The 53,986-nt window shown below is 37.7% G+C and carries 44 protein-coding genes and 3 pseudogenes; 23 read left to right on the top strand and 24 right to left on the bottom strand.

Annotated elements, in window-relative coordinates; genetic code table 11:
• Positions 1 to 1,692: 1,692 nt before the first annotated feature.
• The 16 genes from OQ279_RS14975 (at position 1,693) to OQ279_RS14900 (ending at position 26,129) form a co-directional block, all read left to right on the top strand.
• Positions 1,693 to 5,079: a hypothetical protein gene (locus OQ279_RS14975; protein WP_266070817.1), complete on the top strand. Its 3,387-nt coding sequence runs from the start codon at positions 1,693 to 1,695 to the stop codon at positions 5,077 to 5,079.
• Between the two features lies 1 nt (position 5,080).
• A complete protein-coding gene (locus OQ279_RS14970) occupies positions 5,081 to 9,340 on the top strand; it encodes a DUF6443 domain-containing protein (protein ID WP_266070816.1) in 4,260 nt (1,419 codons plus the stop codon).
• Positions 9,341 to 9,347: 7 nt separating this feature from the next.
• Positions 9,348 to 9,686 carry a hypothetical protein gene (locus OQ279_RS14965; RefSeq protein WP_266070815.1) on the top strand — a complete coding sequence of 113 codons (339 nt, stop codon included), beginning with the start codon at positions 9,348 to 9,350 and terminating at the stop codon, positions 9,684 to 9,686.
• Positions 9,687 to 10,102: 416 nt separating this feature from the next.
• Positions 10,103 to 10,828: a hypothetical protein gene (locus OQ279_RS14960; RefSeq protein ID WP_266070814.1), complete on the top strand. Its 726-nt coding sequence runs from the start codon at positions 10,103 to 10,105 to the stop codon at positions 10,826 to 10,828.
• A 1-nt stretch (position 10,829) separates the two neighbouring features.
• A complete protein-coding gene (locus tag OQ279_RS14955) occupies positions 10,830 to 11,768 on the top strand; it encodes a hypothetical protein (RefSeq protein WP_266070813.1) in 939 nt (312 codons plus the stop codon).
• A complete protein-coding gene (locus tag OQ279_RS14950) occupies positions 11,769 to 12,233 on the top strand; it encodes a hypothetical protein (protein ID WP_266070811.1) in 465 nt (154 codons plus the stop codon).
• Positions 12,234 to 13,481 (top strand): hypothetical protein, encoded by a 1,248-nt coding sequence (locus tag OQ279_RS14945; RefSeq protein ID WP_266070810.1) that lies wholly within the window; start codon positions 12,234 to 12,236, stop codon positions 13,479 to 13,481.
• Complete coding sequence (locus OQ279_RS14940; protein WP_266070809.1) at positions 13,469 to 13,786, top strand: hypothetical protein; 318 nt, start codon at positions 13,469 to 13,471, stop codon at positions 13,784 to 13,786. The genes OQ279_RS14945 and OQ279_RS14940 overlap by 13 nt, the downstream gene beginning before the upstream one ends.
• The gene (locus OQ279_RS14935) at positions 13,783 to 14,253 is read left to right on the top strand and encodes a PulJ/GspJ family protein (RefSeq protein WP_266070807.1); all 471 of its coding nucleotides are present in this window, start codon (positions 13,783 to 13,785) and stop codon (positions 14,251 to 14,253) included. The genes OQ279_RS14940 and OQ279_RS14935 overlap by 4 nt, the downstream gene beginning before the upstream one ends.
• Positions 14,244 to 15,371 carry a type II secretion system F family protein gene (locus OQ279_RS14930; protein WP_266070806.1) on the top strand — a complete coding sequence of 376 codons (1,128 nt, stop codon included), beginning with the start codon at positions 14,244 to 14,246 and terminating at the stop codon, positions 15,369 to 15,371. The genes OQ279_RS14935 and OQ279_RS14930 overlap by 10 nt, the downstream gene beginning before the upstream one ends.
• A 555-nt stretch (positions 15,372 to 15,926) precedes the next feature.
• Positions 15,927 to 16,061 (top strand): hypothetical protein, encoded by a 135-nt coding sequence (locus OQ279_RS14925; RefSeq protein ID WP_266070805.1) that lies wholly within the window; start codon positions 15,927 to 15,929, stop codon positions 16,059 to 16,061.
• A gap of 180 nt (positions 16,062 to 16,241) precedes the next feature.
• Positions 16,242 to 16,673 carry a hypothetical protein gene (locus tag OQ279_RS14920; protein WP_266070804.1) on the top strand — a complete coding sequence of 144 codons (432 nt, stop codon included), beginning with the start codon at positions 16,242 to 16,244 and terminating at the stop codon, positions 16,671 to 16,673.
• A gap of 482 nt (positions 16,674 to 17,155) precedes the next feature.
• Positions 17,156 to 17,569, top strand: a complete 414-nt coding sequence (locus tag OQ279_RS14915; protein ID WP_266070803.1) for a hypothetical protein — start codon at positions 17,156 to 17,158, stop codon at positions 17,567 to 17,569.
• A gap of 498 nt (positions 17,570 to 18,067) precedes the next feature.
• Positions 18,068 to 21,550: a hypothetical protein gene (locus tag OQ279_RS14910; protein ID WP_266070802.1), complete on the top strand. Its 3,483-nt coding sequence runs from the start codon at positions 18,068 to 18,070 to the stop codon at positions 21,548 to 21,550.
• A 1-nt stretch (position 21,551) separates the two neighbouring features.
• Positions 21,552 to 25,781, top strand: a complete 4,230-nt coding sequence (locus OQ279_RS14905) for a DUF6443 domain-containing protein (protein WP_266070801.1) — start codon at positions 21,552 to 21,554, stop codon at positions 25,779 to 25,781.
• Between the two features lie 6 nt (positions 25,782 to 25,787).
• Positions 25,788 to 26,129: a hypothetical protein gene (locus tag OQ279_RS14900; protein WP_266070800.1), complete on the top strand. Its 342-nt coding sequence runs from the start codon at positions 25,788 to 25,790 to the stop codon at positions 26,127 to 26,129.
• A gap of 30 nt (positions 26,130 to 26,159) precedes the next feature.
• Here the strand turns inward: OQ279_RS14900 and OQ279_RS14895 are convergent.
• The 6 genes and pseudogenes from OQ279_RS14895 to OQ279_RS14870 form a co-directional block, all read right to left on the bottom strand.
• A pseudogene (locus tag OQ279_RS14895) lies at positions 26,160 to 26,523 on the bottom strand (helix-turn-helix domain-containing protein).
• Positions 26,524 to 26,571: 48 nt separating this feature from the next.
• Positions 26,572 to 27,084, bottom strand: a complete 513-nt coding sequence (locus OQ279_RS14890) for a hypothetical protein (RefSeq protein ID WP_266070799.1) — start codon at positions 27,082 to 27,084, stop codon at positions 26,572 to 26,574.
• Positions 27,068 to 28,288, bottom strand: coding sequence for a hypothetical protein (locus OQ279_RS14885; RefSeq protein WP_266070798.1), 1,221 nt, complete (start codon positions 28,286 to 28,288; stop codon positions 27,068 to 27,070). Before OQ279_RS14885 ends, OQ279_RS14890 begins: the two co-directional genes overlap by 17 nt.
• On the bottom strand, positions 28,288 to 30,450 hold the full coding sequence (locus tag OQ279_RS14880) for a type II secretion system protein GspD (protein ID WP_266070797.1): 2,163 nt from the start codon (positions 30,448 to 30,450) through the stop codon (positions 28,288 to 28,290). The genes OQ279_RS14885 and OQ279_RS14880 overlap by 1 nt, the downstream gene beginning before the upstream one ends.
• Positions 30,450 to 31,865, bottom strand: a complete 1,416-nt coding sequence (locus tag OQ279_RS14875; RefSeq protein ID WP_266070796.1) for a GspE/PulE family protein — start codon at positions 31,863 to 31,865, stop codon at positions 30,450 to 30,452. The genes OQ279_RS14880 and OQ279_RS14875 overlap by 1 nt, the downstream gene beginning before the upstream one ends.
• Before the next feature lie 483 nt (positions 31,866 to 32,348).
• The gene (locus OQ279_RS14870) at positions 32,349 to 32,750 is read right to left on the bottom strand and encodes a prepilin-type N-terminal cleavage/methylation domain-containing protein (protein WP_266070795.1); all 402 of its coding nucleotides are present in this window, start codon (positions 32,748 to 32,750) and stop codon (positions 32,349 to 32,351) included.
• 261 nt (positions 32,751 to 33,011) lie between these two features.
• Here OQ279_RS14870 and OQ279_RS14865 point away from each other — a divergent pair, with 261 nt between their 5' ends.
• From OQ279_RS14865 to OQ279_RS14845, 5 genes are all read left to right on the top strand, one after another.
• Complete coding sequence (locus tag OQ279_RS14865) at positions 33,012 to 33,848, top strand: M57 family metalloprotease (RefSeq protein WP_266070794.1); 837 nt, start codon at positions 33,012 to 33,014, stop codon at positions 33,846 to 33,848.
• Between the two features lie 315 nt (positions 33,849 to 34,163).
• On the top strand, positions 34,164 to 34,895 hold the full coding sequence (locus OQ279_RS14860) for a LytR/AlgR family response regulator transcription factor (RefSeq protein ID WP_266070793.1): 732 nt from the start codon (positions 34,164 to 34,166) through the stop codon (positions 34,893 to 34,895).
• A 215-nt stretch (positions 34,896 to 35,110) separates the two neighbouring features.
• A complete protein-coding gene (locus tag OQ279_RS14855) occupies positions 35,111 to 35,281 on the top strand; it encodes a hypothetical protein (RefSeq protein ID WP_266070792.1) in 171 nt (56 codons plus the stop codon).
• Positions 35,259 to 37,313, top strand: coding sequence for a tetratricopeptide repeat-containing sensor histidine kinase (locus tag OQ279_RS14850; protein ID WP_266070791.1), 2,055 nt, complete (start codon positions 35,259 to 35,261; stop codon positions 37,311 to 37,313). Before OQ279_RS14855 ends, OQ279_RS14850 begins: the two co-directional genes overlap by 23 nt.
• A gap of 1 nt (position 37,314) precedes the next feature.
• Positions 37,315 to 37,989: a response regulator gene (locus OQ279_RS14845; RefSeq protein ID WP_266070790.1), complete on the top strand. Its 675-nt coding sequence runs from the start codon at positions 37,315 to 37,317 to the stop codon at positions 37,987 to 37,989.
• Between the two features lie 229 nt (positions 37,990 to 38,218).
• Here the strand turns inward: OQ279_RS14845 and OQ279_RS14840 are convergent, their stop codons facing one another.
• Positions 38,219 to 38,695, bottom strand: coding sequence for a hypothetical protein (locus OQ279_RS14840; protein WP_266070788.1), 477 nt, complete (start codon positions 38,693 to 38,695; stop codon positions 38,219 to 38,221).
• A gap of 502 nt (positions 38,696 to 39,197) precedes the next feature.
• Between OQ279_RS14840 and OQ279_RS14835 the strand changes: the two genes are divergently transcribed.
• Positions 39,198 to 39,650 carry a hypothetical protein gene (locus OQ279_RS14835; protein ID WP_266070787.1) on the top strand — a complete coding sequence of 151 codons (453 nt, stop codon included), beginning with the start codon at positions 39,198 to 39,200 and terminating at the stop codon, positions 39,648 to 39,650.
• Positions 39,651 to 39,754: 104 nt separating this feature from the next.
• Here the strand turns inward: OQ279_RS14835 and OQ279_RS14830 are convergent, their stop codons facing one another.
• The 11 genes and pseudogenes from OQ279_RS14830 to OQ279_RS14780 form a co-directional block, all read right to left on the bottom strand.
• The gene (locus tag OQ279_RS14830) at positions 39,755 to 40,024 is read right to left on the bottom strand and encodes an alpha/beta hydrolase (protein ID WP_266070786.1); all 270 of its coding nucleotides are present in this window, start codon (positions 40,022 to 40,024) and stop codon (positions 39,755 to 39,757) included.
• A gap of 62 nt (positions 40,025 to 40,086) precedes the next feature.
• The gene (locus OQ279_RS14825; protein ID WP_266070784.1) at positions 40,087 to 40,314 is read right to left on the bottom strand and encodes an alpha/beta hydrolase-fold protein; all 228 of its coding nucleotides are present in this window, start codon (positions 40,312 to 40,314) and stop codon (positions 40,087 to 40,089) included.
• A complete protein-coding gene (locus OQ279_RS14820) occupies positions 40,311 to 40,607 on the bottom strand; it encodes an alpha/beta hydrolase-fold protein (RefSeq protein ID WP_266070783.1) in 297 nt (98 codons plus the stop codon). Before OQ279_RS14820 ends, OQ279_RS14825 begins: the two co-directional genes overlap by 4 nt.
• Before the next feature lie 44 nt (positions 40,608 to 40,651).
• Positions 40,652 to 40,936 (bottom strand): hypothetical protein, encoded by a 285-nt coding sequence (locus OQ279_RS14815; protein WP_266070782.1) that lies wholly within the window; start codon positions 40,934 to 40,936, stop codon positions 40,652 to 40,654.
• Positions 40,914 to 41,564, bottom strand: a complete 651-nt coding sequence (locus OQ279_RS14810) for a retron system putative HNH endonuclease (protein ID WP_266070781.1) — start codon at positions 41,562 to 41,564, stop codon at positions 40,914 to 40,916. The genes OQ279_RS14815 and OQ279_RS14810 overlap by 23 nt, the downstream gene beginning before the upstream one ends.
• Positions 41,548 to 43,026 carry an AAA family ATPase gene (locus tag OQ279_RS14805; RefSeq protein WP_266070780.1) on the bottom strand — a complete coding sequence of 493 codons (1,479 nt, stop codon included), beginning with the start codon at positions 43,024 to 43,026 and terminating at the stop codon, positions 41,548 to 41,550. The genes OQ279_RS14810 and OQ279_RS14805 overlap by 17 nt, the downstream gene beginning before the upstream one ends.
• Positions 43,023 to 43,457 carry a hypothetical protein gene (locus OQ279_RS14800; protein WP_266070779.1) on the bottom strand — a complete coding sequence of 145 codons (435 nt, stop codon included), beginning with the start codon at positions 43,455 to 43,457 and terminating at the stop codon, positions 43,023 to 43,025. Before OQ279_RS14800 ends, OQ279_RS14805 begins: the two co-directional genes overlap by 4 nt.
• A gap of 1 nt (position 43,458) precedes the next feature.
• Positions 43,459 to 44,823 carry a restriction endonuclease subunit S gene (locus tag OQ279_RS14795; RefSeq protein ID WP_266070778.1) on the bottom strand — a complete coding sequence of 455 codons (1,365 nt, stop codon included), beginning with the start codon at positions 44,821 to 44,823 and terminating at the stop codon, positions 43,459 to 43,461.
• Positions 44,813 to 47,149, bottom strand: a complete 2,337-nt coding sequence (locus tag OQ279_RS14790) for an N-6 DNA methylase (RefSeq protein WP_266070777.1) — start codon at positions 47,147 to 47,149, stop codon at positions 44,813 to 44,815. The genes OQ279_RS14795 and OQ279_RS14790 overlap by 11 nt, the downstream gene beginning before the upstream one ends.
• A 7-nt stretch (positions 47,150 to 47,156) precedes the next feature.
• Positions 47,157 to 47,447, bottom strand: a complete 291-nt coding sequence (locus OQ279_RS14785) for a helix-turn-helix domain-containing protein (RefSeq protein WP_266070776.1) — start codon at positions 47,445 to 47,447, stop codon at positions 47,157 to 47,159.
• A 111-nt stretch (positions 47,448 to 47,558) separates the two neighbouring features.
• Positions 47,559 to 48,222, bottom strand: a pseudogene (locus OQ279_RS14780) (HsdM family class I SAM-dependent methyltransferase).
• A 404-nt stretch (positions 48,223 to 48,626) separates the two neighbouring features.
• On the opposite strand from OQ279_RS14780, the gene OQ279_RS17920 reads away from it, so the two are divergent.
• Positions 48,627 to 49,907: an acyl carrier protein gene (locus OQ279_RS17920; protein WP_370866534.1), complete on the top strand. Its 1,281-nt coding sequence runs from the start codon at positions 48,627 to 48,629 to the stop codon at positions 49,905 to 49,907.
• 75 nt (positions 49,908 to 49,982) lie between these two features.
• Here OQ279_RS17920 and OQ279_RS14765 read toward each other — a convergent pair whose 3' ends face one another.
• The 6 genes and pseudogenes from OQ279_RS14765 to OQ279_RS14740 form a co-directional block, all read right to left on the bottom strand.
• Complete coding sequence (locus OQ279_RS14765; protein WP_266070775.1) at positions 49,983 to 50,456, bottom strand: hypothetical protein; 474 nt, start codon at positions 50,454 to 50,456, stop codon at positions 49,983 to 49,985.
• 9 nt (positions 50,457 to 50,465) lie between these two features.
• Positions 50,466 to 50,894, bottom strand: a complete 429-nt coding sequence (locus OQ279_RS14760) for a hypothetical protein (RefSeq protein ID WP_266070774.1) — start codon at positions 50,892 to 50,894, stop codon at positions 50,466 to 50,468.
• A 382-nt stretch (positions 50,895 to 51,276) separates the two neighbouring features.
• Positions 51,277 to 52,806 (bottom strand): IS66 family transposase, encoded by a 1,530-nt coding sequence (gene tnpC / locus OQ279_RS14755; RefSeq protein WP_266070773.1) that lies wholly within the window; start codon positions 52,804 to 52,806, stop codon positions 51,277 to 51,279.
• 75 nt (positions 52,807 to 52,881) lie between these two features.
• On the bottom strand, positions 52,882 to 53,220 hold the full coding sequence (tnpB, locus tag OQ279_RS14750; protein ID WP_266070772.1) for an IS66 family insertion sequence element accessory protein TnpB: 339 nt from the start codon (positions 53,218 to 53,220) through the stop codon (positions 52,882 to 52,884).
• On the bottom strand, positions 53,220 to 53,498 hold the full coding sequence (gene tnpA / locus OQ279_RS14745; RefSeq protein WP_266070771.1) for an IS66 family insertion sequence element accessory protein TnpA: 279 nt from the start codon (positions 53,496 to 53,498) through the stop codon (positions 53,220 to 53,222). The genes tnpB and tnpA overlap by 1 nt, the downstream gene beginning before the upstream one ends.
• Before the next feature lie 389 nt (positions 53,499 to 53,887).
• Positions 53,888 to 53,986, bottom strand: a pseudogene (locus OQ279_RS14740) (ATP-binding protein); the annotation flags it as partial.

Genomic DNA, 53,986 nt, shown 5'->3' with positions numbered 1-53,986 from the left:
GAAAATAATATAAATTTCAAGATGTAGTTGTTCTTCATTATTAAAATTTTTGGGACATTTTTCGGAAAGAAATGAGCTAAAACAGATCCGCAAAAAAAAACCTAAAAAAACGTTAATGAAGTTAAAATCCTACAAATGATGTATTCAAATTAAATTTGGACACGTGCTTATCACTTAGGTGCGAGGTTGTAAACATAAAATATTCAACTAATCTTTAGAAAATCAGCTATAGAGGGATCAAAAAAATTCTTGGTGCAATTTGTTAACCTGGTCCCATTTGGATGTGGAGATTAATACAATTAATATTAACAAAAAATAACAAACCCTGTAAATCATTGATTTACAGGGTTTGTTGAAGTAGATATAGTGACCTCGACAGGATCATGAACCCACTTCAAAACACCTGTTTTTACAGGGGTTTTAAGATCTTTCCTAATTTTGTTGACCGAATTGTGAACCTTCTTCTAATGGATCCCTTTCGTCATGAAACAAATTTAACTATTTAAAATCAATTAATTAAAGCAATAGGGCGATATAAATTGTTATTGCCCTTTAAACTTTTTCGAAGTTTTAGGAGTGCAAAAAGGTTCATTTGTTTGGCGAATCCAGAATCCATCCCATGGGTAGAAAATGCTTTATTTTGTTATTGTTGACTTACAGTAACCTATATCTGAAACAGGATACATTGTAAATTAACCAGTTATATAACCTAGAAGTTCATTCGTATCATATACCCGTTAAAGAGGAACTATCCAGAAACTCAGAAACCACTCTATTTCTGTATCCTCCCAAGTCTTGGATTTATAGTGTAACCGAATTTGTGACCTTTAACCTTATTTTAACTTTACTGATGGTTTAATTTTAATTCTACCATATGGACCATTTTTTTAAACGTCTTCTAGTTTTAACATCTGTAGGGTGTAACTTCAGTTGCAGGACTGTTGCTGAATTCGAAAAAAGTAAGAAAATCTCTTGAACGACCATTCAATGCATGAAGGAAATAACCCTGAATATGGTTTTGCAGTAGTTACTAGTAATGGTATTAGGGACACTATAAAATAGTTTTTATTGTCTTTTAATTTGGAATAAATCTGTATCGACTGGCAAAACATAAAGTTTAGACATATCAAAAAAAATTTTTGTTTGTGCTGATTTTATCATAAGAGGGAAAAACCCGAGTCTTGCCGGGTCAATAAATGCCTCAAATTTGAGTACGTTTTCCATTCAAATTCTGCTTGGACTTACCCCGGATGATTTAACAGCCAAAAAAAATGATTTAAGAAAGCTAACAGCAGTCTTTTTTGTAATTCAGAAAATTGATACTAAAAGTTAGCGATTATAAAGAAAGTTTTGTATCCAAATGTGTCTACCAGAATAACTTCACATCAGATCACTCCCGTAGAAGGTCAATCACAGCCAAGAGGGAATTCACGCTCGGATCTACCGGCTAGTAAACGTAGCTATTATGATAAAAATAGCTTTTTTCAATGTTAATTTTAAATCTATAGGCAACGATTATCTAATCTGAATATCAACCATACATCCTGTAAGGTAAACCATAATTATGGAAAGAAGGTCATAAAGTATTTTTGAGACCTGATATTCAGAGCTTTTAATTTTTTCGTTGCCGTGTGAGTTGCCTTTAATGTAGTTGTGCATCTATAAAATCGTATTAATATAAGCCAAAATAACATGAAGAATATAATTATTTATTCGTTTCTGATTTTCTCAATTGTTTTGCATAGCCAGGAGTTACCTCAAGTTGTGCCGCAAACACCAGACGCAGCAGCCTTAAGCAAGTATAGCGAGTATCCCTTAGGAAATTTTACTGGTGTGCCGGAGATATTTTTGCCTCTTTACACAATTAAATCAGGAGACATTGAACTTCCAATAGGTTTAAATTATCATGCTGGAGGATTTAAAGTTTCAGAAGAAGCTAGTTGGGTTGGATTGGGATGGACACTTACTATTAATGGTGCTATTACAAGAACTGTAAAGGGGGTTGAGGACTTTATTGGAAGTGTTGCTGACCAAACAAGCCCGTACCATAGTTCTCCCAAAATTATTGATATTGTTGACAACTGTAGCGGAGGGAGTTTAGGAAACACAGTTGATTGCTATAATGTACCGGGAGGGAATAATTTTAATGGATCCGGTGAAAGAGCACCTGCAATAAGTAGCGGACGCTCTAATTTGGCTCAAGTTGATGGTCAGATAGTAGATTACAGTCACTACATTGGAGGGCTCTTTGATTGGGAACCTGACATCTATGCTATTAATTTTATGGATTTACAAGGCAAATTTGTTTTGGATCAGGAAAAGAATATACATTTTCTTGATAAAAAAGATTTGGAGATCAGAAAAACAGAAGGTGGCTGGATGGTAAGAAAGAATGATGGTTCTCAATACTTCTTTGAAAAAAAAGAGACCTCCAAAAATTACTATGGAAAAGAGGTTAATGGCTCTTGGTATATTACAAAATATATTTCACCAAATAAAAGAGAACTTAAATTTTATTATTCTCAAGACACTTTCCCTTCATGGCAAAAGTCATATGGGGAGGTATCCACTGTACGCGGCGGAGACCAAGATTTTACATTTTTTATTGATCAAAAGAATTTTTCTGATATCAGGACACAAAAGCTTTATTTAAAAAGAATCGAATGGGATAATGGTTATTTAGTTTTAAATGCTAACAGCTTATCTAGGGAGGACCTTAAGGATGGAAAAAGTTTAAAAACTATTGGTATTTATAATAACCACAATAAGGTAATCAGAGAATTTGAATTTGAAACTGATTATTTTGAGAGTAATAATTCCCTTAAAGGATATATGGAAAATCTACCTACAGAGGAATATAGTTACTACAGAAAAAGGCTTAGATTAAATAAAATAACCGAAAAATCAGGACTTGAGGAAAGAAAGTATCAGTTTGAATATTCTGCAATTAATTTACCAAATAAAGACTCTTTTAGTCAAGATCATTGGGGCTACTACAATGGAAGGGCAAACTCTAATTTAATACCCTCCTTTGAAGGTCCTCTACCATATAATCAACTTAAATTAATCTCAGATAGTAATAACTCTCCAATAGGATGCAATCCTCCACTGCAATTTAGTACAGAACGTACTTATAGAATTAGAGGAAGCAATAGGGAAACAAATCCTACAGTGATTGGAGCAAACATTCTTCACAAAATAACCTATCCTACTGGCGGAAGTACTTCTTTTGAATTTGAAGCAAATGAGTATGCTACTAATAGCACCGATGCGGTTTTTGTAGATTATACTCAAGATATAAGAAAAATTTCACGAAAGGGACAGTTGGATTCAGAATACTCCAGCATTTCTATGCCCTTCAATTTGCCCTCCGATTCCCAGGGAGTTTCTAACGCGGAAGTAAGTTTTGTTATTACGAGTACAGGTTCACCTATTATTTTTAATAACAATATGTGGGCGGAATTTAATAGTTCTAATTATTCCAAACGTTATTATGCCAATGTGACACCAAATAGTGGTGGTTATTCCTTCACAGATACTAATTTACCTGATAATATAACTGGGCCTATTGATTTAAGCTTCAACATTCCGGAGATGGACAATAATCAGTCTGCCTATCTCACCTTTAAGTGCCGAATAAAAAAGAAAATTGATAAAAAATACACTGGTGGTCTTAGGGTTAAGAAAATAATCCACTCAGAAGTTGAGTCAAATGAGGGGCAAATGATTAAGACCTACGAATATGGTTATAAGGTTAATACACCTGAAGGACAAAAAGATTTGAGTTATGGAGTTCTTAAGGTTCCGAATAGATATTGGACGATGTTTTACGGAACTCCTGCATCAGGATGTTATAACACTATACGATTTTCATCATCGTTTCATAATAATTTAAGTCTTTCTCAAAACAGTCATGTAGGATATTCGAAAATCATTGAAAAGAATGGTATTAACGGGGAAAATGGTACAACTACATATAATTATCATAACAATGTTAATATTAATTATGCTACCCCAATTAGTCAGGAATTTATTCCAAGTAGCATAGAATTCTATTTAGATGGAAAACTGAAAAGTACCTCAATTAGTGATGGCAATAAAAAAATTCATGAAAAATTCTATGAATACACCAGGTTGGATGAGGTGATTATTAGTAGTGTTTTTCAAGATGGATATAATCCTTTTGGTTCTTCGACATGGTATGGTAATGGAAGATTTCATTATTATCCCATTTTCTCACGATGGGAGCCTTTAACATCCCTTACTGAATATTCATATAATTCAACAAATGGAGATCCAATTGTTACCAAAGTTTTGTATGAATACAATGAACAAAATCTACTGCCATCTATTATTTCTTCTATAGATAGTCAGGGAAATCATATTAAAACCAAAAACTATTACCCCCATGATGTTGTTAACGTAAACTCCCTTGGAGAACCACTTGATTATTCTACTGAATATCTACCCCTAATTAATCTAAAGAAGAAAGGTTTAAACGGAAGTGATGCAGACTTTAAAACAGCGATACCTGTCCAAGTAGAAAAATATAAAAATGAGACTTTGTTATCTAGAAGCAGGACGATCTTTAAACGGTTTTCTAATAGTTCTCTTACCCTTCCAACTACTGTTCAGGTTTCAAAAAACGGTAATCTTCTGGAGGATCGTATTTTATATACAAATTATGATATTTATGGAAATCATATTGAAGTCTCAAAAGCTGATGGCTCCAAAATTTCTTATATATGGGGTTACAATGGACAATACCCAGTAGCAAAGATTGAAAATGCCAGTTATTCTGATATTGCTTCTGCAATAGGTATAAGTATTAGTAGTTTAAATGATTACAATGAGAGTAATGTTGGTATTATTAATAATCTCCGTAGTGACAATAAACTACCCCAGGCACTAATTACCACCTATACCTATGAACCATTGGTTGGATTAAGAAGTACTACCGATCCAAAGGGACTAACTACCTACTATGAATACGATGCTTTTAATCGTTTGGAATTTATTAAAGATCAGGATCAAAATATTATTTCAGAATACGGTTATCACTATAAAACACAGAATTAAGATGAAAAGAGCATTAATTCTTATATTGGCATGTTTTTTTGCCTTTCCTGTAGTTGGTCAAGAACAAAAGGAGGAAAAATCGAATAATTCTGAAGCAGGCACTAATGAATTACATTTAATGATGGTGGAGCCAATAGAACCCCCACCTGGTGAGCCTGGCGGAGGAGGTAATAGTTATACGTGGTTTCGTGATATTGATCGTGATGGTTACGGAAATCCTAATATGTCTACTCAAAGTTCAACTAAACCTACTGGATATGTTTCTAACAATCTGGATTGTGATGATACCGAACCCTTGGTATGGGATAATTGCAATGCTTCTCCACCTTCGACTCCGTCTGCCATTATTGTAACAAATTATTGTGGTTATACTAAGTTAACCCGTAATTCTCCTCCATCAGGAGTAACGTGGTATTGGCAAAGTAGCAGCACCGGGACTAGTACATCAAGTAGCGGTTTAAGTATAAACAGAACCACTGGGACAAAATATTATCTTCGGGCGCGAGATAACGGTAGTCACTTATGGAGTGGTTCACGTTCAGTAACCTATATCATCAATCAGAGTTCATTGTGGTATTCTGACAATGACGGGGATGGATTTGGTGATCCTTCTATTTCCAAAAGTGCTTGTTCTAAACCGGCAAATTATGTTTCAAATAGTGATGATCAATGTCCAACAACTGCAGGGTCTGTGAATGGATGCCCCGATGCTATAGGGACAGGTGATTTTTCGGATGAGAATTATGTCTTTACCCGGATGTATAAGAGGGAATTTACGACCTCACCGGAAGATCCGACGCCAGATGATGTGATAGAGGAAATTACTTATTATGATGGGCTTGGCCGTCCGATGCAGCATGTGGGGATAAAGCAGTCGGGAGGTACGGGATATCAAGATATCGTCACTCATATAGGTTATGATAATTACGGGAGGCAGGATAAGGATTATCTTCCTTATGCTGTTGGAGGTTCTTCATCTGGTATTTATCGAAGTGATGCTGTTACTGCTACCAATAGTTATTATCTTTCTACATATGGAGTGGAGCTGAGCAGTACTAATCCTAACCCTTATTCTGAAAAACATTTTGAAGCCTCACCCTTAAATCGTGTAGTAGAGCAGGGAGCACCGGGAGCAGCATGGAAGGTGAATAAAACTAGCGATGGTGACCATACTGTAAAATTTGAATATCTGACAAATACCCTGAATGAAGTACGATTGTATCGGGTAAACTTATCGAGTTCGAATGTCCCATTGCTGGACAATTCTTCTCCGACACATTACGCGGCAGGAGAACTTTACAAGAACATTACCAAGGATGAAAACTGGACTCCTACTTCAGGATTGGATCATACCACAGAAGAATTTAAAGATAAGCAGGGAAGGGTAGTGCTAAAAAGAACCTATAATGCAGGGGCGCCTCACGACACTTATTATGTATATGATGACTATGGTAATCTTACATACGTCATTCCTCCGAAAGTGGTGACTTCAGATGGTATTTCAGCAACAGAGCTTGCCGAATTATGTTATCAATACAGGTATGACGGAAGGAATAGGCTTATTGAAAAAAAGCTACCTGGCAAAGGAACTGCGACAAATTGGGAGTCGATTGTCTATAACAACCTGGATCAGCCTATTATGACTCAGGATCAAAATCTCAAAGCGCAGGGCAAATGGCTGTTCACCAAATATGATGCTTTTGGAAGAGTGGCTTATACTGGGCTGGTGACAAGAACAGTGAGCCGTACGACTCTACAAGCAGAGGCAGATGCTTACACTCCTCAATTTGAAAATAGAGGAGGTGCTCTGACATTAGGAGGGACTTCCATTTATTATACAAATACTGCCTATCCAAAAACATATATTAGCGAGGTCCACACCGAGAACTATTACGATACCTATCTCACTTCCTCTGCACAGGTAGGAATAGTAGTTCCTTCCGCCAGTACCGTTGGTGAAACTATCAGCACTGCCACTAAAGGTTTACCAACAGTGAGCAAGGTGCGTGTGCTGGATACCTCTAACTGGATCACTACTGTGACGGCTTATGAGGCGAAGGGAAGAGCAGTCTGGACCAAATCTGTAAATTCCTATCTGGGAACCACAGACCTGGTGGAAAGCGACCTTGATTTTACAGGAAAGGTAAAACTGAACAAAACCACCCATAGTAAATCCGGACAAACCACTATTACCACCACAGATACTTTCCATTATGACCACATGGGCAGACTGCTCGAGCAAAAGCAGAAGGTAAATTCGAATGCCACCGAACTTATTGCGCGCAACACCTATGATGAGCTGGGACAAATGGTGCAGAAACAAGTGGGAGGTGTTGAAAACGGTATAGGGCTGCAGAATGTTGACTACACCTACAATGTTCGTGGCTGGCTCAAACAAATTAACAATCCCGGCACATTGGGGGATGATCTTTTCGCGTTTCAACTCAATTATAATACCACCGAGATGGGGATTGGTGGCGTCCAACCTCTTTACAATGGCAACATAAGTGAAACCATCTGGCGCACGGCAAACAACCAAGACACCTATAGCCAGAGGAAGCGTGGGTATGCTTACCAATATGATCATTTATACCGAATTACAGCCGGGAATTTTAGAAGAGGAAATTCTACGGGAAGCTTATTTAGTGAACAGGTTGCCGATTACAATGTGTCCGGAATCACTTATGATAAAAATGGAAATATTAAATCTCTCATTCGAACCAAATCGGGAGGTACTATGGATAACCTTACCTATAATTATCACAATTCTGAAGTGAGTAACCGACTTCGCCGGGTTACAGATACATCAGGAGATGTAGATGGATTTAAGGATGGAATCAATACAACCAATGAATATACTTACGACGGGAATGGAAATATGCTTAAAGACCTGAACAAAGGTATTGGTGCCTCCACCACTAATGGCATCACCTACAACCACCTGAATTTACCTAAATCTGTGAATATAGGTAGCGGAACAATTTCCTATATTTACGATGCGACAGGAGTAAAACAACGAAAAGTGGTCGGAACAACAACTACAGATTACGCGGGAAATTATATCTACAAGAAAGAAGGATCAAATAATCCTACCCTGCAGTTCTTTAATCATCCTGAAGGTTATGTAGAAAACGTGTCCGGGACTTATAAATATCATTACCAGTATAAAGACCACTTAGGGAATATTAGGTTGAGCTATTCTAACAATGGAACTGCGAGTTCTCCAAGTTTAGTTATTTCTGAAGAGAACAATTATTACCCTTTTGGATTAGAGCATAAAGGATATAATAATGTAGTGAATGGTGTTCACATCAATTACTTCAATTATAATGGACAGGAGCTTAATGAGACTCTGGGTCTGAATGTTCTTGAAATGACCTTCAGACAGTACGATCCTGCTATTGGAAGGTTCAACGTAATAGACGAGTTAGCAGAACAGGCACAAGATTACACTCCCTACCGTTTCGGGTTTAATAATCCGATCTTTTTTTCTGATCCAACGGGTCTTTGGGAGAGTGTAAACGGAGGCTATACAACCACTGATGAAGATGAAATTGCTCGACTCTTGGGTTATATTAATCAGGAGGGATCAGATGTTTCAAACAAAGGCCTACAGAACTTTATAAGAGAAGATATTGCTTTTTTCGATAGCTACAACGAGGGGCTCCCCCTCTCCAATGCTACAATCGTTCATAAAAAATCTACAGGTGCATCAAGAATGACAGAGCTGTCTCAGCACAAATTACAAAATGAAGTGGCTTATTATCAACGTAAAACAGACTATTTATATACCAGAGAGGATTATGAAATGAGAAATAATATTTTAAGCGGAGGGGGCAGCGATCCTATTTCGAGAGAATTGCGACGTAGAGAAAGGACTGGTTGGTATCAACCTATTACTGCCCACAATTATATAAATTATGTTGGAGGTGAGCGGAATGCAAGACTCGCTACTTATGCCGCCTTTGCTGGTATGCAACTTGACTTGATGGGCGGACCAGAAAGTATTAGTAGTTCAGTGCAGCCCAGATATTTAGGTCTAAGAACAAATAAAGGTTCTTTGGCTAGAGCGCGCGAAGGAACGACAGCACTAACAACGGGGAATCATCATTCTTCTGTATCAGCTAATCCTTTCAAAAATATGAGTTTCCAAGAATTTGTGAAAAGATTTAGCCAAAACTACCGTGGGAGGTTCCAAGGTCGAGGAACCTATAGGAGTTATATGGCAAGAGATTGGAATATGCTAAGAAAAGGAATATAGAACCAGTATGAGAACCATATTACTATTAATAATTCTTTTGGTATTCATAGCTTGTGAAAAAAAGCAGAAAAGATATGAGGATTACAATGAAAAAGATTTTTACGAGGTTCAAGGGATTATAACGGAAATAAGACCTACCTCATATGCTTTTGATTCGCCACGGAATAGGAATATTTTCTATGATTATCATCTGGAGATGAATCCGCCGTTAAAAGGAAGTGAAGAGGGAATTGATCTGGTACTAAAACCTGGAGATCCAATTGTTGTTCTAGTTCACAAAGAGAATATTGAAATAACCTTTTATGGAAGATATGGAATAATAGACCAAGAATTAAAAATGAAATAAAGAGATAGAAATAAGTGATATTCGAGGATATTTATTTGGAGTATCAAACTCATAAGAGATGGGTTTCCAAGCTATTTTTCTTTAAAGTATAAGTTGAATTGGTTATATAAGGGTTAAATTTTATCGGGACAAACAAATCTTTTCTGGGCATGTTGTTGTTATTATTCTATTCTTTGTCTTCAGAGTTATTATGCATCTTGCCTTCAAAATTTGTTTTACAAGAAAAAAAAAATTGAAGCATGTATTTCCCATTTCTTTAAATTTCATAATTCCTTTATTCTAAGCTAAAGCCGTATTTCTTGTTTTGTTTTAGGGTTTTGAACCCTACTTTTTTTACGGTTTTCCATTCCTTCCACCCACTAAGGGTAAGTTACCTTTAGACATTAGATACTCTCCGTGTTTAAGCTAACAATTAAATGAAAAATTATCTTTTACTATTGTTTATAATCCTATTAGTTGTATCCTGCAAAACAGTCTCTTTTGGAGGTGATTCCTTTACAGATCTGTCTTCGCAGCCTTTTCCGGGAATGATAGGTGCGTATTCAGAGAACTTGACCTCATCTAATTTTAAAGAGGCCGGAGTGCCGCATTTGGAAGAAAAAATCCGCCTTACTGTCAAGAAAGGTAACTTCACCAGGAGCAGCCTGAGGAAATTCAATAAAAAGGTTCTTAGTAAGGATCAAAAGCTAGAGATTATTGATTCCTTAGACCTCAGGCCTCAATATCACAAATTTGAAATCTCTGATAAAATAGGATTAATTGATGCCCTCAATTCTCCCGCCAACACAAGTCTCAGGAACTATTTAGGAACTAACGATAAAAATGTGATCCTCACATCCACAAATATTTACTTCCCGGATGAAATTGCTCAGGCTATAGATAATTTTTCCGAGATCTACCTGGTGAATAACAGAAAAAGCAGCTATTCCCTGGAACTGCTTAAAAAGGATAAATCGAGAGAAATTATTGAGTTCAGCGATGGGGTGTCCTTCGAATATGGGTTTTCTGCTTTTTGCTGGGCAGAGAATAACCGAAGGCAACCGCTGATAGCGGCATTTCGTGAAAGAAACAGCTCCTGTCCAGGCAATACAGTAAAAGATCCTAAGAAATTGAAAAAAGATGATGTTTTTGACAAGATGTAAGATGAAAAAAAATAAAGTTATTTTGGCACTTTTCCTTCCTCTCATGTTTTTCTCTTGCGAAGAAATTTTGCTGGAAGAGGATCTGTCTGGTTCAAAAGTAGAGTTGCTCGCTCCGGTGGAAGGAACTACAGTGGCAACTTCAATGGTTGCCTTCAACTGGACTGCTGTGGAAGGAGCGACTGCTTACCAGTTTCAAATAGCCGCTCCCAATTTTGATGCCCCTCAACAACTTGTAGTGGATGAAATTATAGAAGAAAATTTTACTTCCGAAGAACTGCAGGAGGGAAGTTATGAGTGGCGGGTGAGAGCTCTTAATTCCGGCTTCACTACCACCTATGCTTCCGCAGAATTTACTGTAAAAGCAACTGAAGATTTTTCTGAACAACAGGTGAAGCTTTTTTCACCATCAAACAATTTCCTGTCGGGCTCCGGTGATATCGTGTTGAACTGGGGAGAAGTAGAGGAAGCCACGGTTTACCGGGTGCAAATACTTCAGAACGAAGAGGTGGTGGTTGAAAAAACAACTTCAGAAACGCACCTGTCCATGGATTTTGTCGAAGGACAATCCACCTGGAGAGTTCGGGCCGAAAATGATAGCCGCAATACCCTGTATTTCGAAAGAACCGTCTTTGTAGACACGAAGGCGCCCGAGAGTCCTACGCTGCTTCGCCCTGCAGATAAAGCAAATTTTTCCCTGCCCACCGTCACTTTTGAATGGGATAGGAACAGCGTTGAGGGATCAGAGGAAATAGACAGTCTTTTTGTTTTTAAAGACCTGGAGCTAGCCGATCTTGTGGTGAAGGAGAGGGTGACCACTTCCTATGCGACTACTTTGGACAGGGAAGAAACCTACTACTGGTTTATGAAATCTTATGATTCCGCGGGCAATGTGGGGGAGAGGAGTGAGGTCTTTTCTTTCACCATAGAAAAAGAGCTTTAAATGCTAAAGAACAAGACCAGCCTTTACCTGTTGTTTCCCCTGGTGATCATCATCTGGGGAGTTGTTATTTATAAAATGGCAGGTGCTTTTAAGGATGAGCCGGTAATACTTCCTGCAACTCCGCGCACTATGGCAGAAGAAGTGAAAATAGTGAAAAGGGATACTTTTTCCCTTTTACCAATAGACAAAGATCCTTTCTTGGGACATTACTATAAAAAGCCGGTGCAGGCTAAAGCAAGGCCTGTAATTCGTGCCGAAAAGGTGGAATGGCCGGACATTTCTTACCTCGGAATGATTTCAGACACAGGAAAATCTTCTGAGGTTCATATTCTCCAGCTAAATGGAAGACAGTTTATACTGGAAAAAAATCAGGTTGCCGAAGAGATCAGGATCATCGGCTCCAGGGCGGGGGAGGTAACGCTGCTATACAAAGGAGAAAGAAAGATTTTTAAAAAGAACGGATAAATGAAAAGCGGGCATAAAATCAGGGCATCTGCCATGCAGTTTGCACTCCTCGTATCCGTGATCGTTGCCCTGCTTCTCAGCGCCTTTCTTTTGTTTACTCACACCTACAGTAGTTTCTCGGTCAGGTCAGATCAGGTTCTGAGGAATATTAACGCTTCCAATAAGGGAATCGAATATCTGGCTAAAGCCGACCTTCAGCTGACAGATTCTCTCGAGATCCTAATCCAAGAGATTCCTGTGCTTGTTAAGAACAGTTTTTGGGGATGTTTTCAACTTGCGCATTCCCGCGGAGGATCCGGTAGTACTTCTTTTCAAAAGGTGGCACTACTGGGTGCAGGGACCGGAGGGGAAAAAATAAGTTTATTTTTGGAAGATAACCTGCTTCCCTTAGTGGTGGCGGGTAATACCCGCATAGAAGGTGATGCTTTTACCTCACAGGATATCATTAAACCCGGAAGTATTGCAGGGCATTATTATGCGGGCGATCAACTTGTCTACGGAAGGAGGTTTGAGAGCCCTTCTGAATTACCTGAATTAAATCCTGAGTGGCGGTTCTATGTGCAAAACATGCTGAAGTTCATTCCGGAAGCAGGTGCGATAGTGATAGGCCTGGAGGACAGGACCAATTCTTTTTTTAATGAACGGCAGGTCATATATCAGGAGGACAAAATTGAGATTAATGAATCCCTTTCAGGAAATATTCTCATTATTAGCCTCCGCGAGATTGAAGTTACTCCCTTCGCAAAGCTGGACCAGGTACTATTGGTGGCTCCAAAAGTGCTTTTTCGGAGTGGCTTCCGGGGGAATGTCCATGTTATTGCTGAAGAGGCAGTTCTTCAGGAAAATGTAAAATTGAATTATCCATCCTCTATAGTCGTTTCTGCAAAAGAAGAAGTAGAAATTAATCCTGAATCGTCTTACAAACCAAAAATTGAAATTGGAGAGCATAGCGTTTTGGAAGGGAACCTCGTTTTTCTGGATGCTTCCGAAGAAACCAATCCGAAACTTGACCTTTTGCTCGCAGAAAATTCCTTTGTAGAAGGGACGATCTACTGCGAAGGCTATACAGATATTAGGGGGAAAGTGCTCGGTAGCCTTTACACAAAATATTGTGTAGCGAACCGAGGGGGGTCTCTTTATATAAACCATATCTATAACGGTCGAATCCTGACAAATGGAATGAAGCAGGAAATGAGCGGACTTGTAATGGACGGGCAGGAAAAGAAAGTAGCGGCATGGTTGTACTAAAAAAAATAAGAGGAGCGAGCCTGGTGGAGACTTTAACCGCTTCAGTGATCATTGTAGTGGTGTTCATGATCGCAAGTTTCAGCTTCAATAATGTGTTTCTGAATTCGGTGAAGAGCGATGACAACCTACTTCAGAACAGGCTTGAAGAAGTGAAGTATTTAACTACCCATGATAAGTTACAATTACCTTTTTATGAAGAAGGTCCTTATTGGACAATTTCCGCTGAAGAAGCAAACGGAAAGCTGCAGTTAGAAGTGCAGAATTTGAGAAATGGCAGTAAGTCTGAATTAAAGTTAGAGCATTGAACAAGAAAAACAAAATATCTGCCTTTACGCTTACCGAGATTCTTGTGGTTCTGGTGATAAGTGCTATAGTAGTAGGCATGGCTTTTTCGGTTCTTGACCTGGTGCAAAAGAATATGAGAGCAATTAAAGAAAATTATGAAGCCACAACTGAAGTGCAGCATTTAAGGCAGCAAATCAGCATTGATTTCAACAGGTTCCACGAAATTCGTTTCGATAAGAGATTAGGCGAGTTACGCCTAAAAAATCCTATTGACTCCATAAGTTATACTCTTTCTGAAAAACTTTTCTTTCGAAATCAAGACACGCTACCCGTTCCTGTTAAGGAAATACAGTTTTTCTTTTTAGGCAATGCTGTTTCTGAAGGAAAAGTAGATGCAGTAAAGCTATTTCTGAATATGTCCGATAACCATTTCATATTCATTTCGAAAAAGAATGATGCAAAAACCTTCTTTGACTCATGGGAATAAAGATCGAACAGGTACAGCCCCGCAAGAAATCTGAATCCACTGCATCCCTGGATTCCCTCCTCAAAAAGGAGATCAATTTCTTTGGAAAGACTTTTTCTGATAAGAAAAAAGAGCAATTCTACTCAGAGCTTTCGGTACTCCTGAAGTCTGGCGTCAATTTAAAAATGGCCCTGGATCTGATTGAAGAATCCCAGAAGGAGAATGACAAGAAGATCATAAGCAAGCTGAACGAGGAGATCCTCAGGGGTAGTTCTTTTGCGGCTGCCATGGAGAAGGATAAGAACTTTACACCGTATGAGTACCGGGCAATAAAAATCGGAGAACAAACAGGTCAGCTTACATTCGTTACCAATGACCTGGCCGAATACTACCAGCGCAAGAATGAACAGAAACGGCAGGTAATGTCATCATTGACCTATCCCATCATCGTGCTTTTCACGGCGTTCATAGTGGTCTTTTTTATGCTAAAGTACGTGGTGCCCATGTTTGAGGATATCTTCGAACAAAACCGCGTGGAACTGCCATTTTTGACACAGGTGATCGTGAAAGCTTCCCATCTCCTCGAGGTAAACGGGATGTACATATTTTTTGGGGTAGCCGCTTTAATTGTGGGTCTAAGAGCCAGCAGAAAAAAGGAATGGTTTAGAAAGTACAGCGGTCAAATTTCTCTCAAACTTCCAATCATTGGGGAGTACGTAAGAAAAATATATATCACCCGCTTCACCCACACGATGATGCTGCTCACCAATTCAAAGATCCCGGTAGTAAATGGTCTGGCCATGGTGCGGGAGATGGTGAATTTTCATCCGCTTCAGGAGAGCCTCCGAACCATCGAAGCCGATATTCTCCAGGGTCAGCGGATGAGCGAAAGTTTTAAAAAGCACCCTCTTTTCGATAAAAAGATGATCGCCCTGCTCAAGGTAGCCGAGGAGACCAACCAGACGGAGTACGTTTTTAAAAAACTCTATGACCAATACTCCCGGGAAGTAGAATATCAATCGAAAACTATCACCAATATCCTCAATCCCATCCTGACGCTCATGGTCGGCTTTATTGTGGGGTTAATTCTTATAGCCATGTATTTGCCAATGTTTAGGTTGAGTAGTGTGATTGGGTGATAAATAGATTTTTAAAGATTGCTTGCTTCTAATAAAATATTCTTTATCATTTCCCATAAATTTTCAGGATTTAATCTTTTGTAGACAATTCTATATGGGTAATAAGGAGGAGCTGTATTTATGGACCGAATTAAAATAAACCGTAAAAATTGTACGGTTTATTTTAATTCCAACGTAGAAGGAGGGAATATATTTGTTTCTAATAATTAATGGCCGGAAGAAAGTAAGAAGTATTCATTTGTTCGGCTTGAATGTTCAATTCGATGAAAAAATATTATTCTATATCTTTCTATTTGTTGGAATACTGGCTCAGGCTCAAGATCATTATGGTACCAATTTGAATAGTAATTTATACACTGCTTCAAATATTATTGTTAATCCTTTTGAACAGCCCCCCCCCCGATGTAGCGGCTTTTCAAAAAAATACTTTTGTACCCGTTTCACATTATACGGGAAAAAGCAAATATTCAGATTCCGATTTTCACGATACAAGAGCGGAAAATCGAAGTCCCAATTTCTCTATCATACAATTCTTCCGGGGTAAAAGAGCATGATATGGCTTCCAATGTGGGTTTAAACTGGAGTTTGAATGCAGGAGGTATGGTAACGAGAATGATTAAAGGAATGAATGATTTTCGTTTACCAATGTTCATCAATGAAGATTGGGATGTAATGTCTCTGGCAGGATGACTTGGTTATACACCTCCTTATGATTCGAGAATACAGGGAAGAATTAATCCAGAAAACGATGGGAAACCAGATCATTTTGTAGTAAATGCCCCCGGTCTTTCCACTACTTACATTCATGAAAGACATTATAAAGCTGGTGATAACGCAAGAACTGTTGCAAGTTTAAACTCTCCAAAAGTAGTGGAGCTAGAACATAAGAGCAACATAATTGAAGAGATATTTGATGTTTTATCTAAAAATTATTATAATGATTATACCCAAAGAATGGGCACATTAAACATTTTTGGTCTAAGTAATATTGAAATTATATCAATAGACGGATTGAAGTATAATTTTGCTACGCCTGAAATTTCAAGATATCACGGCCCTTCTTCTGGAAATATCTATAAAATAGAATCATATAGAATAAACAAAATTTCTGACCCTAATTCAGGAAGATCTGTTCTTGTTGAGTACGAGTCATATTCCAATTACTTCTTCGATGAAAAGATGATAAAGGGAGGTGAATATGGAGGCGGAGCTGACTTTAATTTCGGGAATAAGCCATATCATATTGTTTATCCTTTGATGCAGAGATTAAAAAAAATAACTTTTAGTCAGGGGGGAGGTTGAATTTATTTATGGTTCTTCACGGAGCGATAATCCCGGAGAAAAAGCTCTAACGGAGATTTTGGTAAAAGACTGGAGAGGTAATCTGGTCAAGTAAATAAATTTGCAACAGAGTTATTTTCAATCCAATATAGATAACACAAAACCACAATCGAAAAGACTTAATCTGGATCGTGTTTATGAAGTTGATAAGAATGGAAAACAATTACCTGGATTTTCGTTCAATTATGATACTGCCGTTCTGCATCCCCCTCGAAACTCTTAAGCGCATGATTTTCTGGGATACAACAATGGGTCCTATAATGCGTCATTGGGTGCTCCAGAGCCAAAATATTACTTTCTTCATGGTAAGGTTACACCGTTTTATAGTAGTTCAGCAATCCCTCTTTCTGGAAATTTTTCATTGACTTCAAATTTGAGTTATGCTAAAGCATATTCTTTAAAAAGCATGATCTTACCTACTGGTGGAATTAATAAATATTATTATGAACTCAATGAAATTTAATGGCATTAAAGGGGGAGGTCTTAGAATATCAAAACAAATTTTAAGGGGTGAATATGGACGAGAGAAATTAATTGAGTATAACTATTTTACAGGCAGTTTAATGGGACTGCCAGAATATGCTGTCTTTAAAATGAAGAAATCAGGATTTCAAAATGCAACTTCTTTGGCAGAATTGGAGACCTACCTTGGGATAGATACTTTCATGGCGCCCCATTCCCACGTTGAATTTACAAATGGCTCATATGTGGGTTATGATCGTGTGGTGGTCATAAAAGGCACAGGAAATATTAGAGTGAATATCAATATTCAAACACACTTGATCTTAGTTCTTTTAAGATCATCACCTATATTACAGGTTCTGAGAAAAAGCTCAACTAAAAAGCTCGAAATGTGAATCATTTACGAGCATCCGTAATCGTCAAGTAGATTGGTCAACATAATATTGAAAAGGTTCAATTCCTGTCCGGGCACAAATATATCTCTTCAACGGAAAGTTACTGACAGAACAACATGGAGAGTTTACAGCAAGCGCGATAAGCTAAAGAAAATGAAATCAAAATATTGGGGTAAAGCAATGGATTTTAGTTTTACAGCTTTGATCAGGTTTTCGATCACATACGGAATATGGGTCTAGTCCTCTTTGGGAAGGTGCTCGTGTTCTTGATGCTCTTCAGGATTTCAGCGAAGAAAAATTCTCTTCTGAGCAATTTATAGCTATTAGCGAAACCCATAGATTAACAGTTTCAAAGATTTGTGATTTCTGAAGGTTTTAGAACTAACTCGATATTACCTCACATATATTATCTTAAAACCGTAAAAAGTATATGGTTTTTCATTAGGTATTCAGTGAGGGGAGTTCATAATTTGCCATTTCCAAAAACACAATGTCTCTATGATTATTACTCGAAAAATTTTAGTTTTTATTTTTGTTTTACTTTTCACTGATATGTTTGCTCAAACGAATGTGGAAATCCCAAACCTTACTCTTCCTTCCCCAACAGCATACCACCTAGGAGAATATGGTCAGGAGAATGTAGGTCTTTTTACTGGTACCACACAGGTTTCTGTTCCATTAGGGAATTATAGGACAAGTAACCTTGACGTTCCAATTTATCTCGGCTATAGTTCTAATGGAGTAAAGGTTGATCAAATATCCTCTAATGTCGGACTCGATTGGAATCTGGTGGCAGGTGGGGTTATAACAAGAATAGTCAGAGACGAACCAGATGATCAAAGAAATTACTTATTTCCAGAAAAGGAAATTTCAGATGTTGGGGTTTATAGTCCGATTGCTATGGATTTTTTCTATGAGGCGGGTCGTGGGGAATTTGACACAGAAAGGGATTTATACTCCTTTAATTTTTCTGGACATTCTGGAAGGTTCGTAGTGGATAACAATAAAAAAATTGTTCAGATTCCTAAGTCATCTTTAAAAATAGAAACGGTTATTGAGAATGATATTAGGGGTTTTCAAATTACAACCCCTGTAGGCGTAAAATATATTTTTTTAGAAGAAGAAGAGTCTTTTAGCAGAATTTCTGGAGCCGGACATTCTGAACAAGGTTTAATTAGAACTACAGCTTGGTATTTATCACGAATAGAACATCCTAAAGGAGACATAATTAATTTCATATATGGAAGCAATCAATTTTCTTATACTGTTTCCGAAAGCCAAACATTCATTGTTCCGTTTCCTTCTGGTCAATATGTATGTGGTACTACTGCTGGCGGACCGGTTGTTTATCCAGGAAATGATATTTCTTTAAAGAATAATTTAAGGCATGTGGGAAAGGAGCTCCTGGAGATCAACAGTAATTCGCCGTCCTCAGGTTCGGTGACATTTAGTAATGGGATCCATCATCCTACCTTGGGATTTGGGTTGATAGACAAAATAATATTTAACAATTCAGAGAAAATTACAGTAGAATCTATTAGGTTAAATTATTTACTTACGCAAAATCAAAGGGTATTTCTTAAGGAGGTTGTTTTTTCTGATCCTGATAAAAAATACAACTTCGTATATGATGACCCAGAAGGATTTCCATCTAGATTATCAAAAAGTCAAGATCATTGGGGATACTACAATGGAAAAACTAACTCGTCTTATTGGTTTCCTAATCCTAAGACTTTGGGGCAGAATATTCCAAATGAATTAAAAGCACATAATATAGGAGCTGATAAATCGCCAAATTACTTATTTGCGAAAAAAGGATTATTAAAAAAGGTAACCTATCCAACGAAAGGTTCCACTAATTTTGAACATGAAGAAAACTCTGAAAGTAGGGAGGAATTAAATTATCCTCCTAAGGATATCGTCAGACTTTTTCAGGAAACTAACAGTTCACAGATGGGGGAATTTTCTGATGAGAAGACGGTATTCAGCCCAATGAAACAGGAAATTGAAATTTTAGCAGGTGCTCACTTTAACAGTTACGTTTGTAGTCAGAATTTTGATGTAAAAAAATCAAAAGTAGAATTTTCTATTCAAGAAGTCAAAAGCGGAAATTTCATCAATTTATATAAATACACCAGTTTAGGAGGAAGAATTAATTTAGGTAAAAGCTATTTAGTAGGACCAGACAATTCTGAAAATTTAAACGCTCAACTTGAAAAAGGTAAAAATTATAAATTCAAAATTACATTGAGATTTAATTGCATATATGCGAGTGCACGTATATCATATTATAAAGATCCTGCTGAGATAATTCAAGCTAATGTGCCCTCTGGGGGTCTAAGGCTAAAAAGTATTGTTACTAAAGGTTCTGATGACCAACAGAATTCACATAAGAAAATTTATTATGGAAAAAAGGAGTCTTTGACAATATCATCTGCTAATCCAGGAGTAAGACCTTATTATCTATCCAAAAATATTGAAAGAAAATTATGTCAGAATGGTCAAGGCGGCTATTATAATTTCAATTATTTGCATCTAAGTTCTAACAGTATACGAAATTTATACAAAACTCAGGGTGTTAATTCTACATATTATGAATTCGTCACAATTAGTTATGGGGGAGAGAGCTTTGAGAAAGGAGGGGAGGAACATCAGTTTATCGTGAACTCTGACTATCCGGGTAATCCGTTATATGGAGAACCGATTGAAGAATCTCCTTATACTAATTTTGGATGGGATAATGGATTTTTAAAAAAGAAACTAAGCTTTAAAAAAGGATCAAATGGAGGGTTTATAAATGTAAGGAAAACAGAAAATTTTTATAAGAAGGACATTAGATTATATGATGAAGTTTATGCTTATTCTATAAGAAAGAAATATGAGAGAACGGGTATGGTTTCGGGAGATATAACCTATGAATGCACGGAAAAGGATTTAAATAGAAAACATATTCAAAGTTATTGTGCTGCTGACCATAGCCATTGGTGGTCAACCACTAGTGGCAAATGTTACGCATCAGGAAGTAATAATAAATTGTTGGTTATTCCACATCCATGTTTTGGCGGAACCCTTCCTAAAACGATAGTTTATCCTGAACTAATTGATAATCTAGATATTCAGGAATACAAAACTTTATCTAATTGGACTTATTTGGACTATCAGACAAGAACTGATTATGATGAAGACGGTATTGACTCTATAACGACTGAAGAAAAATATTTATATGATAATCCCGACCATATGCAAATTTCGAGAACGGAAATAATAAATAGTAAAGGGGAAAAAGTAATTAAAAGTTTGCTTTACTCCGAGGATATTAAGGATTCTAACTCTATGGGACACCATCCTCTAACCTTATCGGAATTAGAGGCGGTTAACAAAATGAAAAAGAATCGGGATAATTTAATTGGAATTCCAATACAAATTACAGATTTAGTTACTAATACAAATGACACCGTATCGAAGGTAGTGCACCGTACAAACTTTTCAATATACAAAGGAATGGTCTTACCGAAAGATATTGAAGTTTTAAAGGGTACTAAAAATTTTAATATTTCTTCTGACGTCCGTTTGATTTACAAAAGATATAACCTAGAAGGTAATCCGGTCGAAATTTCTCATTTCAGTGGCCCTACGACTGTTTATATATGGGGATATAACGGTCAATATCCTATAGCCAGAATTGAAAATGCCACATATTCAGATGTAGCTTCTGCACTAAATGTGGATAAAGATTACTTAGATACTTTTAATGAACAGAACTTAGAAGAAATAGATTTTTTAAGAAACAAGCTTTCTCTTAAAGAATCGGCAATTACCACCTATACCTATGAACCATTGGTTGGATTAAGAAGTACTACCGATCCAAAGGGACTAACTACCTACTATGAATACGATGCTTTTAATCGTTTGGAATTTATTAAAGATCAGGATCAAAATATTATTTCAGAATACGGTTATCACTATAAAACACAGAATTAAGATGAAAAGAGCATTAATTCTTATATTGGCATGTTTTTTTGCCTTTCCTGTAGTTGGTCAAGAACAAAAGGAGGAAAAATCGAATAATTCTGAAGCAGGCACTAATGAATTACATTTAATGATGGTGGAGCCAATAGAACCCCCACCTGGTGAGCCTGGCGGAGGAGGTAATAGTTATACGTGGTTTCGTGATATTGATCGTGATGGTTACGGAAATCCTAATATGTCTACTCAAAGTTCAACTAAACCTACTGGATATGTTTCTAACAATCTGGATTGTGATGATACCGAACCCTTGGTATGGGATAATTGCAATGCTTCTCCACCTTCGACTCCGTCTGCCATTATTGTAACAAATTATTGTGGTTATACTAAGTTAACCCGTAATTCTCCTCCATCAGGAGTAACGTGGTATTGGCAAAGTAGCAGCACCGGGACTAGTACATCAAGTAGCGGTTTAAGTATAAACAGAACCACTGGGACAAAATATTATCTTCGGGCGCGAGATAACGGTAGTCACTTATGGAGTGGTTCACGTTCAGTAACCTATATCATCAATCAGAGTTCATTGTGGTATTCTGACAATGACGGGGATGGATTTGGTGATCCTTCTATTTCCAAAAGTGCTTGTTCTAAACCGGCAAATTATGTTTCAAATAGTGATGATCAATGTCCAACAACTGCAGGGTCTGTGAATGGATGCCCCGATGCTATAGGGACAGGTGATTTTTCGGATGAGAATTATGTCTTTACCCGGATGTATAAGAGGGAATTTACGACCTCACCGGAAGATCCGACGCCAGATGATGTGATAGAGGAAATTACTTATTATGATGGGCTTGGCCGTCCGATGCAGCATGTGGGGATAAAGCAGTCGGGAGGTACGGGATATCAAGATATCGTCACTCATATAGGTTATGATAATTACGGGAGGCAGGATAAGGATTATCTTCCTTATGCTGTTGGAGGTTCTTCATCTGGTATTTATCGAAGTGATGCTGTTACTGCTACCAATAGTTATTATCTTTCTACATATGGAGTGGAGCTGAGCAGTACTAATCCTAACCCTTATTCTGAAAAACATTTTGAAGCCTCACCCTTAAATCGTGTAGTAGAGCAGGGAGCACCGGGAGCAGCATGGAAGGTGAATAAAACTAGCGATGGTGACCATACTGTAAAATTTGAATATCTGACAAATACCCTGAATGAAGTACGATTGTATCGGGTAAACTTATCGAGTTCGAATGTCCCATTGCTGGACAATTCTTCTCCGACACATTACGCGGCAGGAGAACTTTACAAGAATATTACCAAGGATGAAAACTGGACTCCTACTTCAAGATTGGATCATACCACAGAAGAATTTAAAGATAAGCAGGGAAGGGTAGTGCTAAAACGTACCTACGGGGCTTCGGATATTAATATGGATGGAGATACGGCAGATAGTGGAGAGGCGCATGCCCCCCATGATACATATTACGTATATGATGATTATGGCAATCTAACTTATGTGTTGCCTCCCAAAGCAGAGCCTTCTGCAGCCAAACCTGATGCAACGGAGTTGAATGAGCTTTGTTATCAATATCGCTATGATGGCAGGAATAGATTGATTGAGAAGAAGGTCCCTGGAAAGGGTTGGGAGCATATTGTATACAACAAGCTGGATCAGCCTGTGATCACCCAGGATGCACTGCAACGGGCTAAAAATCCAAAAGAATGGCTTTTTACTAAATATGATGCTTTTGGAAGAATTGCCTATACCGGGGTGTTTGAGAGCAGTACCCATGACAGGGAAAGCTTACAGGCAAGAGCAAATCACCCTAATGATTATAATGAATACGTAGCGCGAATTTCTTCTGCCATTATCTTTGATGGAGTGTCGGTGTATTATGACAATACCGCAATACCTAATGGTGTGGAAGAGCTGTATACGATTAATTATTATGATGACTATAATTTTAACCCCAGCTTTACATTTCCCAATACCAATGTTTTTGGAGATACTATTGTTAAGGGGATTAATACAAAAGGATTGACTACAGGAACTAAGGTGCGAGTTCTGGGAACTACTAAATGGATAGAGACCGTTAATGGTTATGATGATAAAGGCAGGATTATCTGGAGCAAAACAGTAAATTCATTTCTTAACACCATTGATGTTGTGGAACATAAGCTGGATTTCACAGGGAATATAGAGGAAACAAAAAGTACCCACCAAAAGATTGGAGGGAGCACTATTGTTCTTAGGGATTACTATGAATACGATCATGTGAACCGATTGACCAAACACAGCCAGAGTATTAATGGCAGCAGTAGTAAAGAGGTAATTGTGGAAAACACCTATGATGAATTGGGGCACCTAAAGATAAAGGGGGTGGGGAATACCGGTAGTTCAAGGCTACAAGATATTGCCTATACGTATAACATCAGGGGGTGGCTCAAAACAATCAATGATATTGAAAATATTGGTAATGATCTTTTTACATTTGGATTATCTTATAACAATACTGAACTTAGTGGTTCTGTTCCATTATACAATGGAAATATAAGCGAAGCTATGTGGTTAACTGCAAATGATAAACTTGCCAGTTCCAGTAATGTCAATCGAGCATATAGCTATAAATATGACAGTATGAATCGTTTAACTTATGCTAATAATTTTTTTAATAATAACTCCTCTTATAAGTATAGATTAGAAACATTTTACGATAAGAATGGAAATTTGACTCGTTTAAAAAGGGGAGGTGAAGCAAATTATTATTTAATAGATGATTTAAAATATCAGTATTTAGGTAATGAATTAAAGAAAGTTACGGATAATGGCACTTCCTATGTTAGAGAAGAAGGATTTATGGATGGTACTAATACAGGGAATGACTATTCTTACGACACCAATGGCAACTTAACATCCGACCTTAATAAGGGGATTCTGGCCGGCGGAATTAAGTACAACCATTTGAACCTGCCCACAGAGGTGAAGTTCAATAATTCCAGTAGCCAGGTTATCAAATACACTTACGATGCTACCGGAGTTAAACTCCGAAAAGAAATCCCTGGAAAGACTACGGACTATGCCGGCAACTTTATTTACGAAGGCGGAACGTTGCAGTTTTTTAGCCATCCCGAAGGATATGTGTCCTATGATGGCGGCCAGTTCAATTATATATACAATTATAAAGACCATCTCGGAAATGTGCGTTTAAGCTATACTGATGGTGATCACAATGGCTCGATAGATCCTGCAACGGAAATCATCCAGGAGAAAAACTACTATCCCTTTGGACTAACCCACCAGGGTTATAATGGTGGAGGCGGAGGCAGTGCCTATGGTAATGCAGCTGCGAAACGCTATGGTTTTGGGGGGAAAGAGCTGCAAAGCGAGAATATTTCCGGGAATATTTTGGATTGGTATGACGTTTCTGCCCGAAACTATGATCCTGCTCTTGGTAGGTGGATGAACATTGATCCATTGGCACACAAATTACCATCTTGGTCGCTATACGTTTATGGGCTTAATAACCCGATATTGTTTCTAGACCCAGACGGAGCTTTTCCTTATACTTTCCACGTAAGAGCTTTTGCACCTAAAGGAGCATTTAAAGGAACAGGCTTTCATGATGATAAAAGAGGATTTTCCACTAATTTGAACGCTACATCAAGGATTCAACAAAATTTTACAATTGACCCAACCGCAAGGACTTTTTCCGGAGGCACACCTACAAGTGATCCCACCTATTGGAATGGGAGAAATGTTGGTACGGCAACTAATAAAGGCGGAATATCTGATCCACAGTTTGGAACGAATAGTATTGGAAGTGCTACAGCTTCATTGAGTTCTAAATTTGCTGGCTCAAATCCCGCATTTTTAGGTGCAGCACCTGATATAGAAGTAAGTTCAGCAATTTCAATTACAGAAAATTTAGAAAAAGGACAGGTATTTGTAACACTGGACTTATCGAGTAAACAATTTCCAGCAACAGAGGGACTAATAGAAGATAGTGAAGGTAATGTTATTCATCTTGCTGGAGCAGCAGCATTTGGAACTGCGGGCGATTTAGCGGATTCAGATAAAGAACTAGTAGAAAAAGTCGATTTAATTATAGGAATCAATGATAACGGTATATTCCAGAGTGTTACCGTAGGAGACCAAACCTATACTTTGGATGAATTTAATAAAATAGGTACATCAGAATCTGCGGGACCATTCCCAAGGGAAGATAAAGACAAGTAAAAAGTTATGTTCACTTATATCACATATGCGTTCTACAATATTATTTATCAGATAATATCGCTTTGGTTTTTGTTTTATGCAAACACCTATATAAACAGCAAAATTATACCAGATAGTCTAAGGTGGCAGAACGGAGAGCTTAGAGAAAATTTGACTGGATTAGCAATAATACAAACTATTGTTTTAATTATTGAAGTAGCAATTTTGGCTTTTTTACTTCACTTTATAAATAAGAGATTTTTATCAAACATTGATAATGGAGCAGTAATTGCAAATTGGACAGTTATAATATATCTTGTGATTTCTTTAGTTTTTGTTAGCTATTTGATATATGCAGGATTTAAATAATAAAATCCCTGCCAATTGGCAGGGATTTTATTATTTATTGAGCAACTTCTCCAAATACAAAACTTTATCTTTCTCAGCCTGTACCAGGCGTTCATAGAGTTCCACGACTTTATCGATGGGGTTAAAGGTGCAGTGGTTGTTAAATGTACCTTCGCTACTGTCATTGAAGTTGTTGAAGTAATTGATCACCGCTTCCTCAGAGAAACGTTTAATGCCCTCGGGAGAAACCCCTAAAGCCTTAGAAACCCGTTGCAGTAACTCTTCCTCAATAGTCTCACTCTGCTCGATATGGGAAACACTTTGCTGTGAGCTCTTCGGCGAGGGTTTCCTGCTTCATTCCTCGTAGTTCACGAATGCGAGATATTCTGTGTAAGAATAGTGGCTTCCAGGTGATTAATAATCGATCGCATAAATTGTTTTGGACATAGTGGTAAACAAGTTATCACTCCACATTCTGCACGACCACACTACACTGCAAAAAGTTTTTGTGTAGGCGATAATCCTTCTTTCGCTCAAAACTTATAGAAGATAAAGAACCAAAGCTGTAGTCCTTTTCTAATTTATACAGAACTTCCTCTATAGACAAGTATTCTCCTTCTAAGGAAAATTGAAATGACGTCACAATGCTGATGTCATTGGCCTTAACATGAGGTTCTTTAAAGTTAATAATTTTGAAGGAATTTTCTCCTGCATGTTCATTAAGAACTTTTAATAGATTGTTTTGAAGGGAGGAATTCCCAATCCTGTTTTCAGAAATAAAAGCATCAAAGTAAGCTTCTTTTTCCTTCAGAGAATTTATGTTTTGGAGTGATCCGGATTTTTGCTCGACCTGTTTCTTTATACTGTCTAATTCTCTTTTTACTTCAAGAGTGTTTGAAAAAGAGTATTGATAAGCTACTATAAGCATCAGAAAGAAGCCTATTATTAGCAAAACGTTTTTAATAGACTGCTTCATCTTCAATTAATTTTAATATAAGAAGAAATTTTGAAGTTCCCGCAGAGCTATAGCCGTAATCGCTAACCTTCACTTCTTCTATCCATGTAACATCTTCCAGATCTTTTATCCATAGTGAGAACTCCTCCTCATCCGTGCTTTCTCCTCCTAACAGAATGATATTCTTCTCTATTATTATAGGTTCATTTTCCTTTATTTGCTTTTGAAGGGGTTGATAATTTAATTGGTCAAAAAGTACTGAACCGGGTATTGTAAGGATTAGCCGGTTAAGGTAAAGGCTACTTTGGGAATTGCTGTTATTCAGAATATTCTCAACAATTTTTTCCTTTTCAAGTACCTCTTTATATTTTTCATCATAAGCCAGTTTCTGAGAAATTTCAATCTCATGCTTCCGGCTCAATTGTTGAAGCTCAGAATAGTAGGTTGAGAAAAACAGGTAGTTGATCAGTAGCATTACCAGGAGCAATATAACGGCAGATGCCAAACCTTTTCTGAAGAAAACTTTTTGATGATGTTCCTTTTTTAGTTCAAGGTTTTTAGTGATATAATTAGAAGTATAATATACGTTTCCAGATTGATAATTAAACAGGGATGCAAGAGGAAGTAAAAACTTGTAATTAATTGTCGTGTCTCCTATGTTGAAATTGGTATTTTCATTTCCTTGTCCTGCTCTGTCAAAGGAGATGATCTCTCTACCATTTGTATGGAGGATAAAAGAGGGCAAACGAACTTCCTGTTCCTTTATTATTCCGAGCAAATTTTGCAGAGAAAAGAACCCCAGGGAAAACCCAATGATCCTTATATTTTGCTCTTCAAAGGAAGAAATAATCTGATGAACCATCTTTTTTCTGCACAGGCCTACTATGCTTCCTTCAGAACTATGAAGGATCTCGTAATAAAAATCATTCAGCTCCACATTAGGAAAGGCTGAGGAGACCACTTTAGCATCGGTCCCTGTAGTTGTAGTTTCCTTTAAAAGTACCTGGCTGCTTGTAATACAAAGGAATGCATGTTGATTTTTTTTAAGCTTTCGGGCACATTTTAAAACTTTATTTGCCTCAAAAGTTTCCTCTACTTCAAATTCATTATTTTTTTTAATAGCCGTTAGTACAGAAATTCTGGAAGTATCATTGGAAGGAGAATAATATTCTATTCCGCAGAATCTTCTGCCATAGTTCCAGTATGAGAGAAAAGCCGAGATCATTAGTAGATTACTGTGGGTTTAATAAGAATGTTTAATTTCTTCTTTGAATCCTGCCGCCTCCTTTCACTGAACAGCCATTTGATAACAGGAACACGTGCCAATACCGGAACTCCTGAACCCGAATCATCTTTTGTTCGTTCTTCAATTCCTCCCAAGATAGCCACGTCCTGGTCGCGCATCCTGATGATAGAGGAGAACTCCCTACTATTCATTCCGGGAGGTGCATCTTCCGCTATACGCTCCCCGTTAAAATTGGACTGGATGACATTAATGTCAAGAGTTATCTCACCATCCCCCGATACAAATGGCATAATTTCTAAGGCAAGTTCGGCATCAATGGGGTAATAATTGGTTACTTCTGAAGTCTGCGGTATCTGAGAACCGAAGAAACTTTGGCTTGTTACTGCATAGTATGTTGTTTCTCCACTGGAGAGATGTGCTTTATGTCCATTCAGGGTGCTTAGTTTAGGAGTAGATAGAATTTTCAGATTTCCATTGGTCTCCATAGCTTTAATGTTCATATAGAATTCAGGTAGCACTTTTCCCATATTCAGAGAACCAAACCCATCAAAACCACCTATTATACGGTTTACAGTTTGTGCACCTAACTCCATATCAGTAGATGGGAAAGCTCTTCCTTCTGTTTGGACTGCTTCGTCGCCAAGACCAAAAGACACGCCTGTTTCTACTATTGCGGTTTTGTTCACTTCCAGGATCATTACCTCAATAAGGATTACCGGCACAGGTTTATCGATGTACTGTACGAAACTTTTAAATCTCTCAATTCTTGCTGCCGGGCCGCTCACAACAAAATTGTTTAATTCTGAATCTATCTTCACATCAATTCCTGCCATCAGTTCATCTGGAATAATTTTCTGAATACCTTCTGTATTGATTTCACTTGAAGTTTCGGAGCTTCTGTAGTTGTTGTTATTGGACGGTGACATGTTCCCGCCATTGAAATTTTGATTGTTTCCGGGATAGTAATTGGTGTTTGCAGCCATAAAATTATTCCGGTCTGCCCGTCTGCTTTGATTACTTCTCGAGGGATTGCTTAACATTTCAATAGACCTATGCATCATTTGAATAACCTCCACCTGCTTGAGTGCGAGTTGGTCTTCAGTTCCAAAAAAGTAAAGATCTCCTTCCTTTTTATAGGTAAAATTTCCGGAGCTTCCGAGGTTGTTGCCGAACTCATTCCTTAGCATGTTTTGATCTAGACGACCTTCCTGCTGAAGACTTTCTGAAGACCTGCCAGCATTGATACTCTCAAAAATATTATTTAGAAGATTGTCAAAAGATATTTCTTCAGCATTAACAGTGACGGTTCCCATTTCGGTAAGCGAGGAGGCTGTGAAAATATCTAGGTTCAGGTCGTCTCCAAGAGTGTAAATAATATCTTCTGCAGGAATATTGTTAAAATCTACTTTTAAAACCTTTTTATAAGGATCGAGGATGCTGTAATTGAAGTTATCTTCTCGGCTGATGATCCTATTGGCTGAAGATCTTTCACCACCAGTTTCTATAGGATTAAAAATAAAAAAGCCATCCCTGGATTGAGTAACCTCAAGATTATTTGAAATAGCCAATTTTTCCATGGCCGAATCGAAAGGTACACGAGCAAAATAAATCGAAAGTGGGAGGTTTTCCATTCCAGGAGCGAAAACAAGATTTTTGCCGGATACATCGGTGATCTTTCTAAATACTTTTTCAAGAGGATCATTTTGTAAATCTAAACTCAAGACATTGAGGGAAGGATCATATTGAGCAACAACTTCCTTTTCCGCAGGAATTTGTACCGGCGGTTGATATTTAGAGATGGAAATAATGTTTCCGGTGAATTGAATTTCGAGATCGTATTCCTTTACAAGAAAAACGAGTAAATCTGTAATGTTTACATCCGAAAAATTATTAATAACATTTATTTCCTCAAGTTGAGGAGAAACATTCAGGTTTATCCCATGAACCTTGGATATAGCCAGCAGTAAATTAGATAAAGTGGTATGGCTTATATTCACATTCACTTTTTGTTCAAATTCCGGGTGGTCAACTTTAAGAAGTTCAAGTTGATTTTCAATGGAATTAATCCTGCTGTCACTCTGGGAAAATGCTTTCAGGCTAAGGATAAGAAAAATGATATATATATACTTCTTGTAGGACATTAGTTTTCATTGTTTAGTAGGGAATAAACCTCTTCAATAGAGGTTTCTCCTGAAATGATCATCCGAATAGCATTGGTCTTTAGCGTGGATAAATTTTTCTCTAAAAAGTAACTATCAATTTCAGCTTCGTTCTGCCTTATTGATGGTTCAAGACTTTTGGTAATCGGCACGATTTCATAAATTGCTTTTCTTCCTTGGTATCCTGTATGAAAACAGGTTGGACAGCCTACCGGTAAAAAATGTTCAGTCATTTCTACAGGAACTTTAAAACCTTCTGGCAAAGCGGCTTCTTTAATTGCTGCCGCTTGTTTACAGTTATTGCATAATTTTCTCACCAGGCGCTGGGCCACACTGAGGTTTAGGGTGCTGGAAATGAGATAGGAAGGAATCCCCATGTCGATAAGCCGGGAAATGGTAGACCAGGCCGAGTTAGTGTGAATGGTAGAAAGTACCAGGTGTCCTGTTAAGGCAGCTTTTATGGCCATCGTGGCCGTTTTCTCATCTCTTATTTCCCCAACCATTATTATATCGGGGTCCTGGCGAAGAAAAGTCCTTAATGCCGCCGGAAAATCAAATCCTATATCTTCTTTCAGCTGTACCTGATTAACTCCTGCTAAAGTGTACTCTATAGGATCCTCAATGGTGAGTATGTTAGTGGTTTCCTGATTCAGTATTTTAAGTGTGCCGTACAGAGTTGTAGTCTTTCCAGATCCTGTAGGACCGGAGAGCAGTATAATCCCGTTTGGTTTTTTGATCCCTTCCATGTAGAGAGATAGTTCCTTTTCCGTAAATCCCAGGTCAGTTAAACTCACTTCTTCAGCATCTCTTTTAAGAATACGAAGCACTATCTTTTCCCCGTGGAGTGTTGGCAATGTAGAGACCCTAATATCAAAATCTTCCAGAGCAGACTTTACAGTTATTCGTCCATCCTGAGAAAGTCTTTTTTGAGAAATATCCAATCCAGCCTGGATTTTGATCTGGTTAATGATTTGTGGATACTCGGTTGAAGAAATTGAGAATTGTTCTTTTAATTTTCCGTCCAACCTCAAGCGCACTCTACATCGGTCCTCATATGGTTCTAAATGGATGTCACTACTACCGTAATCTTTGGCGGTTTGAAGCAGTTGTTGCAGAAAATTATTCTTATAGTTCAGTTCTTCTGTTTCTGCAGTTGTAGTTTGCCTATAATTGAGGGAGAGGTATGATTGTAAGGTAGTTGAAGTTTCCTTCTCAAGCTTTACATCATAGCCCAAAAGTATTTGAAGTTCCTGTTCCAGTTCGGAAAGGTTTTCTGCATCAGTTCGAAAAATGACATTATTTTCCCGCTTTTCTACAGGAACAATCCTGTGATGAAAAGCCTGATTTGCCGTTATCAGCTGCTTTAAAGATACCGGGATGTGAAACTGGTTATCCAATAAAATACAGGTTTTTATAAAGTCCGGACCAACTGCACAAATAGATAAATATTAAAAATAAGGAGGCATATCCCGCGAGGGGCACCGTCTCATTTTTTTTCCTTCGGGAAACAAAGGCATGGAGTCCTAGGGAAAAAATCATGCTAAAAACAAGGATGATTAGAAAAGTTTCTGAAGGAAAAGATACTGCCAGACCTAAAAAAAACAAAATGTCTCCTAAACCAATAGCCTCTTTTAGAAAGTTAACCCTCATCTTATAATGAGCATACAAGAATGCCATCAAACATATTCCTGCAACAGCCGCGACATTAAAAACAATGTTGGGTAGAAAAAGCCAGGAAAGGCTTCCAGTAAAATGGAAGTAACCTGCTATTAAAGTGAACAGAGGGAATAGAAACCACCATACAGCCCGTTCCTTTACATCCTGATAAAAGATAATTGAAAGGCCGGTTATGAGTAAAATTCTAAAAACAAGTGTGACTATCAATCTTTAATTATTTGTTTTGGATTCCCTTCATTGTCAATCTCCCAGACATTATAAATGCCGTCTCCATCAAAATCCACCACAGCAGTAGCACGTACTTTATAGGTGTTAACCGAGGCTTCTGTCACTTCGTACCGGTAATTTGCACTTCCATTTTCCAGGACTGTACGTGGTGCCTCATAATTAATCTCATTGAAATCGGCCGAATATTTTGAATGAAGATATTGAAACTGTCTCTGTAGGTTCGAGATGTACTTCAATTGAATCTGAGCCTCCTGCGCTTTTGTTTTACTTATCAAAGGCATAAAATTAGGAAGGGCAATTAGCAACAGGATACCTAAAATAGCCAACACAATTAGCATTTCCTGGAGGTTAAACGAAGGTATTTTTTTAATTCTCATAGTAGAACAATTTTAGTGGTTTCAGGATAAAATTTCAGGTGGGAAACCCGTAAATTTTTTACGGGTTGATGAGTATTTTAAAGTTGAATATTTAAATAAAACTGTCTATTCAGCGATTGATTTAATTGCTGAATTTTACAAACCTTGTAGTTAAACTTTTCCTAAGATGTGGTAAACCGTAAATATTTTACGGTTTTTCTTTCGAAGAGGAACTGGTGCATTTCTAGTTTAGACGTCTATTAACCTCAAAATCTATTTATTATGAAGTATTACCATGGAATTTTAACCGCTGTAGTTTTGGCTTTCTTTGCCTCTTGCGAAAAGGAAGATGTTACGGTTGAAGAAAACGTTGCTATTGAAAAACAGGGACAAGAAATTTCCGAGAAAACTCTGGAACTGATCTCATCTTTACATTTTAATAATAATGATGTGGAAGTCATAGATATGTTACTTCCCGATGGCTCTACTGAGAAAACGCTCCTATTGGAAGGGGATATCCTTATGACCCTTGATCAGTTGAAGGACATGCAGCCGGGAAAAATTACAACTAAACAGTATCGAACCTACAACCTGGTGAGTAGTCCCAGGAATGTGAATGTTATAGGGTATACGGGTGGCGCAGGACAGGGTTTAAGCTCAAAACAAAGATCAGCTTTACAAAGAGCTATTAATAATTACAATGCTCTTAATATCGGATTGAATTTCACCCTGACCTTTGGTACAAATTATGATCCGTACGATATTGTAGTATATCAAAATCCGAATGGTCAAGCAGGTGGGGTAGCGGGATTTCCTGAAAATGGTGATCCTTATAAGTATGTGCAGATTTTTTCAGGGATGGAAAGTTATAGCACTGCAACAAATGAACATGTGATAACGCATGAAATTGGTCATGCTGTAGGTCTCCGCCACACAGATTGGTTCAGTAGGCAGAGTTGTGGGCAAAGTGGAGAAAATGCGGATCCAGACGGTGCAGTCCACATCCCGGGGACTCCGACAGGATATGATCCCACATCTGTAATGCTCGCCTGCTTCGGTGCGAATGAAGACGGGAATTTTGGGTATTATGATGAGGTAGCATTAGGATACCTTTATTAGGGATTCGTGGTAGAATTAAAAGGGAGTACTCTAATGGGTGGCTCCCTTTTAATTTAATTTTTTATATAAAACTATATAATATTCAGTCTGTTTCTGAAGAACAGAATGAGTAGAGTTCAATGTTGCTTTAATCCCTACTTTTTTTATGGAAAACCGTACCTCCTGATTTTTCTTCTGGAATAATTTTGCATCTGTTAAGCAATGTATTTAAAAACTTGTGGTAGGGGCAAGTTTTTTTCTCATAGCAATTTGGTTAGCAAGTAGGAAGGAGGGCTTTGCTCTCCTTCTATTTTAGTACAAATCCAAGCTAAGTGAGTGGAACATACTTTTTCAATAGTAGGGTGTGACAAAAAGACCAGAGATGATTTGGCCAATATCTTTTCTGACTTTCCTCATTTTAAATTTTTATTTAACTCTAATGAACCAAAAGAAGCTTTAGATAAAATGATGATAGAAGCTCCAGCCCTGGTTTTTTTAGATATAGATAAAAACGACGGCATAAAAAATCCATTTAACCTTGTAAAAGATTTATATCCTTATGTGGACGAAATTCCGGCTTTTGTTGCCTTGTCAAATTCAAAAAGAAAAGCTTATGATGTTATTAAGAATGATTTCAAAGACTACCTCCTAAAACCTGTAAGTCATTTTGAGTTCAGAAAATTTCTTGTGAAATATAGCAAAGAATGGGCTAAAAAGAACCATGGGAAGATTTGTTTGAAATCTTATTCTGACTATCAAATAATTGATTTGAATGATGTTCTTTATTTACAAGCAGATAATAACACAACCGACTTTTACTTAATTCAAAACAGGAAAGTTACTGCTTTTAAAACTTTAAAGCTGTTTGAGTTCGCACTTCCCTCAAATTTTCTCAGGATCCATAATAGTTACATAATAAACGTAAGGCATATCTCACGGATAAATTTTGCCAGATCCCTTATTTTTTTAGATGATAATTCATTAAGTATTCCCTTTTCCAGGTCTTACAGAACTAGAGTTGACCAGATAAAGAACAATTATTCTTCTCCTTTGGCTATTGTTTCATAGTAAAATGATGCCATCTACCCTTTGAATGATGTTAAATACCATCAGAATGCTGCATTCTGCCTTTTAGAATATCCCGAGACAAAATTCTCAAAGTTTAAGCTCTAATTTTGAATCGTTAACAAATAATTAAGAATTCTTAGTAAGACTCAAAAAAATTCAATCGCCTTAACGCAGGTGATTTGGATTAATCAACAATTCTAAAAATTCTTTTAATTATGAAAAGGTTAACAATGTTTTTATTCTTTATATTTACATCAGGAAGCTTTGTTTCGTGTGATCCGGAAGAAATAACCGGGAGTACTGTAAAAGCCGGCGAAGAGGTGGAAATCTTTGCTGATACAGGTGATCAAAAGAAAGAGATAGATGACGATAAGAATACCGATTAGAAATTTAATTTTATATCAAAAATATAAACAGGGTTCTCTGCAGAACCCTGTTTTTTTTAAATTATTCTTTTATTTATTGATGACGGTATTTTTGTTCTCTTGCTCTGATGGAGGCTTAAAAAAATCTTCTGGTGTGGAGAATAAATACTATTCGGAAATATTAGATTCTATCAAGGCCAATAAATTTTCAGAAAATCTTAAAAAACAGGTATTGAGTGAATTATATAATGATTCTTTGGAGAATGTACTCTTTTCTCAGTTGGCATATTCTTACTATAAACAAGAAGACTCTGCTCAATTCCGCTTTTGGAACAGTAAAAACATGAAACTTTCACAGGTGATAGGAGATACAGCAGCCATTGCTGAGGCTAACTGGGATCTTGCCAATTTTTTTTACCAGCATAGGTTGTTGGATAGTTCTTATTTGCACTATAATAGAGCCCATAAATATTATGAATTGGATGAAAATAAGTTCATGGCAGGAAGAATGCTTTTAAATCTTGCTACAATTCAAAGTGATATAAGAGATTATGCAGGAAGTGAGGTGAATACTGTACGGGCAATCAAAAAATTTAAGCCCTTGAGAAAGGATAAACAACTTTACATGTCTTACAATAATCTTGGAATAATTTATAATGAACTTGGTGATTATGAAATGTCGATAAATTATCATTCTGAGGCTTTAGAATATTCTGAGGCGCTAAATGATCCACTTAAAACAGCAGCGTCTTATAATAATTTAGGAGTTGCTTTAAAGAATAAGAAGCTCTATAACCTGGCGGACAATAATCTTAATAAAGCATTAGAAACAGATAGTCTTTACTACAAAGACCCAGAACTTTACGCAATGCTTCTCGATAATCTCGCCCATACCAGGTTGTTAAAAGGTGATACATCAGGGGTTAAGGCTCAACTTTATAAAGCATTAAATATTCGCGATAGCCTTTCCTTTATTTCTGGAGTAACGGTCAATAAGTTGCATATAGCCGAATTTCTGCTTCAACAAGATGATACTTTGGGAGCAATCCAACATTCTAAAGATGCAAAAACTCTTGCCAGTTCCGGGAATAATTTTCGAGATGAACTTCAAGCTAATCTTTTTCTTTCTGCAATAGACAAGAAAAATTCTTCCAAATATTATTTGGACTATATCAGGTTAAATGATAGCTTAATAAGAGTTGAGAGGGCTGTAAGAAATAAGTTTGAGAGGATACGGTTTGAAACTGATGAATATATTGCCAGGAATTCCGAATTGAGTACCCAACGAAATTGGATAATTGCAGGATCAACAGGTACGGTTCTTTTGTTTTCCCTTTTACTAGTTATCCGAAATCAAAAAGCTAAGAATAAAAAACTGCAATTTGAACAAAAGCAGAACAAGGCTAATGAAGAGATCTATAATCTTTTACTGGAGCAAGAAAAAAAGCGAGAAGAAGGAAGTAGGAACGAGAAAATGAGAATATCAAGAGAATTACATGATGGAGTATTAGGCAGACTTTTCGGAGTCCGGTTTGTTCTTGGAAGCCACTATGAACAGAGTGGAGAATCACGCGACATTAAAGAAAAATATTTAGGAGAATTAAAGTCTATAGAAGAAGAAATAAGAAGAATTTCTCATGATCTTCAACACAATCATGGGATTAAGGAAGTTGGCTTTCTTCAATTAATAAGAAACTTACTTCAGGATAATGAAAATATACTTCTTGTTAAGGGAGAGCTTATTACCGATGAAAATATTGAATGGCAAAAAATACCATACAAAATTAAGATGAATCTTTATAGAATTATCCAGGAAGCTCTGTTGAATTCGGCTAAACATGGCAAAGCCACCAAATTTACTGTTAATTTTCAAAGCAAGGCAAGAAATATCTTGCTCAGGATTTCAGATAATGGCTGCGGTTTTGATTTAACCAAAACAACCGAAGGTATTGGTTTGTCTAATATGAAAGACAGAGTTCTCGACTGCAAGGGTAATATTGATATAAACTCTACTGAATCAGGTACAGAAATAGAAATTATAATACCAGTGTAAAATGCCTAAAAATATAAAATTATTGATGATTGACGACCATCCATTAATACTGGAGGGTTATAAGAGTAAGTTGTTACAATCATACACTTCAGATGAAATTATATTCTTCATTGATATGGCTAATAACTGTGATGAAGCATATAGTAAAATTAAAGATGCAGATAAAGAACATCCTTATGATGTAGTTATACTTGATATTGGTTTACCGGCGTCAAAAGATAATAGATTTCTTTCAGGTGAGGATATTGGAAGAAAATTAAGAAAAATATCTCCGCAAACTTCTTTGATTGTTCTTACCATGTTTGGGGAGAACCTTAGACTACTTAACATTTTAAAGAACCTGAATCCCGAAGCTTTCTTAATAAAAAGTGATATTACTCCAACAGAGTTTTTAAAAGCTTTTGAAAAGGTTCTTGAAGGAAAAGTTCATTATAGCCAATCTATAATTAATTTAATGAGAAGGCAGATAACCACAGACGTAATTCTGAATGAAAACGACCGGGCTATTCTCTATCATTTGTCAGAAGGAGTTAGAACAAAAGATCTTATTGATAAGGTGCCACTTTCACTGGCAGGAATTGAAAAGCGGAAAAAAGTAATGAAAGAGATATTTGAGGTGGAAGACGGTGGGGATCTTGCTTTAATTAATAAGGCTAAGAAAATGGGCTTTCTGTAAAATTTTCAAATCGTTTGTAATATATAAAGTCTCTATTCCATATTTTCTAGCTCAAATATAAGGTCCGCGCGCGCGGCTGCATATTTAGGTAAACGGAGTGGAAAAATTAAATCATGGCAGGAATTTATAGTTTTATTGACTAAAAACAGGGTCTGGGATTAGATTCTTTCAGGAACTGGTTCTAAAAAAAGTCCAAAAACTGCTATTTTGACCCACTAAAGACACTATATTAAAATCCACATACAGAACTCACTCCCTTAAGAATCATGGTAGCCAGTATACCAACTAGAATGGTTAAAAGTACAGGGTTTATTGCTCCAATACCAATGCCTGCTGCTATGGCTAATAATGCTGCTTCAAGTAATTTTTTTAATTCCGCTTCCTCATCGATTAAACGTTGAATTTCATCAGCAATGCCACAAAGTCCATTTTTTACTTTTTTAGCAGTTCTATTTCTGCTGAACCAGTTTAAAAATTTCTGAAATGGGTTCCAGGGGCCATACATTTTGTTAGCAGAAAGGTCTGCTGCCATTATTTGAGTTAACTGGCCGAGCTCTGGAGTATCATCTAAATCTTCTTTGTCTATTTCCCAGTTGATATTACTTTGCATATATCCAACAGGATCCTGAAAGGTAAGCACAGTCTGGAGCTGTCTTTCCAATTCATTAAGATCGAAGTGCTGATTGATTTCCTGTAATGTTGCCATTTTTTAAAGTTAATTGGTTGAGGATGAAAAGATAACCATACATCAGAAATTAAAAAATACCCATTAAAGGGTATTTTTACTTAAAAATATAAAAAAGGATTTCTTATAAAGATATTAATCCCGATCTTCCAGTGTGTTATCTAAACAGAGAACTTAACCTCAATCAATCTATTCTATACAACTAGTTTGGTGAGTCAAGGATAACTGCCATTCCGAATAAACCTTTTATCTACGAACATAGATTCTTTCCTGCATCATTTTCAGAAAACCTGCAACTTTACATTTCAAAAATCGTCTTTATGATAACAAATGGTTTTTTAATATGAAACGAACTTCAATTTTCCTGATCTCTATAATCGTTGTGACCTTTCTTTCATATAGGATTGAGTCGTTTGAATTTCTTTTAATAGCTATTATTTTGCTGCTGTTGGTCTTTTTAATTCTGTTAGTAATCATCTCCATTTTTAAAACGATCAATCCCAAAAGGTTTAAGACCCCTATTTTGATGCTTGCAGTAGGTTTAGCAGGTGTCCTTGCTTCCTTGTTACGTCCGTATGATGAAGCTATTCTTGAGGATGGCAACAGGAGTGAAAAATTGAAATATGCATATGAAACTGATCAGAAAGACCGAATGCAGCTCAAATCCTACGTTTTAGGTGAACTGAATTCTAGAGATAAAAAGAGACTGAAGCAGGTAAAGGAAATCTGTATGCAGGAGAATAATTTAGTACCTATAGATAAATTTCATGCCGCTTTTGTCTACCACCACAGTGACAACAGCAAAGATTATAAAATGGCCTACCAGCTTGCGGCTGCTGCATCAGAAGCGCCGTCACTCCAGAACCGTTATCAGGTTCAATGGTTAAGAAAAGCCGCCTATGACAGGTGGATGATATCAATTGGAAAACCAGAAAAATTTAATACTCAGGGAAAGTTTTCTGTTGAACTTAATTGAATAGGTGTGAACAAAATTTTTGTCTCAACCTGGCAACATTGCGCGGGCTTCTTCTTTTTTGGGTCCAGTCGAGCTGGAGGTTTTTTTTCAAACCTTAAACCAGCCTAGCGTAGAAATCCGTTTGAAACGAAAGGCAGTGCACGATAAAGCGCAGAATGCCAGTATTCCCAGTCATGGCCGCCATCTCTTACTCTTAATTCAGAAGGGATCTCAGCCTTCTGCATCGCGCGGTAAAAATCGAGGTTTATTGGAAGTAAGAAGTCATCGTCCCCACAATCTATAAACCACCTGATATCCTTTAGTTTTTCCTGTGTTTCTGCATCAGCATTGGAGACAAATTTCACCGCATGGTTTTCGAGGACGGTCCTGTTCAATTCTTTGCCTTTTTCATCTGCATCCTAAATTCCGCCGCCGGGTTCAATTCCTAGCCAGGCGCTCATGGCATAGACCGAGGAGTATCCGGGTGTTTCTGTGCATAAACGACAGATCCGCCGCCGCCCATGGAGAGTCCGGCAATCGCGCGGTGTTTCTTCTTGGGAATTGTTCTGTAGGTTTTTTCAATATGTGGGATCAACTCCTTAAAGAAGTAATCTTCGTAGGCCCACCTGTCCATGTTGAAATAACCATACCAGTCTGTTCCAGCATCTGGCATTACTATAATCATTCTACCGCTTCTTCAGCATTAATGAGCCGGTTGGCTACTTCCTTTACATGTCCTCGTTCTACCCAGTCTTTGTTGCTGCCGTACAAGCCGTGCAGGAGGTAGAGGACAGGATATTTTCTTTCTGTATCTGTGCTATAGCTTTTGGGAAGGTAGATCGAATAACTTCTTCCGGTATTGAGGATCTTGCTGCTCATGGTCTTAAATTCCGACACGCCCTGTGGCGGATTATAATTTTGAGAGTAGCCGACAAAAGTGCTGCCGATCAACAGGAATAATGTAAAAAATCTCTTCATGAGTTTAAGTATAGTGGTATAATATGACGTTTTTTCAATCTTATTTAACTGTTTAATTTTATTAGATGTGAACCTATGTGCTTGTAAGGATCATGGCTTGAAAGTTCGTTTTCGATAATGTATAGTCGAGGTTCGGCCTCAAAGGAAAAATCAATTAAGTAGCCGTCTGGAATGGTGATGATGCTATCGCCAATTCGTTTTTTAATATCTCTGTAAAAACTATTGCTACCAAATATGTGATTTGATTGCTGAACGATGACTTGTTCAAACTCCTGTTCTTTAGCATATTCGTAATAGCTGTATGTTTTATCTTGGACTAGTCTTTCCATATTTAACACTCGTGTATTGCTGAATTAAACTTATAAACCCACCAAATTTTAAAGCATCAAAAACCTCCTCTTTTGTAAGCTCTGCATATGCTTTTATTTGCTCTATTACGGTTTTTCGTCTATTTACCAGACTTCTGTCTTGTAGATTGAAGACCTCTATAGTTTTTTGAACTTTTGCTTGTAAAACAGGATCAGATAATGTTGGATGTGGTTCTATTTCGCCTCTCTCATTGTAATAGAAATAATCCTTAACAGAATCCACAACAGGATCAAAGAATCCTGCATAATCAGGTTTCTTTATGCCTGACTTATTGTCCTTGTATTTTGCCCCAAAATCTTCATCATTACATGCAGCTACAAGGTTATCCCAGTTGAAAGTATGCTCAGGGAACATATTTCGATTTCGAAAATGATCAATATGACAATCTCGCTCATCATCTATGGGGATTTCAGAATATCCACAAATACAATCCTGCTCACTAATCAGGATGGTTGCTCTAGTCTCCAAATAAGTTGGATGTCCAGCACAACCAGGTTTACTAAAATCAATATTCCAATCGGCTCCAGGGTTCTTGTCTTTAAAATCAGTAAAGGAAGCCAATGGCGAATCTTTATTTATCTTTCTCATTGAGCTTATTCCTTTTTGTTATTTCAAGTCTTATATCCATTAGAGCCTTATCTGATTTACCGAGATCCTTTTCCAATTCTGCTAATAGTTCACTAAACTCGGCTGATTTATAATTATTAGCCCTGATGAAGTCCCAAATATCGTTTAACTGCTGTTGCACTTTTTTATAACGCAATCCTTCTAAATCAAAGAAATCTGTTAATATGTCATCAACGGGTTTGCCATAAGGATTAAAAGAAATATTCTTAATCCTAGATTTTCCATTTTCGTTTACAAGAACATTCAGTTGTCCTTTTTTTAATGCAGAAAGAACATTTGGCGAATGGGTAGTTATGATGGAGAAATTCTTAAATAAATCTTCTTCTTCCTTAAATAGGTTGTACACAAATTCACGTTTCCATTCAGGATGCAGATAAGTGTCGGGCTCATCTAGTAAAAACAAGCTATTATCAGCAGCCAGTAGTTCTTTCAAACCCGTAATAATCAATAGTTGCTTCTCACCCTCGCTCAGGTTGTTGAAGCTTACCTCTCGTCCATTTTTAATTAGGTTCAGATCGATGCTTTCAAGAAAATCATTCGATTGCAGGGAAACTAGGTATTCAAAAAGCCTTTTTTCTGTCCCGTAAAAGCTCCAAATTTTTTCGAGTTGTGATTTATCGGATATACTAAAAGTGATTGAGTCTGACCGAAATTTTGCTTTAGTTGCCCCTTTCAAAATATTCATGAACTGATTCAGTTCTCCCATTGCTCCCCAAAATTCTTCAGGCATGGATTTAGACTTTGCCCAACTTGGCTTCTTGAAATCGAGTTGAATAGAAGAAAACCCACTAATCCCAAATTGCCTTTGTAAAGCCTCTGGCACATCTCCAAACTCATAACTCAACAATCCTATCAAAATAGCAGGTAGGTTCTGAGGAAGGAAATAATAAAAAGGCTGATCGAATTGAACTTCTCCAGTGAGTGTGCCGGTAATTAGCTCTCGCTGAAACTTAGTATAGATTTCAGAAATACTGTTGGAAATACCTGAATAGTAAACCACAAAATTGTCGGGCAGAATGTAAGCCAACTCTTCACCTTTATTGCGTAGATGCTTTTCTATTTTCGATAAGCCCTCTATAATGTCTTTACCCTCAAATAATTTAATGTGTAGTTTGTCTTCATATGATACCTCTACACCTATGTAGTTTACAAAGGATTCACCATACATGGATGTTTCAGTGATTTTTTCCCTTCTTAGTAAATAAGTGATGGAAAATTGGAAAGGGAAGGTTTCTGTCTCCAATGACTTAAAATCCTTTGTACCTAAAAGCGTAGCGAAGATTTGTGTCAATGATTCGATTAAAGTTGTTTTCCCAGAACCATTTTTACCTATGAACACTGCTATATGACCACTATTCTGAAAATCAACTGAAAGATTTTCGAAAAGCTTAAAATTCTTTATATCTAATTTGAGTAATTTCATAACTGTCCATTCATGATTAGTTTAATTAATTCCAAAACTTCACTGGCAGCTATTTGATTCAATTGCGTTTGGTTTTTATGACATGAGCGGTGGTTGGTTGACCAAATGATTTCGTATTGATGATGGAGGTGCAAGTCTTCAACTGCCCACGCTGTTGCCCCTCTGGAACGGCACGAACAAATAATAATATCGCATCCCTGAGTTACAAATGTTTGAAGGCTCTGAAACATCCGGCTATTCGGATCTCCCTGGCTTTCTATACCGATTTTAATACCACTGATGTCAACGATATAAGTAATATCTGCACCAGATTTAATAGCATGAAGGGTATGATTTGGAAAAGCAGCTAACAATAAATTGGATGTTTCAAGAACCGTTGCTGATTTCCCCTGACTTGATGGGCCATATATGGCAATAACTGATTTTTTCATTTTAATCGATATTGAAAATTGCTGATTCAAACTGACTCTTAGTTTGCTCGCTTACTCGTTCAATTTCCGTTTCTAGCCGAGATATTTTATCCTTGATAACGTTAATATCATCTAGAATTTGTTTCTGTTCCGAAATTGTTGGAATAGGCACTAAATAATTAGCAACTTTTGAAGCATTTAAATTTGGTTGAGCACTTCCAGAAGCCAATAACCTGAAGTTTTCAATTTGACTTATTAAATAAATCCAAAGGAAATCTGTTAAAATCAACTCAGCATTTATATTATGCAACACTGCACAAGCTTGGTTTGTGGTAGCATCAATACCGAGTTTAGCACTTCTGCCTGCTGTAGCACCATACATGGCTACAATTAAACTACCTTTTGGATATAATTTTGCACTTGACCTTTTAAGCCCTAATTCGGTAATATATTCCTCAGTCTCAGTAATAATATTTTCCCTTACTTCTCCTGTTTTAATCCAAGGTATTTCACCTCCATAATATTGCTTATTTGATCTACTTGGGGTTCCTCCACTGCTAATTTTGCATAAAGCACTAATAGGCAAGGTCCTGAATTTTAGATTTGAGTAAAAATTTCTCATTCTTGCCATGGGGCTATTAATACCCCATTCAGATAAGCTTGAAAAGCTTACAACATTAAAACGTTTTGTAGGCTCTTGGGAATTATAACTCGTAATTCCAAGTTTATCATTGAGATACAAGTCTATTTCATCTTTAAGAGCAATCAGAGTAGATTGGAGTTGTATTTCTTCTTCTACATTATTTCTGTATTGCTTTACTATTTCCTTTTGAATTTCGATCTGCGGCACGGGAATCCTAAATCCTAAAAAGGCTTTTTCATCCACCCGTTGGCGACCTGTAGTACCTGAGCTGGCTTTTTGGCACAGTTCGGCAAAGTGCTTTGTGCCTGTGATCAGATTGAAAAACTCAGGAAGTATCTTTTCTGTATTGATATTGTAACTCAAGAAATCCTGTGTTGTGATTGCACCCTCCAGTTCGGGAGGTACAATACCAAACGCCCCATTACGAGCATCTATCTTGCTCATAATGAATTGTCCCTCTGAAATACGGAATTGGTTTTTTGTGCCAATGTTTTTGCCAAAAATCAACTCATCACCTCGCTGTATCACACCTTTGCCATATAACTTGATGGTAACTTGCTTGTACGCTTTGTCGTCTTCCAGTATTTCCTTTTCCCGATTACGAATAATAAGGTTTCCGATAGGCTCTAGTTTAAACCCATCTTTATACAATACTTTATCGCTCAGAATAGCACCCACGCTCCAATTGGAGAGGGTCATGAAGCGTACTTCATTGAGATATTTAAATGTTGTCTCAGTGGGCATATGCTTCATAAAATATTTCAGGTTCACTTAGAATGTTTCCGTCAATCAGTTGCAGTCGGGAAATGTTACCTTCATCATCTACCGGGTATTGAACTTCTTTCTTGGGTTCAGCCCATAGCTGGGCCTTTTTTCTGTATGCTCTGAACTCAACGGCTACTTCTTCCAACTCATTTTCGCAAGGTGCTCCCGTACTGGATATACCTGCCTTTTCTACTTCTATAACAGGAATTGGATAGTCGAAACGCTCTTTCACAAGCGGTTTAATTTCGGCAGCAATGAGGTCTTCTATTTGCTTGACATCTTCTGTATATTTCTTTTTCAGCTCCCGAAGCTCTTTGGCTGATTTACTTTCTTTCAATTTCTTTTCTTCCTTCTTGAAAGTCGTTTTCAGTTCATCCAGTTTGGTTTGGTACTTGTCTTTGATTTCTTTGGTGGTATCCTCGGTGATTTTTTGATAGGTTGCCAATTCTTCTTCACTGAACTTTTTAAGGAATAGCAAACTAGGTTTTACAGTTGCACCCGAGGCAATGAAAACATCCTGAGGAATGGAAGTGATGTTGATTAACTTGGCTTTTCCTTCAATGTATTCTCTGATTTTTTGCAGTGCACTATTGTTCAAAACACCTTCCGGTAATACAATGCCCATTCTGCCACCTGGTTTTAAAAGGTTCAGGCATCTTTCCATAAAGAGCACTTCTGTCAAGCCACTCCATGCACCAACATCAAATATGTCTAACAAAGCCTTACCACGGCTTTTGCCAGGTCCATTGTCATAGGTTGCCCACTCTTGAATTTGTTTTACAACGGTTTCACGATAGTTGTATTCCTTATATCTATCTTCATAGAACTTGACTTTTTCTTCGCTTGGAATGTCTGAAGGGGTGATCTTCAAAGTTTTATTGACTCTTGAGCCAAAAGGAGGATTGGTAAGTATGACATCAAATCGCCCATCAAAAATGCCGTTGACATTCAGTAATCCATCATGATGATGCACTCCACCATGACCATCACCATGCATAATCATATTCATTTTGGCGGTTCGAGCCATTCTTGGATTGGCGTCTGTACCGAAAATGCAGTCATACGAAAGGGTTTTTAAACGGCCTTTTGGATTGTGTATGTCTAGTTCGAAATTGAGCTTAGAGAAAAGGTCGTCCACAGTCTTAGCTAACTCCTCTTGCTTTTTCTCTGATAGCTTATCATATTCCTGACCAAAATATTGCTCTTTAATTTTTTCCTTCTGAACCTGCACCTCTCTTTCGATCTTATCCCTCACGTATTCAAATGCTTTAATCAAGAAGCCACCACTACCGCAGCAAGGGTCACAGATTACATCTCCTTCTTCCGGGTCAAGTACGTCTACCATATAATCCACTATGGTACGTGGGGTAAAGAACTGTCCTAACTCACCTCTAAATGTTCTACCCAAGAACTCCTCAAAGGCAATCCCTTTAATATCGTCCGAAGTATCTGAGAGATTGTATTTCTCCAACTCCTTTACAATTTGCAGAAAGCTGGTTTCGCGAATTTTTATGCTGTCATTGGGATCAAAAATTTCTTCTGTTTTGAATACTTCCTTTGTCTTCTCAAAAAAGTGCTGGTAGAAGGGAAAGGAATCCTTTCCGGTAATTTTTTCATAAGCCGCTTTTAATTCTTCAAATTCCTTTCTGGAAAAAAGAGCTTTTGTTTTAGCCTGCTCTCTTTCATAGCGGATTTTCATAAAGAGAATCTTGCTGATCTCATCAAATGCGGCCTCAGGAGAAAGCTTGTCATTATTACGAATGATGTTGTGACATTTGAATAGTAGTTTACTAAACTCGTCACGGGTAAATGCCTTTGTTTTGGTTAAAAGCTCTTCAATTTTCTTTTTATCAAACAGCTCGGTGGCGTTTGGAATTTCCGCCACCTCTTCCAGCTTCTTAGGCATTTTGCCTTTGACCACCCTAAAGAATTTGGTGTCTTTTAGATTGGTAGTAACAAAGAAATCGGCACCTGCCCATGAAGCATAGTTGTAGCCTTGGTAGTAGTCTTCCTCGTGAATTGTAATTTGTTCAGCTTTACACTCTATTACTATGATTGGGCTGTTATCCGAGTTGCGGTCTTCTTTGGTTTTCCAAATAACAATGTCAGCTCTAGCTTTTCCCTGACCTCTTTTGGAGTTATTGACTTTTACCTCCTGAGCCATTTGATCAAGAGAATAGCCATATTGTTTCACTAAGTGAACTATATATTCTTGTCTGACTTCTTCTTCCGGGGTACAGATTAATTCTTTGCCGATCAATGGGGCAAAAATCTTGTTACCGTTTTTTTTGATTTCTATAGCCATTGTTCAATTATTTCGATTTCTTTTTTAGTTCCTGCTCAGCATGTTTAAGAGCTGCCAATGCAGATGTTTCATCCCCAACATTCTCAATGATTTTATCGGACAGCCAAATAGTCAAAAATTCTTCTTCATTGGCATTTAGCAATTGAGCCAAGGCAATTACCTGTTCTCTCTTTGCTTTTCTTTCGCCCCTTTCAATCTTGCTGTACATTGGAGTATCAATTTCAAGGCTCGCTGCTAGTTGTCGCTGCAGTAGCTCTTTTTCTTCTCTCAATTGCTTGATTTTTTCACCAAATTGCATGACCTGTTAATTTATGACTTGTCAAATTTTGGCTAATATAGAGAATGTAGGATTAAAAACTAATATGTACCGGACTTTTAAAATTTAGGATTGGTGAATTTGTGAAGGAAGCTAAAGACCATTTTTTCCGTCGCGGTTCTTGCTCAGGATAAACAGGCAGGCGGGGATCCCCGTGGTGAGGAACAGCTTATCGGGCAGGCGCACAATGGCATCTATCATAGACTACCATATGCTGCCGCACGTATTTCTCTCCTTTGTTATTGGAGGTCATCGCGCCGTTTGCCATTACAATTCCGGCAGTTCCGGTGTCGCTTAAATGGTGCCAAAAGGTTTGCATCCACATATAATTGGCGCTGCCATCTGTAGTAAATTCTTCTTTGGGACCAAATAGCCGGGGATCGCCATCGGGCAGATCTTCAGGATGCCAGTTGCTTACATTAAATGGCGGATTGGCAATGATAAAGTCGGCTTTCAGGTTTGGGAACTTGTCATCGAGCAAGGAATTTCCCAGTTTAATATCAAAAGAAAGGTCCCGCAGCATCAGGTTCATCAGGCACAATCGCAATGTTTGAGCGGTCATTTCCTGCCCTTAGATCGCGATGTCTTTTTTGTTTCCGCCGTGTTCCTTGATAAACTTCAAGCTCTGCACAAACATACCGCCACTCCCGCACGCAGGATCGAAGATGCGGCCTTTGAAAGGCTCCAGTAGTTCCACCAGCAGCCTTACGATACTGCCGGGCATAAAGAACTGCCCCGTACCCGAACCTTCGGCCATTGCAAATCGACCGATGTAATATTCATAAATACGGCCCAGGATATCGCTTTCAGGATTTTCTTTTTCAGAAAATTAAGGGTAGGAGAGGAGGTTGATAATTCCTCCGGTTTGTTTGGGAGATAGTTCACTCCGCACAAAGATGCTCGGCAAAATATTTACCAGCTGGGGGTTATATCCCGTTAATGTTTCCTGGATCTAGTTTTTACCTATTTCTGATTTCTGCGATATAGGTGGTGTAGAGATCATTGGCCTCGCTTTATTATAAATTTTAGAAAGATTCATGCATTTGCGAAGTATATCCTACCAGAAAACCCTCTTCAGGGAGCAGACGCCTGTGAAATCAATTACCTGGCGTGAAGAATAAATTGTATATTTGATTTTAACAAATTTTTAATGTACTTACAATGAAGTTTAAGTTCTATATCCAGATTTTATTTTTAGCAGTCCTTATTTCTATTTCGTGTAGTAAGGAGGAAATTCAGACGGAAAAACTTAAAAATTCTGCAGGAGCGGTTACAGTAGAAAAGGAATTTTTAACAATCCAAAACTTCAGTCCAATCGCTGTGGAGCTAAAAGTGACCGAAATCATTGAATCTGTACTTAATCCAAGCATTCAATTAACTTCTCAAACCTCTTTAAGTGAGGATTTAGGTGCAGACGAATATGATCTCAACCTCATCCAAATGAACGTTGAGGGTTATTTCGGAATAATAATTCCTGATCCACAGAAGTTAACAACGGTAGGGGCATGGATAGAATTCGTAAAAATAAAAGTCACCACCATAAAAGTCTATTCTTCAAATACAAGTGCTGTTGAGGTTTTAAATACTGAATTTCCAATAGATTATTTCTGTGAAATTATTAAACGTTCCAATACACAAGAAATAACTGAAGTAAATAATTTTTATGCTTCGGCACCTCCAGTAATTACCCAAACTAATCATTCGGAAACGAATGATATAATAACAAAAGAAATCGCATACACCTTTGTTTCTGGTAGTTGGGATAAAAATGGCCCATATCCCAGAATAACGTGGAAAGGTGTTATAATTACAAAAATCCAAGATCAAACAGGTTCAATTGAAACAAAAAAGTATCACACCCATATAGCTGAAATGGGTCCGCTTTATCCAAAATCAGTGGTAAATATTTTGACTGACACACCACATTCTGAAGAACCTGATTCATCAGTAGAGCCTACCATTTTTGAACGAATTAACGAGGTGCTTATAAATGAACTAAACATTCATCCAGAGCAGATAACACCTGATGCTAATTTTACTTATGATTTTCATTTAGATGAATTTGATATTATATTATTAATAACGGGCATTGAATCAGAATTTGAAATAGAAATCTCAGATGAAAGTGCGGAAACAATTTTTACAGTAAATGATCTATATGAGTTGGTTCAGGATCTGACCAATTTTCCAATTGAAACTGGGCAAGATGACATTTTTTACACAATAAAAATGATTATAGTTGATAAATTTGAAATTGATCCTGAACAAGTGGCTATGCAATCATCCATTATAGATGATTTGGGTGGAGATATTCTTGATACAATTGAATTAGTAATGGATATAGAAGATGAGTTTAACATAGCAATTCCAGATCATGAGGCTCAGGCAATTGTTACTGTACAAGACATGTATGATTTAGTTATTAAATATTTTGAATATTAAAAATTAATAAAAAAGTAATTGTGCAAAAAAAATATCAAATAATTACGAGTGGGTTCAGTTGAGGTATAGAAAAATCTACCTTTCCTGTTTGATGTATATAATGTGATAGTTACTGCTCGTGGCACTATTATAACCACTTAAAATTAACGTGTCCTGGGTGACACTTAGTTTTTCGCATCGCTCATCCTCCGGGATAACCAGAATGGTATCACGGGCAGTAATGCCCACCATATTGTTGGTGTCGAAAAGGCACTGCGATAAAATTCTGAATTCTTGGAATTCCGGTTCTTCTGCCACACCTTCTTCAACAAATTTAACAGTGGAATTTTTAAAGTAAACCAGACGGTAGGGATATTCAGGTTCTCTCCATTTTCCCTGTAAACCAGCAATAACAGCAGTGCTATCAATTTTCAGTAATTCAGTTTCGGATTCCGTCTGCTCGGTTGGGTGATTTTTTTTACCACTGGCAGAGGGTGTTGGTTTTCTGTCCTTACAGGAAATGCCAAAAAAGGTAAAAATGAACAGCAATGTGAAAAATTTAGGTTTCATGTTTTTTGTTTAAAATTTATGCTCCCGGACTGTCTTGTTGTTCCATTCTAACTTATCTATGAACATTTCTGTGGTGATATTTGCACCGGGCCAATCAGGTGGTATTTGTGCCGTAATTTGTTTGGGGTTCTGGCCGTCCTCATTGTAAATAAAAAAAGTAGCTTTTACCTGCCTGTCAGGGCTTGTGCATAGAAACCATTTCCCACTGCCGTAATCATCTACAGTTTCCTCAGTTTCCATTATGAACCATTCCTGGATATCTGTCGCCAGTTTGCCTTTGCTTATAATAGTGATGGATTCATTGTAAACATCAATTATCCTATCAATATTTTCGGTTGTATCCAGTTCCACGTAGCGTGTCACAGAAGATATAAAAGTTTGCCCCGTGCAAAAGCCGGGCATAAATAAGAAGAAAAGGATACAGGGAATACTTTTCATAATAGAAAGTTATAAAAAAAGAAGATGCCAAACACCAATCCTGCATTTAGAATGGCTCAAATTTACCAACCATAAACATTTACTTCAGGAATAACTCTCGTTGATGCACATAAGGGAGTCAATGGAAGGCTGCCATTCCATTTTTTCTGGTAAAAAGATGAGTTTGTTTTCAAACTCGTGTGTGCAGTAAACTCAGAACCTTTATCCTTGACCAGGAATGAAATTTTTTCTAGATGATCTTCAGTTATGCTCATCAATCCCCAGTCAAAAGCTCGGTGCAGGGTAGGGGACAGAGCTATTCCGGTGGGGAGTATGCACCCCACCAAGTACATATAGGATGTTAAGCTAAATATTTATCGCAGAACTCTGCGGTAAATATTTATCAGGTATTCTTTAGTTTTTTATAATTCTGGGGATACAGATCACGGAGGTTCTTATGATTGATAGTCATAATGTTCTCCAGAGTATGCTTTAACCACTCCTCCGGATTTACGTCGTGCTTTTTGCAGATAGCCATAAAGGAATAAATACAAGCCGATCGCTGTGCTGCATTATGAGACCCGGCAAACAAGTAATTCTTTCTTCCGATTGTAAGGGGTCTAAGGGCATTCTCCGTAAGATTCGTATCAATCTCCAGGATTCCATCATATAAATATGCGTGGAGCTTGTCCCACCTGCTCATGGTGTAATGTATGGCTTTTCCTATTGGACTTTTCGGTAAAATAGTATGCTGCTGTAATTCATCCACCATCCATTTACCAAACTCTTCCAGGATCTTCAGGGATTCATCCAGGCGAAGCGTTTTTCGTTGCTGGGGATCCATATTTTCTTCCCTGGCCCTGGCTTCGATTTTATAGAGCTTTTGGATATAAGTCAGGGCTATTCCAGCCCGCTGCTTATCGTTATCCAGGGATTTCGTAAATTCTCTTCGAGCGTGCGCCCAGCAGTTCAGGTGGGTAATTCCTTCTCGTGCTCCGATTTTGTCATACACACTGTAGGCGTCACTTTGCAGGTAGCCTTTAAATCCAGATAATACATGCTCGACAGCCTGGGCACTTCGCCCGGGTTGGTAATCAAAGAGTACGGTTTTATCTATAGGGCTATGGTACACCCAATAGTAGCCCTGATGGGTGGTGCCCTTTTTGTTTTTATCCATGACTTTGATAGGCGTCTCATCGGCCTGCAGGTATCCCTTGGACCGGGTATCTTCCAGCAAGTGCTGATAGAGTATATCGAGCAGTTCCAGGCTTTGCCTGACCCAGCCTTCCAAAGTGGAGGCTGCAATGGGGATATTTTCTCTTTTAAAGCGTTGAAGTTGGCGGTAAAGCGGGAGATGATCTACATATTTGCAGATCAGTATCCAGGCTAGGAGTCCTGCTCCCGGAATGCCTTTTTCAATAACCCTGGTAGGAAGTTCCCCGATGATGACTCCTTCTTTATTCTTAGGAGCATATTTATACCGGATGTAACGCTTGATATAAAGTTTGGCAGGCTCATATTCCAACTCATCGGTCACTTCCTTGCCAATGCATACCATATCACTGTAATCTTCCTGTGGATAGATCTCGATTTCCCTTACCTCCAGGTGCGCTGGAAGTGCCATACGACCTTTATGAGCAGAGGTTCTCTTTCGACGCTCATAAGTGAGCTTCTCCTTTACTTGTTCCTCCTGCTTTTGGGCTGTTTCTGGCTCCATCTCGAAGGGAAGGCTCATCTGGTCCTTATTGCCTTCAAAGCGTTCCCTTTTCTGCCCGTGTACGATTCGCTTGTACTGAGCAAGCTGGAATTCCAGGTCGGAGATTTTTTGATCCTTTATGGAAACAATTTTTTCCGCCTTCTCCCTTCTTTTAGTCTCCTTTTCAAGGCGCGCTAAAAGTTGTTCTTTGGTAAGGTTTTTCAGGGAATTTTGCATAGGATAAATATACAATATCCGGGCTATTAAACCTAGCCTGAACCCCTGTTTTTACTGATAAAGTGCGATTATTTTCTAGTGAGAATAACGCAGTTTCTGAACACTTTTTTTAACCGTAATACCCTCTATCATCAGTACCAATTGCGTCGTAAAACTGGTCTGATCTTCTTTAATTACAGGCGGAGTGAAGCTTCCCCGCTCCAGGCGTTTGTAGTATAAAACAAAGCCGCCCCGCTCCCAGTGAAGCAGCTTGAGATGGGTGCGATTCCGATTAAGAAAAACGAACACATCACCGCTGGTAGGCTCCCGGTTGAGTTCATTTTTCACCAAGCCACTTAGCCCATTAAATGATTTTCGCATATCACAAGACTTACGATAAAAGTGATAATTATGGGAGGAACCTAAGGAGAACATTAATACAGCTTAACTAGCCGGGCAATAAGTCCCAGGTCCGCGGCATTCATTTGGAGTTTGACCCCATTGGGATAAATAAGTTCCAGCTCACCCGATGAGGCGTTTAATCCCTTGGTAACTTCTACAAATCCCCCGGGCTGATCTTCATCTTTTTTCTTGCGGATCCAGTAACAGAAAGTGGAAGGACTGATTCCTTTTTCTGTGCTAAAGGCTTTTGCCGAAAGGCCGCTATTACGGTATTCATTAACTAAAGTGTACATTTCTTCCTGTTTACTCATAATAAATATTATTTTAGAGCAGCAAAGCTAGCGCCAGAAAGAAAGGAAGTCAAGACGGGTTTAGTGGGGTGCATACGGTGGGGACTGTGTCAAAGGCTGAAAATCTATATGCGGTCCGGCACTGTTCTTCATTTCAGAAATACAGTAGCTATGGTCGTGAATATTAGGAATGGTGCGTTTGAACAAGCCACCACGGATAAATATTTCTTCGTGAAACTGACTTTCAATAAAGATTCCGAGGGAAGCAAATGTGAACGGTACTCCTGCCCGGTATTATGCTGAATTTGATATTCCATTTGGATTTTGGCTATTTCGGAGTGACCGTGCCACCGATTTCGGTTCAAACAGTGCCACTTTGAAAGATCTTACAATGATATAAAAAATTAATGTTACTCCTTTTTTAAAACTCCTTTTCTTAATGATTCTCCTTTAAGATCTATCCTATGTGAGGAGTTTACTATCCTGTCCAGGATTGCATCAGCAATAGT

This window comes from Salinimicrobium profundisediminis (genome assembly GCF_026241755.1).
GTDB classification, from domain to species: domain Bacteria; phylum Bacteroidota; class Bacteroidia; order Flavobacteriales; family Flavobacteriaceae; genus Salinimicrobium; species Salinimicrobium profundisediminis.
The sequence above is the reverse complement of the archived record's forward strand: the minus strand, read 5'-3'. Positions and strand labels throughout refer to the sequence as shown.

Bases quoted from the DNA above. Each gene is read 5' to 3' on its own strand.
- OQ279_RS14975 (WP_266070817.1), top strand. From the start codon at position 1,693: ATGAAGAATATAATTATTTATTCGTTTCTGATTTTCTCAATTGTTTTG.
- OQ279_RS14970 (WP_266070816.1), top strand. From the start codon at position 5,081: ATGAAAAGAGCATTAATTCTTATATTGGCATGTTTTTTTGCCTTTCCT.
- OQ279_RS14965 (WP_266070815.1), top strand. From the start codon at position 9,348: ATGAGAACCATATTACTATTAATAATTCTTTTGGTATTCATAGCTTGT.
- OQ279_RS14960 (WP_266070814.1), top strand. From the start codon at position 10,103: ATGAAAAATTATCTTTTACTATTGTTTATAATCCTATTAGTTGTATCC.
- OQ279_RS14955 (WP_266070813.1), top strand. From the start codon at position 10,830: ATGAAAAAAAATAAAGTTATTTTGGCACTTTTCCTTCCTCTCATGTTT.
- OQ279_RS14950 (WP_266070811.1), top strand. From the start codon at position 11,769: ATGCTAAAGAACAAGACCAGCCTTTACCTGTTGTTTCCCCTGGTGATC.
- OQ279_RS14945 (WP_266070810.1), top strand. From the start codon at position 12,234: ATGAAAAGCGGGCATAAAATCAGGGCATCTGCCATGCAGTTTGCACTC.
- OQ279_RS14940 (WP_266070809.1), top strand. From the start codon at position 13,469: ATGGTTGTACTAAAAAAAATAAGAGGAGCGAGCCTGGTGGAGACTTTA.
- OQ279_RS14930 (WP_266070806.1), top strand. From the start codon at position 14,244: ATGGGAATAAAGATCGAACAGGTACAGCCCCGCAAGAAATCTGAATCC.
- OQ279_RS14925 (WP_266070805.1), top strand. From the start codon at position 15,927: ATGGCTTCCAATGTGGGTTTAAACTGGAGTTTGAATGCAGGAGGTATG.
- OQ279_RS14915 (WP_266070803.1), top strand. From the start codon at position 17,156: ATGAACTCAATGAAATTTAATGGCATTAAAGGGGGAGGTCTTAGAATA.
- OQ279_RS14910 (WP_266070802.1), top strand. From the start codon at position 18,068: ATGATTATTACTCGAAAAATTTTAGTTTTTATTTTTGTTTTACTTTTC.
- OQ279_RS14905 (WP_266070801.1), top strand. From the start codon at position 21,552: ATGAAAAGAGCATTAATTCTTATATTGGCATGTTTTTTTGCCTTTCCT.
- OQ279_RS14900 (WP_266070800.1), top strand. From the start codon at position 25,788: ATGTTCACTTATATCACATATGCGTTCTACAATATTATTTATCAGATA.
- OQ279_RS14890 (WP_266070799.1), bottom strand. From the start codon at position 27,084: ATGAAGCAGTCTATTAAAAACGTTTTGCTAATAATAGGCTTCTTTCTG.
- OQ279_RS14885 (WP_266070798.1), bottom strand. From the start codon at position 28,288: ATGATCTCGGCTTTTCTCTCATACTGGAACTATGGCAGAAGATTCTGC.
- OQ279_RS14880 (WP_266070797.1), bottom strand. From the start codon at position 30,450: ATGTCCTACAAGAAGTATATATATATCATTTTTCTTATCCTTAGCCTG.
- OQ279_RS14870 (WP_266070795.1), bottom strand. From the start codon at position 32,750: ATGAGAATTAAAAAAATACCTTCGTTTAACCTCCAGGAAATGCTAATT.
- OQ279_RS14865 (WP_266070794.1), top strand. From the start codon at position 33,012: ATGAAGTATTACCATGGAATTTTAACCGCTGTAGTTTTGGCTTTCTTT.
- OQ279_RS14855 (WP_266070792.1), top strand. From the start codon at position 35,111: ATGAAAAGGTTAACAATGTTTTTATTCTTTATATTTACATCAGGAAGC.
- OQ279_RS14850 (WP_266070791.1), top strand. From the start codon at position 35,259: ATGACGATAAGAATACCGATTAGAAATTTAATTTTATATCAAAAATAT.
- OQ279_RS14845 (WP_266070790.1), top strand. From the start codon at position 37,315: ATGCCTAAAAATATAAAATTATTGATGATTGACGACCATCCATTAATA.
- OQ279_RS14840 (WP_266070788.1), bottom strand. From the start codon at position 38,695: ATGGCAACATTACAGGAAATCAATCAGCACTTCGATCTTAATGAATTG.
- OQ279_RS14825 (WP_266070784.1), bottom strand. From the start codon at position 40,314: ATGATTATAGTAATGCCAGATGCTGGAACAGACTGGTATGGTTATTTC.
- OQ279_RS14820 (WP_266070783.1), bottom strand. From the start codon at position 40,607: ATGAAGAGATTTTTTACATTATTCCTGTTGATCGGCAGCACTTTTGTC.
- OQ279_RS14815 (WP_266070782.1), bottom strand. From the start codon at position 40,936: ATGGAAAGACTAGTCCAAGATAAAACATACAGCTATTACGAATATGCT.
- OQ279_RS14810 (WP_266070781.1), bottom strand. From the start codon at position 41,564: ATGAGAAAGATAAATAAAGATTCGCCATTGGCTTCCTTTACTGATTTT.
- OQ279_RS14805 (WP_266070780.1), bottom strand. From the start codon at position 43,026: ATGAAATTACTCAAATTAGATATAAAGAATTTTAAGCTTTTCGAAAAT.
- OQ279_RS14800 (WP_266070779.1), bottom strand. From the start codon at position 43,457: ATGAAAAAATCAGTTATTGCCATATATGGCCCATCAAGTCAGGGGAAA.
- OQ279_RS14795 (WP_266070778.1), bottom strand. From the start codon at position 44,823: ATGCCCACTGAGACAACATTTAAATATCTCAATGAAGTACGCTTCATG.
- OQ279_RS14790 (WP_266070777.1), bottom strand. From the start codon at position 47,149: ATGGCTATAGAAATCAAAAAAAACGGTAACAAGATTTTTGCCCCATTG.
- OQ279_RS14785 (WP_266070776.1), bottom strand. From the start codon at position 47,447: ATGCAATTTGGTGAAAAAATCAAGCAATTGAGAGAAGAAAAAGAGCTA.
- OQ279_RS17920 (WP_370866534.1), top strand. From the start codon at position 48,627: ATGAAGTTTAAGTTCTATATCCAGATTTTATTTTTAGCAGTCCTTATT.
- OQ279_RS14765 (WP_266070775.1), bottom strand. From the start codon at position 50,456: ATGAAACCTAAATTTTTCACATTGCTGTTCATTTTTACCTTTTTTGGC.
- OQ279_RS14760 (WP_266070774.1), bottom strand. From the start codon at position 50,894: ATGAAAAGTATTCCCTGTATCCTTTTCTTCTTATTTATGCCCGGCTTT.
- tnpC (WP_266070773.1), bottom strand. From the start codon at position 52,806: ATGCAAAATTCCCTGAAAAACCTTACCAAAGAACAACTTTTAGCGCGC.
- tnpB (WP_266070772.1), bottom strand. From the start codon at position 53,220: ATGTTCTCCTTAGGTTCCTCCCATAATTATCACTTTTATCGTAAGTCT.
- tnpA (WP_266070771.1), bottom strand. From the start codon at position 53,498: ATGAGTAAACAGGAAGAAATGTACACTTTAGTTAATGAATACCGTAAT.